Genomic DNA, 57,671 nt, shown 5'->3' with positions numbered 1-57,671 from the left:
CATCGACTGCCACATCAACGAGATAGCCGCGATTTTGCAGCAGCTTCCGCTCCATTTCTCGAACTGTGATCGAGTCGTCTACTACCAGCACTCGCCTTGGCTCTTTGTGATGGGCAGATCCATTTAAGGTCAGGTCAGAATTCTCTTCGATGTGACTGATTTTGGCGATCGTACTCTCGTTGAGTAGGGTATTAGTGGATCGGACGAGATCAGACACATCGACAATCAGCACCAGCGATCCGTCTCCCATCAGGGCGGCTGCACTGATATCTTGCACTTTACCTAACCGAGCATCGAGCGGACGCACGACCAGTTCTCGTTCTCCAAGGCAGCGATCGACCACTAGCCCATAGGTGTTTGCCTGATCGCTAATTACCACGACCCAAAGCGGATCAGACAATGACGGAGGCGGTGGCAAATCGAGCACTTGATGGACTGGAATCAGACCAATGTTTTTTTGATCAAGTGTGAAATATTGACGCGTTTCGACCACTGAAATCTCGGCAGGCTTAACCGCTACAATTTGATCGATTCGAGCCAGAGGAAACGCATAGGTTTCGCCAGACACTTCGACGAGCAAAGTCCGCACGACGGAGAGCGTTAAGGGAAGCTGAAAGTAAAAACTGATGCCTTTTCCAGGCTGTGAAGTTGCCCGCACCGTGCCGCCTACTTCTTGCGCCATGTTCTTGGCAATGTCTAAACCCACGCCTCGACCAGAGAGTTCGGTGACTTGCTTTGACATTGAGAAGCCGGGTAGAAACAAAAACTCCATCAGTTCAGCGTCGGTAAGCTGGGTGGCAACGTCGGGTGTGACTAATTTTTTATCAACAATTTGTTGACGCAGCAGCATCGGCGCAATGCCTTTGCCATCATCGGCGATCGTAATCGCTAACATTCCGCCTCGGTGCATCGCCTCTAATCGAATTGTTCCTTCGGCGAGTTTGCCTGCTGCGACGCGATCTTCTGGCAGTTCTATGCCGTGATCCACTGCGTTTCGCAAAATGTGCGTGAGCGGGGCCTCTAGCTTTTTGAGAATGTCGCGATCGACCGAGGTGGATTTTCCAACAATCTCTAACTTGACTTGCTTGTTAGTGGTGCGGGCAAGATCTCGCACCATGCGCGGAAACCCTGGCATCCCATCCATAAACGGCCGCATATTTGAGGTGATCACTTCTCGATAGAGCCGATCGGAGAGATTTGTCGATCGCCGAATAAATTCTTCGAGTTCGATCAAGCGATCGTTGAGTAGTTTTCGGCATTCTTGATCCTGTTTGCGGGTCGCGTCGAGTAGCGTTTTAGCCGTTTGATCGATAGGATTCGCCAGAGCGTTTTGCTGCAACTGCTCTAGGTATTTAGAAAGCTTTAGCTGCTGAGATTTAAGCGCCCCAAGTGCATCTGCAAACGGCGGCAGCCAATTTGCCTCGATCAGCGATTCGCCCGCGAGTCCCATCATGCGGTTGAGATTGTCGGCGCTGACTCGCACGACGCGATCCTGAATCGTTGATGATTCAGTAGGGCTTGATTCTATCGGAGAGACACTGACTTCGGGAGTTGTCGTTTTCGGTACATCAGTAGCGTCTGAAGTCGGGGCGGCAGGCGTGGGCGCGATCGGTGCTTGTGGAATCACATTCGCCTCTAAAGGTTGAATGACAGCCGATGTCTCTGGGTTGCGAATCGCCTCGATCGTCGATCGCACCGATGCAAAGTCCAAGTCATGTTTTGTGAGCCAAGCGGGTAAATCGGCATCACTCACCTGACCGAGATTTTGCAGCAAATCAACGCCTCGCAGCAGCACATCAACGCGATCGCCATCGAGTCTAATCGTCTGACTTTGAGCCGCAACAAAGCAGTCTTCCATCGCGTGAGCAAGGTGAACTGCGGCATCTAAACCCACAATGCGAGCGGCCCCTTTGATCGAGTGAGCGGCTCGCATCAAGGCTTCTAATTCTTGAGCCGATCGGGGCTGAGTCTCTAACGCTAAAAGACCATTATTTAAGAGGGTCGCCTGTGCCTCAACTTCTAGCCGAAACAAATCCATCATCGAGCTATCTAACAGCAGAGATGGCGGATTGGGTTGGGGGTCATTGGGTGGTTTTAAGTCGGGCGTTTCGGGAGGGTTTGCCCTGATCTCTTTTGGGATAGTGTCGTGTACGCGGGAGTCTTTCGATCCGTCATTGCCGAGATCTTCGCCCCCTAAATCCCCCAAAATTGGGGGACTTTGAACTTTGGTTTCCCTGGGGGGGCTAGGAGGGCGAACCTGATGATCAGAGCTAGATTCGATGACTTCTGTGTGCCCCGTCCTTTGCTGGATGGGAGGAGGCATAGACTCTCCGTTACCTCCCACGATCGCCGTTTGCGTCTGGGCCAAATCTTCGGCGTGATCTGATAGCCAACGATCGATTTCTTCAGTCGCATCACTCATTTCTACTAGCAGATCTCCTGCGTGGAGGAGTTGCTCAATCAGCACATCGGACAAAGCAATCGAGTTAGCTTGCATCGCCATTAATCTGACTCGCATCGTTTCAGATAGCGTGGCGACGGCTGCGATTTCAACCAGTTGGGCCGAGCCAGTAATTGCATGGAGCGATCGAATTGCCGTATCCAATTCGCCACCTAACGAGGGCTGCTGCTTTAAAATCGACAGGCTTTGCTTGAGAGATTTGACCTGAGTCTCTACTTCTTGACGAAATAGATCCAGCATGGAGTAATCGCTCATAGGGTCTCCACGGCTCATCACAATAGGCTGCGCTCAAGTGTGTAAAACAACAGGTCAGCATCCAGATAATTCACCTTTTTGGTCTGCCAGTCAATAATCCCTTGGGTGTATGCCTGACTTGCTTGAGACACAACAACAGGCACTTCTTTTAACTCACTTGCCTGGACGCGATGAATGCGATGCACTTCATCGACTGGAAACACCCACTTGCGATCGTCGTGCCCCACTACTAACAGTCGATTGAGAGACGAAGAATCTGTCACCGATTTTAAGCCGAGAAACTGACTCAACGATATTGTCATCAAAATCTCGCCCCGAATGTTAATCAGCCCCAAAAACACGTCGTTGCTGCGATGAGGCAATCGGTGAATTGCACCAGGATGGGTGACTTCGTGGAGTACGCTCACGGGTAGGGCAAACTGTTCGTCTCCGAGACGAAACAGAATCACAGACAGCGGATCTGCTGACCCTTTTAAGACAGGGCGATCGTCCGAAGGATTGATCACTTCGTTTGCGGGTGTGGCGATCGCGGCCATCCACTCGTTGAGATAATCAAGCGGAATATCTCGCTCTAACAAACTGCGCCCTGCCGTCGAATAAACGGGACAGTTGCGGCAGTGAGTCACCGTTTCTAGCTGACTGCATGAGCGATCGCCCCAAACGCCGATTTGATTCCAGCAGTCGTTCATGAGCATGATCTGTCACACCTTGAATTGAGAGATTTCTCGCTGCAAGCCCTGGGCAGCGTCATCTAATTGAGTCAGGGCGTTGTTGGTTTCCTGGATTGATTGCACCGTTTGATAAGAGGCATCGCTGAGTTGTCCGATCGCCAAACTAATCTGCTCTGCCCCTCGATATTGTTCATCCATGCGTTGGCTGACAGCTCCAAACTGAGGCGTTAATCCTTGCACGTTTTGAATAAATCCAGCAATTTGCTGACTAATATCGCCGACATCATTCACATATTGTCCGACTTCTTTGCTAAATTTATCGACCTCCATCACGCCCGTAGACACCGATGATTGCATTTCTTTGACCATTTGTTCAATTTCGAGGGTGGCAACGGCTGACTGATCGGCAAGGCGACGAATTTCTCGGGCCACGACTGCAAACCCGGCTCCATATTCTCCGGCTTTTTCGGCTTCGATCGCCGCATTCAAAGACAACAAATTCGCTTGATCGGCAACTTTTGTAATCGTGGTCACGACTGTATTAATATTATTCGCTTTCTCATCCACCACAGTTAGCTTTGCTGAAATCGCGTTTGTCGCCAGCACTAAGTTTTGCATTGCTGATTGCATTTTATTCAGATTGGTTTGGCTATTAGAGGCCGCTTCGGTCGTGGTGTGAGCCGTTGCCGCTACGCCATCCATTGATTTTGCCAACTCGCCTGCCGTTGATGCAATTTGTCGAGACGTAGCATTCACTTCGTGCATTGAGGCAACTTGCTCATTGACTGTGGCTTCAAGCTGTCTCCCTGCCGCCGCGATCTGAGTGGTAGACGTGCTGATCTGAATGCCAGATTTTTGGGCTTGGGTGATTAAAGCACTCAAACTTTTGGTCATATTTTGAAACGCCGTCATCAGTTTTTCGATTTCGGTGTTATTTCTGGTGCATTCGAGTGATTGGGTCAGATCTCCATCGGCGACCTTTTGCGCCACTGCTGAAACTCGGTTAAGCGGACGGGTAATCTGACGATTTAGAATCACGCCAATTAAAGCCAGGAGCAAAATCCCTAATGGCATTCCATAGAGAACGCTATTGAGGGTGCGGCGGGCAGAGTTTTCGGCGATCTGCGATCGGGTCCGCAATAAATCGCGCTCTCCAGCTTTCATCCGCGATACAGTGTCGCGAATCTGATCCATCAACCGCTTGCCCTCACCATCTTGAACCACTTTTAGTGCGGCATCAGATTTGTTGGCTTGTTTAAGACGAATGGTGTTGTCAAGCTCGGCTAGCTTTTGGCCGACGAGAGAATCTAGGGTCTGAACATAACTCTGTTGACCTGGATTATCTTGGACTAAACGCTTGAATTCATCAAGTCTTGCTCTAAGCGCAGTTCGCGCTTGATTGTAGGGCCTGAGATAGCGATTGTCGCTAGTCAGCAAATAGCCTCGTTGCCCCGTTTCTGCATCTTTAACCAACGAAAGAATGTCTTCTACCTGACTTAACACCTGATAGGTTTGCTTTTCTTGACGAGCGGTTGAAATGACTTGCTCTGTCCCTCGATAAGAAATGATGCCGATCGTGGTAAAGATCGCTAACCCCAGTGCAAAGCCCGTAGCAATTTTAGTACTAATTTTCCAGCGATTTAACATATTCAAACAGCCCACCAAGACCCATTTCTAGAGTAGCGTAGCGACGTTCCTATCAGCCGTCTGATAATTCCATTCCTCGTCAAATCAGTAGTCTGGATAGTTTTTGAACGGTTTCACGAGCTTTCAGGGCTTGCAGCTTCAGGAGTGCAACGTTTGGCTAATTGATTGCATTAGGGCTTATTCAACTGATGATTCCTTCGACTATCCCGATCGCATAAAGCCAACATCCTGATTTTGCACGGTTGCTTTGAGAATTAACGCTTTGACACCGGGGACGATCGACAGCAATAGCAATAGGGATTATGCCAGAGCTTAGTTGAAAATTAGCTGCTCGACTGAAGCCTTTGGAATTTGTCTTTGATTTTTTGAAAATCTCTCAGTTTTCTCTCTAATCTCCTAGTTTGATCCTGGCAGTCTCTTAGATAGCTTTTAGTATCTACCTGACTGTCTTTTGTTTCGGAAGAGTTTTTGTTCGTGATATCCAAGGAAGATTTAAGGCTCTGATCAAACACGTCAATTTCTTCTTTTAACTGGGATTCTAATCTTTGAGTTATCCTCTCAACAAAGCGATTTTTGACTACCTTGTAATAGTAATTCTTTAAGTCTTGTCTAATTTTCTCTGCTGACTTATGGATGTCAAAGTCTCTATTTTTTTGATAATCTTTGTATAATTTATATGTCAACCAAGCAATAAAACCAAAGACAAAAATAGACAAAAAGAAAGAGCTAGAGATCTGTTTGTTGATGATTCTGATAATAATGGTTCTGCTGAAACCGAGAAAGCTGAAGAGAAATAGAATACCCATGACTTGAAAAACAGAACCTCTAATTTTCTTGATAAAATAAATCCAAGCTGGCTCTGCCTGATATTCAATTCTGACAGGTATTCTTCTTAGAGAAGCTTGAAAAACTCCTTCAACCTCAAGTCTGGGCCTAATTTTCGCAGTGCAGTTTTTGTTGCTGTTTGCACAGGCTGTTTTCAGCAGTCTATTTGAGCTTCTGACTAAGCTTTCCAAACCGCCGTTACCATATTCCTTACGAATCTTTCTCCATTCTTCATCAGCCCATTTGAACAGTTCATTTTCACAAAATTGGACAATGAAGTCATTCACGTTTGACTCAAACCCTTTAGCTTTTAGTTCTAAATATTTCTTACCTTCTTGCTTAAATACTTGCGCTTCTAGGTCATCCACAAGTTCCTGAATTTTCTGTAGAATACTGTCTGATAATGAATCATCTAGTAAATCTTGTTTTGCTTGGCTGACTGAAGAATTGATCGCTTTTAACAAGTCCATCTTTTGCTCATTAATTGCTTTTAACAGTAAGGATACGGCTTCAATACTTTTTCTATTTCCGGGTGATTGTTGAGCTTCAATTTCCTCAATCTCTTGTTTGAGTTTTTCTTTTTTTTTGAGAAGAATCTGATTAACTTCAGTAATGATTAAGTTGATTTGAAATAAGATGCGTTGAAGCTTAAAACTGCCTTGCTTTTCACTGATGAAAGTCAACTGCTGATTTAGATCCGCCAAACTTATAGGAGAATCCTCTTGTTGAGTAATCTGAAAAACCTCGATCGAGCCATGCACCAAAGTGATCGAAAACACCTCAAGTCTAGTATTAGCACTGGCTAAATCTAACAATTTTTCTGCTTCTAAACTTTCACGTTTAGAATCTGCAACGAGAAATAGAACATCGCAGTTTACTAATCTTCTATAGGGGTTATGGTCAGCCTCTGTCGAAACTTTATTTGAGATAGACGGACACGCAAATATAAGTTGGGGACTCTTGGAGCTTAGAAGTTTGTCCCCTAAGACTAGACGATCGCCAGATTTTAGAATGCGACTACCAACAAGCGGTTCACCATTAATATAGGTGCCGTTCTTACACTCAGCACAATTTTGGACTTGCCACTGATCGGGAGAAACTTGATCGTTTGTTGAGTAACCATGCACCTCCAGATGCCGCCCACTCACACAAGTGTAGTGATCGGGAATGTAGATATCACACTCAGGTTTACGTCCAATCACCGCTTCTTTTAATGAAAGCGTGTAACGAGTCTGTCTAACCTCGTCTTCTAGTGGTTGCAGCACCAAAAAGGCTGGATGCACAGACTTCTGTTCTTGTAACGATCGATTTGGCAATTCCTGAAACCGAAACTGATACTTCTGCTCTAGATCTTGGTTAGGGTTTAGGAGATGATAAAACGAGTTTGCTAAGTCTCGATCGCCACTCAAAAGATGGACAACTAGCTTTTCTGAACCTAAATCATGGACAATTTGATCTAAATCTTGACTAATCTGTTGAAAGAACTGATCTTTATCAAGATCGTCGGCAATTAGCTGTTTTAGTTCGTGGATATGAGTTAATAGCTGGCTGTTCTTGGTTACCATACGTCAAATCCTTAATTCAAAAAATCAGCATTTACTTTAAGGTATAAATCACAATGTTGCCTTCTCTGTCACCAACGGCCAGCACTTGACCCTCTGGACTAAACGCCAGTGCAGTAACTTCTGTTAAATGATTTGAGGATCTGGCGATCGCTTTACCTGTCTGCCAGTTCCAAATTTTAACTGTGCCGTAAGCGCCGCCTCCAGCCACTATTTTTGCAGCGGGACTACTTGCGATCGCCTTCACCCCACCCAAATCTGCCTGTATGGTAGGCAATATATGTTCACTCAGCGCATATAGATTCCAGATGCGAATTGTATCGTCTTCGCTACCCGTGAATAGAAGTGCACCGTTGACATCAATTGCAACAGCATTGACGGCGTTTGAGTGTTTATGGAAGCTTTGTGATTTGTTAGATGCGAGATGAGAAATTTTGACAGTGCCATCAGCGCTTCCTCTAGCAAGAACGTCAGCAGCAGGATTAAATGTGATTGACTGAGAACGCTCATCTGGAAGTTGCTTCGTTTCCGATAGCTTTGGCTGAATCTTCCACAGCTTAATCTTGCCCACTACCCCAGCCGCTAAATCACTATATTGGCTCAGTGCAAGTGACCAAACAAGCTGTTGAGTTGGAATTTGGTTCATCTTTTTATGATGTTTCAAGTCCCAAAGTTCAATCAACTTACCTTCGGTGGCAATCGCTAAAGTGTTTCCATTAGCACTACTAGACATTGCCAAAATCTGACTTTGAGTTTGAGTGAGAGTCGTGGTTGACGAATTCTGTATGTCTCGCAGTTTGACTAAACCTGCTTCACTGCCAGAAATTAGGGTCTTGCGATCGGGTGCGAATGCTAAGAATTTTATTGCTGATGAGTGTTCTTTAAAGTTACTCTTTTCCTCGAAAATAGCTGACGTTTCTTGACTATTGACAGTTTCACTGCTGGTTGTGTTGGAGAGATGGGCAGATTTATGAATGTGATTAAGAATCAGAACAAGCGGCAGCCCGACAACCGTAAAAATTAAAGAGCCAGATATAATCAGAAATTTCTTTCTTAGCCACTGGCGAGTCGTATCCACTACTTTTTTAGGCTGTGGCGCTCTCTGTTTATCTTTAAGGCACTCAATCAATTCTAGTGATAACTCTCTGGAGTTCAGTTTCTTCTTCAGTGGAGGCGCTGAAGTTTTGAGAATGGGACTCGCTTCCGACGGTTGTTCAAAATCTCCTGAACCTAAAGAGGAATCTGTAAAACTGTCCGCTCTCAACTCTGTAGGCGTGTAAGTGTGTAAATTGTGAGACGTAGTAATCTCTGTTGGCGTGTAGTTGTTGGGGGAGCTAGTGGCAATGTGTTCTAGATCTCGCAACACACAATTAGCAGTCGGATACCGATCTTGAGAGTTAATACAGACCATCTTATCCAGAATAGATTTGAACTCAGGACAAATTCTTAAGCTTTCAGACCAGTTAATTTTTTGAGTTTTAGTCTTTCTAAGCTGTATGAAAGATTTGGACGTGGCTTTAGTTAATGCCTCAATGCAAGTCATTCCTAATGCATAGATGTCGCTGCTTGGCTCTGGAATTCCAGCGAGTTGTTCTGGGGGACTGTATCCACGGCTGTGAATGATTGTGGATGATGGCTGTTGACGATCACAGCAAGATTGTTTAACGGCTCCAAAATCAATTAAAAACAGCGTTTGATCTGAAGCTCTACGGACAATATTTTCGGGTTTAATATCGCGATGAATGATTTTTTGAGAATGAATAAACGCTATAATCCGCAGAATTTCTTGCAGAAATAGAATTGCTTGGCTTTCATCCCAAGACTGCTGACTGTCTAACTCTTCTCTTAACGTTTTTCCTTCAATATACTCTTGAACCAAGTAGAATTCTTGATCTTCCTTAAAGTAGTCCAAGATTTGAGGAATTCGCTCATGACTTCCAATTTTATGTAGGGTTTTCGCCTCGCGATCGAACAGCATCTTTGCTGCCTTAACCGATTCGGGATCAGTGCTTTGCGGCTTTAGTTGTTTAACCACACACACAGGCTCACCTGGCAGTTTCAAGTTTTGAGCCAGGTAGGTTTGTCCAAAGGCTCCGGCTCCCAGCGGTTTGATAATTCTGTAGTGATGAATGATTTTGTTCTGCATTTCCACAGTCACCTCAGAATCAAGTTTTTCGCAATCTACAGCGATAGCAAGTGGGCATGTTTATTTGAGTTTGCGACATTGTTCATGACCACGCCAAGCAGTTTGATGTCGCTAAATTCTGTTAATTTTTCAATCACAACCTTGAAGCTACGGCGATCGGTGTAACTGGGTCGAGTCATCAAAACTAGCCCATCGGTGAGGGGTTCAATCAACAGCGCATCACTAAAACGGAGAGCGGTTGCGTCGATCACTACAAACTCAAATTCATCTCGCGCCAGCTTTAACAACTCCTGCATCTGGCTAGAGTCTAAGACCTCTGTCACCTGTTCTACACAGCCTGAACTGGGTAAAACAAATAAGTTCTTAATGTGGGGCACTGGCTGAACGCTTTCAATCTGCATACCTTCGGGTAGAGAACCTAATTCCTCACTCTGATAGGTAGGAACTCCTAACATCTGCACCTGCGAAGATGTTCGCAAATCTGCTTCAATCAACAGAGTTTTCTTTCCCGCTCTGGCTGACGCGATCGCCAGGTTGTAGGCAGCGATCGTTTTGCCTTCACCTTTGCGAGTGCTAGACAGCACAACCATTTTGAGTGGCTGATTTTGGCTATGACGATGTAGACTACTCCGAAGCAACTCGTAAGCGTCTAGATCAGGCGAGTCTGTCTTGATTAAAACTGGAAATTTTTGCTCGGCTTGCTTGGAAAGATGCGGTAAAACTCCTAAAAATGGCACCCGTTGTTGCAGAATTGCTTGAACTTCTTCAGGAATCAAAAGTCTGCCTCCCAGTATATCTAGTAGTAGTACTGTAGTGCCAGCAATCAGGACTCCTAACACGCCTCCTGCCAGCAGAATGACAGGACGATTCAACAACCCATTGGATATCTCTTTAACCTGCGGTGTGCCCTCACTCGCCCAATCGCTTCTGGTTTCTGCCTTCTTTAGTTCAGCCGCCGCCAATTGCTTTTCTGTCTGATCAAAGGTTTCTCGATAGCGAGCGACTTCTTTTGTCAGTTTTTCCTGCTCTAGTTTCAGTTCTGTCCCGTCCTGATAATTTTGCCGTAGCTCAGGTTCAGATCGACTGAGAATGCCTAACTCTTGAGCTAAACGATCGCGCTGAGTTTGCAAATTCACCAGCTTATTGGCCAAATCTTGTCGTGCCTTGTCCAGGTTACTAACTCTGCGAAGAGCAACCATTTGAACTGGAGAACTCCCCCTGTTGGCACCTGCAATCTCTGCAACTCTCCGCTGAAGTTGAGTTTCATTGACTTGCTGTTGATACTGTAAGGCGATGATGTCTGGGTGTTTGGGCTGTAGTTCGCGACGCTGTACTTCAACTTGTGATTTGATGTCAGCAATTTTTGTGGTGAGGTTGGCGATCGTCGGATCAGCACTCAGCGCCGATGCAACATAGGCTTGCTGTGGAGTCATTCCGAGTTGATTTTGGAGACTGGCAATTTCGGCATTTGTTCCTTCAAGCTGTTGACGAAATTGGCGCTGTTGCTGTTGAATCGTCGTGATTGCAGAGACCAAACTACCGTCTACGGCTGCTTGAATCGCGGGCTTCTCCCGTCTGCCAAACTCTCTCAACTTCTCTTCAGCAACTCGAAGATTATTTCTCAACAATGCCTTGCGTTTTTCTAGTAGTTTAAGAGAGGCTTCAACCTCCTTGCGTTTGTGTGCAAGGCTTTGATTGCTCACTGTGTTGACAAACGATTCAACAACGAGTTTTGCCTGCTCTGCGTTGCTATCTTGAGACTGAATCAAAATCCGATTTTCTTGCTTGGGATCTTTCTCTAACTTGATGCGATTCCGAAGCTCGTTGGGCACGATCGACTGATGTTTTGCCTCCAACGTGTCAGAAGTTTGTTGCAGTAGCTGATCGGAGATTAATGACTCAATACCAGGCACAGAATTCTGCGCGACTGCTTGAGTTCCGGTTGCTGGAGCTGCTTCAACAATAGGCTTATAGAGTAATTTTCCCTGAGCGAGATGAGTGGTTTCAGGCAGCCGCGTCGTCGCAACTCCAGCAATCGCTGAAATGCAAGCAAAGGAAGTAAGTCCTGCCCACTTATACTGATTCAATGCGGCGAGGTAGCGCTTCAGAAACAGATGAACTTTCATAGATTTATCCCTGATTTCAACGGTCTTCTTTTTCAGAGCCAAACACTTTGTTAACACCATTGCTTGCGGTGTCAAAGAACAGCAGAAATCCTAAAGTATCTTTGAAGGGTTGCGTTACTTGATTGAGAAAATAATTGATTTTGGAAATCAGGTTGCGATTGATCACAATCACGTCATTATTTTCCAATATTGGATTCTGGGAGGAATCGCCCTTCAAAGCATCTCTAGCGTTGATTTTGATTTCGATCGCTCTCCCTTGCGCTTGATCAAATCGAACCAAACTTACCTTTTTCAAGTTGGTATCTTTGAGGTTTGGCTTAATCGAGGTTAGTGCATCCACAAAATCGCTGCCGTTGGGCAAACGGACTCGATTCACACCGCTGGAATAATCTAAAACCCGAATGGTAATTTCTTTTTGTGCCACATTGACACCCGCAATTAAGTTGCGATCGTACTCGTTTGCTTTCTCAGGAGCTAAGGCGGAGATTGCAACTACATCGCCATCGACTAACCGCAAATCGGGTAATTCGCTGCCTTTGAGCAGTGGCGTGTAGAGGTCAATTTGCTGCTCTTGTGATGACTTGTTCCCCGATCGTCGTCGCACCTGCACTGTCCTCAAATCAGCAAGGCGAGTCGTGCCACCTGCTTCAATTAAGGCAGCCGGAAGTCGAGGATCTTGTAAAGGATAAAATCCAGGCTTCACAACTTCACCCGTGACCATGACTTTGACGGGTCTAGTACTTGCTAAAACTAATCCAACTTGAGGATTCACCAAATACTCAGCTAAACTAGTCCGAATCTTTTCCTGAGCTTGTTCCAGGGTCAGATCTTTTAGAGACAGGACTCCGATTAAGGGCACTGAAATATTACCAGCCCAATCTAATGTTGCATTAAAGTTGTAGTCTTTCCCACGGGGTGAAACGTTAGCAGAAATAGCGTCTCCGGGGCCTAAACGATAAGTACTAAATTCTGCCTGCTCTGAAGGGTTTGAGTCGGTGCGATCGCCAAACTCCTGCCTTAGTTTCCTGAGTAGGTCTGAAGTCCGAAGGTAGTCAGGAGCCGTGATCTCAATGGGTTTGTTTTCTGACTGTTCTTGACTAACTGCGGATAGAGTGAAACTTGTTGCACTCAGTCCCCACAGAAGGCAGGAGAAGGGCAAAATCCGAAGTAGCGCTTGAGCGTCTACAATAGGCGAGTGAAGGTGGCGAAAAATTGTGTTGTTCATGATGGCAACCCTTTAGCGATCGAGGTGAAGTCATTTTTGCGATCGACAAACGCTAAAGTTTTTCCAGCGATTCCTTAGCGTCTGATAGCAACTGAATCGCTGTTTTACAACCGTCATTGGTTAATTCTGTACCGTCTACTACTGTGCGACCTGCATCAACCACGCTGGAACTGGCAGTCTCAACGGCAGTGTTTAGCTTACCCATGAGTTCTTCTAGCTGTTGGGCATTGTCTTCAAGCTGATCGAACAGAGTTTCCTGTCCCTGTCCTACCTGCTCCATCAATCCTTGAATTGACTGTTCAACGCCATCTCCTACTGCTTGAATTTGATCGTTAAACTGATCAACGATGCTATCTAAATGATCGGTTAAACCAGTAGCACTGCTGGTAATTGCCGGAACAGCTTGATCTGAAATGAACCCTTCAAAAGATTCGGTCTGTTGATTGAGTTCAGCTTGAAATCCTTGCAGGTCGCCATTAACTGTTTGAAGCTCTTGCAGGGTTTGTGTCACTGCCTGTTCTAGCTCGGTGCCAATGTCTTTCTCGTCTAAATGGTTGAGTGCGCTCTCAGCTTCTTGCAAGTCTCCTTCTAACTCAGGAGTTAGTTCATTTAATTTGTCATCAACGGCAGCGATCGCTCCTTTCGTATCTTCCAACTCCTGCACTAACTCCTGCTGCACGGTATCAATCTTTTGCTTGAGTTGGGCGATCGTTTGTTCGACAGAATCTGCCTCAGCCGTTAGTTCACTCTTGCTGGTGGTGACTTGTTCTAGAAGTGACTGTGCCTGATCGCTAAATTTAGTCCAAGCTTCTTCAAGCTGCTGTTTGAAGTTTGTTAGTTCTGTTTTTGTGGTTTGCAACTGAGTGTGAGTTTGATCTACTTCATCGAGTAAAACAGACAACTTCCCGGTTGTTTCCGCTGCCGCACTTTGAAAATCTGCCATCGACTTATCTCCTAATCACTAATAGGGTTTTCGCCTCTAACTCAAACTCTATGCCCACGGAAGCGCAAGTTTGTCTGCCAATTCACGAGCATCATCGACACCCTTTTTCAGCGGTTCAATGAGTTCTTTGAGTTCGTCAAACTGAGCATCTAACTCCTCGCGCTTTGAGGAGATTTCTCCCTCAACATCCGATAGATCATCACTTAAGCCGCGAATGGCTTCTACAACGGGGTCGATCGCGCTTTCAACAGTTGATTGCAAGGTTTCAACGTCCTGTTTAGCGGTGTCTAACAATCCGTCGAGTTGTGTCCTCACCGCTTTGTCCTGAATATCAGTCAGTTGAGTATTCAGTTCTTCAATGTCGGTGAAAGCATCTACTACTTCCTGAACTTTACTGTCTACTTCTTTCTGTGCCTGATCGAGTTCATCGGTAAGCTGATTAACTTGACTGGTGAGCGTAGTCTTTGCGGTTTCGATACCCTGTTGAACTTCCTGGATTTCTTGGGCGATCGCATCCACTACACCATCTAACTGTTCTTGGCTAGATTGCACTTTGCCGTGTGCCTGACTCAGCATCGTTACAGCATTTTGCCCCGCTGTTCCAATCGAATTTTGCCCCTCTTCTAGATTACCTTTGAGTTCTGTCAGCTTTCCTTGCGCTTCTTGAAGCTCTGTCGCTAACTCATCCTGTGCGGTTGAAACTTCACTCTTCAAAGATTCAAATTCACCGTCTAACGATGACACTTCTTCGGTGAGTTGCGATCGCTGATTCGACAGTTCTGTATGCAAACCATCTAACGCCGTTTCAACCTGACTCAGCAAATCTGCTACTTTGTCGTTCATATCATCCAGATGGGTTTCTAGTCCATCTACTTCTTCCTGAACTGCCGATAGTTCCTGAACCAAGAGATTCATTTTCTCTGGCACATCTGTGGCTAGTTGTTCTAACGAACTGGTTGTATCACTCATATTTGACTACCTTACTTTGACTTCTGGACGGAAAGATTCTTGTTCTGAAATGAAACCGTCGTGTTCTAAACTTGATAGCTCGCCTTCTGACACGGAAGATTTTCAATAAAGTGGGCACTGCCACCCTACTAGCTCAAGTGAAGCTCGCGTTCTGCCTGGATTCGACGTTCCTGATGCTGAGGATTATCCTCATCAAATGGATCTTCCTGAAGAATCACCATAGTTCCTCCGTGCAAATCATATTTTTCTACGCAGGTGTGTAAGTTTGTAAATCGTTCGTGCCCTAGAAGCTCAATCATTTGTGGTCCAAAGTAAGTGAGCCACTCCATCTCAATTGGGTAAGATCTAAAGTTAGCTGTCCTGAGATACTTAGGATGTTTTGATCGATGAATGGATTTACGATCGTAGATAGAGGCATGATCAGCTTGAAAAACTGAGATAAGCTCAGAAAACAATTTCTTGAGATTTGAAAGCGTAAGAGCCTCAGACTGTAAATGTTCGCTTGAAAACCTTAAGTTAATAACATTGGGTGTAGGGGATTGTACTAAGTTAATAGTGCTAGAAAACTCAATATTATTTTCTCCACGCAATTCAGCAATAACAAGGGTTTGATCATCATCAAGCTGCTCTACTTTTTGTGCATCCGGCATCCTGACAAGTTCTTTAGATACAGATGCAATATTAAATTGATCGGCAGAGTTTATCGGGATAGTACTATCATTTCCGGTGTAAAGTACTGCTGGAAAAATCAATCTGTCTACCTCAGGGCAAGCTAGTACTGAATGGACTATATCCACCTTCTGAGGGCAAAAGGAAAGGATTCTGACAACGTAATCAACCATTTTTTCCACCTACTCTTCCTCAGGGTAATACTCAACGGTAATGAGCTTATCATCTATACTTTTTTCCTTAAACTTAGCCTGTAGTGCCTGCTGTGCTTCTTTAGTAGACACACGCCACTCTATTCGTATCTTTTCATGGTCAATACCACTGTTCGCCATTGCTAAAATTTGCTTTTGTGCTTGCGCTACACTTCCTTGCGGGTAGTTTGCGTAGTAGCCACTGTCACCTGCATACTTAGCGTCTAGAAGCGTTATTTTACCATTTGGTCCATACTCTACCCAATCAAACTCTGTATCCCCCATTCCAAAGTTAGGATTGTCTTTGTCAGATCTTCCGGAGTTAGGATTGTCTAGGTAAACAACCAAACCTGTGTCATTGCCATTAACTTTTGCATCGTATTCTCTAGCTTTGGTGTTGCTGGGGTTCGTAGGCGTTTGATCGCGAGATTCTCCATAATGTGATGTCGGTAGCCCCGGCACTCGATCACCTATTACTGGTACTGGTACTGGATCTCCAGTTCGTGGTGCTGGTATTGCGCCCTCAGAATTTTCATCTCCAGTCCCAAACCCTCTGCCTTCAAGTAAATCTTCAATCTCTTCTCCAAGCTCACCTCCAAGTGCTCTTCCACCTTCACTTCCAACTATGTGTCCAACACCTCCTAAAATAATTCCTCCAGCAACCGCTGCAACTGGTCCAATGAGTCCGCCGAGAGCGACACCTCCTCTAGTACCCAGTGATCCACCTAATGCACCACCGAGAACTTCCCCAAAAAGTCCTCCGACATCGCGACCATCACCCCAATCAAAGTCACCTTGAACAATATCAATGAGTGTGTCAGGCAATCCTTCTTGTGGAGGTTCTGGTTGGGGTTCAGACATCCCACGGGCTTCTGCCAACAGGTCACTTGCCCTCTGTCGATCGCCCCTCGCTGCATCAATACGAGCTATTAAATCTGCTGCACTCATGATGGTTTACTGAAATAGACAACATTGAACTGGCACGATCGCTACTCAATCCACAACGATCGCTTAACCAACCATCTCTTTAACCATTTCATCAGCAGCCACCAAAACATTTCCAGCCGTAACGATGTCATGAACGATCGGTTTGATCTCATTTGCGACAGACAAGCCATCCTCAAATGAAGTATTAGCTTCGTTCACTTCGCTGATCAGTTCATCAGTTGCACTGTCTACAACATCATTCACAGCTTCTTCAATCCTGGTTTTATACTCGTTCTCGCACTCATCCGCCAAGTCAGAAATCACCTCTGAAACATCCTGTTCGTACTGATCGGCTAAATCTTCGGCTTCCTTACTAAACGTTTCAAACTGTTCTCTCAGGCTGGTTTCGCAACTATCAGCCGTCGTTTGAATTTCGCTGGTTTGCTCTTGACGCAGATCTTCACTGAGTTCACTGAAACCTGTTTCAATTTCCTCCCGATGAGTCTCAGTAATGTCAGTGATCAATTCGTCCAAATCGCTGTCCAGTTCGGATAGTGGCTCAACTTGCTGCTGAAACTCTGAAAGCCCTTGATCTAGGGTTTGAAACGCCTGCCGTGTCTCCTCGATCGATTGGGTCAGCGACTCCTCTAGTTGACTAATCGCATCTGCTGTCTGAGCCAGTGCTTGCTCAACTTCGGCGGCTTCTGCCTCAAATTCTGGGATGGCATTTGCCACTTCTTGAAACCCGTCCTGAAGTTCGGCGATCGCCCCCCCACCTTCCTCCAATCCATTTGTAGCTTCCGTCACCGCCTGTTGCCACTCACCCAACTCCTGAATGACTTCCGACTCCGCCCCTTCTAGCGTGTCTTCTGCCTGCTGCAAACTCTGCTCTAGCGCATCTAGATGAGCTTCGATTTCATTCCCCTGACTCAGAGCATCGCTTTCCGATTCCACCTCCGAACATGCATCCTTTAACTGTGTGCTGACTTGCTCAAGCACACCCGACAATCGCTCCAAACTCTCAGTAGTCTCCTCAACATTTTGATTAAGCTCTACAACTTCTGACATAGTTCATCTCCGTTTAAGCTGAATAGTTAACCGAGTTCTTCTTCAACGTCTTCCAGCACTGGCACGATTTCCTGAATCACAGAAACTGCATCACCAGAGCGATCGATCGCCTCACCAAACTTGTCATTCATGCGCTCACAGTCATCAGTTCCCGCCTCACCCGTGTTGGCAAGAGCCGTCGCTAACTTCTGGGCAGAAGTCGTAATTTCACCGCCAATCTCGTTAAACTTCTCTTGAATTGCAGTCATCGCTTCATTGGCAGACGTGGTTAGCGCTGTATCTATCTGACTTAGTTGAGTGCTACTCTCCTGCACTAAATGGTCAAAATCCTGCTGTAAGGTTTGCAGCTTTTCGCCCACTTCTTGCGAGAGCGAGTTGAATCCTTCCATTAAGTTAGTTCTGCGACTCTCAAATTCGCCTTTAGCGGTTTCAACGGTGTTCCCCAATTCCTCAACACCTTGAACTGCCTCATCTTCCAAGCCATCCACATCCGCTTCAAATCCCTGCGCCTGCTGAGTTAACTGATCCAAATCTTGTTGAATTTCCCCCGCTTTCGACTCGACCTCTGTCAGCATTTCTTCAGCACGGGTTTTCAAGTCGCCCAACTGAGTTTGAATCTGATTGGCAAATTGTTCAAGTTGATCCTCAATTCCTTCTGCCTTTTGTCGTAGCTCACCAAGATCTTCTTTCGTAGTTTGTAGTTCCGTTTCCAACTTCTGATCCAACTCTGCTAGTTGACTGCCGATCGTTTCAAACCCTGAGAACACCGCTTGTTCTTTCTCAGCGAGGTTTGCAACTAAGTCAGTTGCAAGCTGTTCTAGTTGATTCACTTCGGTTAAAGCGGTATCTGCTTCTTGAGAAAGCACTTGCATCCGCTCTAAATTTTCGTCAATTAAGGCATTGATGTCTGACATAGTGTGAACCCGACTCCTAACAGAATGAAAAGACGAGGAATGGTCGTTCGTAACCTATGAAAACTGGACGATTGCCTGGAGAAGCTGTTCTTTTATCAGCCCCAACTTACTACACGTCGATCGCGATTCAGTTATGCAGCGCCTCCAAACCGTTTCTTATTTTTCTAGAAAGTAATTTGATTAACCTCTGTTATCTCCTCAGATCTCAAAGTGCAGATTACTGCAAAAGTTTACAATTTATCTAAACAGTGAAAGGTTGGGAATACGATCGTAGGCTGGCTCACCTGTAGAGCCGTCAGCAAGGGTGATGTGTTCTAAACCTAGTGCCATCTTGCGCTCTATTGAAAGAATATATAGGTATTGAGGCTTTGAACAGGAGCAGTACAGAGCAGTTGAGGTTGAGGTATCTGCCCTTAACTGCTCTGATTAACACTAAACCTCTTGCACGAATCTTCCCTCACCTTAAATCCCTCTCCTAAACTTGGGCGAGGGCTTCGCCCCACTTCGTGAGGAGGACAAATTTTGATTCACGCCGGAGGTCTACTATTTTTTAGCGTCAAGCCAAGTCTGAATTTCGTTCACTAGCCAAATACACTCTTCTTCAGTTAGTCCCCAATTCACTGTGTAGTTTCGGTTGGCTCGAATCGTGACTGCCCAAACTGTGTATGAGGCATATTGGTTGATACACACTTGAGACGAAGTAATCGAAAGATAACGAATCGCTGAGATTATCCCTGATTCTCGCCTTGCAGAGAAACGCGATCGCGTTGTCACCTCAAAACGATCGCTTGCCGCATCAAACCGAATCGAACTTGCATTTTCGGGATCTATTTTTCTGGCTTCCGATAGAATCATGCGGATCGAGACAAGATAAGCCAGGATGAACGCAAAGATGAATGCGAAGGCTCCTCCAATAAATGGCAGCAACAGACAAGTCGTGAAACCCCAAACGGAATAGAACACAAACAAAGGATCACGATTATTGATGCTAGGCGAAGGTTCACGAACTTTTATTTTCAGCATTTGTGGAGAAGTCTGCTTCACCACAATGTGCGGTCTGATGCATTGAATCTTTTTCGATTGGGTAGAACAAACTGTCTGAACTCTATCGCTGACAGGTGTGATTTCAGAATCTATCCCGTGTTCCAGTGCTTCGCGGGCTTCATTGACACTGCTAAATCGCTTTTCTAAGGCAGGTTCAGTTAGTTTCTCAATCCAACTGACAAAGCTAGAATTTGTACTGGTGCGATCGCTAAAATGAATTCTTAAATCACGGTATGGCAAATCAGCAGGAGCGACTCCAGTCAGTAAGTGAATTAACGTTGCTCCCAACGCATAAAGATCGGAAGAAGCAACAGGTCTTCCCCAAAACTGTTCTAGCGGCGCGTAGCCAACTGTTCCGACAACAGTGAACGATACACCTGTAACGGCAACTTGATCTTGTACAGCCCCAAAATCAACCAGCCAGACCTGTTGAGCATCATCCAAAATCAAATTACTCGGTTTAATGTCCCGGTGGAGAACCGGAGGACTTAAGCTATGTAAATAGTTGAGAATTTGCAACCCGTCTTCAGCAATCCGGCGAACCTCTTGTTCACTCCATCGGGTTCCTTGTTCTAGCAAGTCCTGTAGCGATCGACCTGGAATATAGTCTTGGACTAATCCCCACCAACACAGTTGTGAATGGGGCTGTTGCTCCACTAAAAAGTAGCCTCGATATCGCGGAATTCGAGGATGATCTAGATTCTTTAGAACTTGAGCCTCTCGTTCAAACAACCTCAAATCATGCCATTGCATTTCAGTGAATACCAAAAGCTTGAGGATGACAGCTTCTGGGGGGTTTGTGGCTGAATCTGTGGCTAACCAAGTTTGTCGCCCTTGGGGAGATCGTCCTAGCCGATGCTGGAGTTGATACCGCGTTTGCAGAACCTGTCCCGATTCAAACATGTCATCACTCCCGTTGATAGCTCCTTGATAGACGATCGACATCATAGGTGAGAGCGAGAAGTTTAGGCAGAGGCAGATTTGGGCAAGTAGAGGCAGATCCGTGCAGTCAAGGTGCAGTTAAGTTTCGTCATCTGCTCTTGTCGAAATGCTCCTGACTCTTAAACTATGAGAGTAGCTACAAGCGGTGACTAGGTGATGTGTAAGCAACGCGAAACCGATAGTGTTAAGGTGACTACACAGGGCAAGCGGCTTGTCAGAGATCGCGTGGACAACAGAATTTTACGGGAGCGGCAGCAACGGAGAGATAGACATGATGAAACGCCCTACACGCGGGAGGATTTGGCAGTTCAGGCAGGTGTAGGCATTGACACCTTGAAGCGATTACTAAGGGGTGTCAAGGTGAGAAAGTATTCTGCCGATGCGATCGCTCAATTTCTGGGGTTGGAACTCGCTGATATTATTGAACCTAGCTGCGATCCGCGACCTTCAGACTTTTATGTAGAACGCCCGCCCCTTGAATCTCAATGTTATGACACAATTTTTTCGCAATCAGGCGCTCTGATTCGGGTCAAAGCACCCCACCGGATGGGCAAAACTTGGTTTGTCGAACACCTGTTGAATCAGGTACAAGAGAATCAATATCGATCGGCAACGTTGAGCTTTCGGGATGCCGATCGGGCTGTTTTCACGGACTTACAAACATTCTTAAAGTGGTTCTGTATTAGTGTGGGCAATAGTTTAGAGTTGCCCAACCAAGTGGAGGAGAAATGGCAACACGGGCTAGGGAACAATAGCAACTGCACAAATTATTTTGAAACCTGTCTGTGGGCAAGTATCAACACCCCTTTAGTGCTTGTTTTGGATGATGTTGATCTGGTTTTTGAACAGCACGATATTGCCGATGACTTTTGTACCTTGCTCAGAAGTTGGTATGACAGAGCTAGGAGAGTTCGCGGCAGCGCTTGGCGCAATCTGCGACTCGTGATTATCCACTCCACAGATATTTACGGCGCGCTTAATATTAATTACTCTCCGCTGGCGAATGTTGGCAATGTCTTTTCCTTGCGGAAGTTTTATCTAAATGAGGTGACAGAATTAGTTCAGCAGTATAAGCTGCATTGGCAAGCGGATCAGGTTGAGCAAATGATGGCTTTGATTGGCGGAAATCCTTATCTGATCCATGAGGCGCTTGATCACCTGACGATGCATCCAGAGATGACACTAGAGCAATTTTTGCACAATGCAGCCACAGCAATTGATCCTTACCATAACTATTTAGGTGAGCTTTTGAACACACTTCACCAGAATTCAAATTTAGCGGCTGCATTCGAGAGTATTGTGAATTCGACGACTCCAATCAGTATTGAACCTGCTTATGTGTTTCAGCTATACAGTATGGGATTAGTCGAAGTGGAGGAAAGGGGTGTGATACCATCCTGTGAGTTATACCGCCGCTATTTTCGCGATCGTCTACAAAATTGACCCAATACAACCACTCGCTTTAACAAAGGGATGACCTATCACTCTACCTATCACTATATTGTTGGTGGAACACTATTTTCCGACGCAAACAGCTATGTCACGCGCCAAGCAGACCACGATCTCTATGAGGCACTCACGGCTAGAGAGTTTTGCTATGTGTTGAACTCTCGACAAACCGGAAAATCTAGCTTACGGGTGCAGATGGAACGCCGATTAGAAGCGATCGGAACGTCTTGTGGTGTACTCGATTTTTCAGTTCGCGATACCCGAAGTCAACCAGAGCAGTGGTATGCCGATACCTTCGATGAACTCGTAACCCAGTTTGATTTGGGAGTCAGTTTAACCTGGTGGACTGAACGAAAGGCGCTTTCTCCGGTCAAACGATTGAGCAATTTTATTGAAGAAGTATTGTTGGCAACTGTTCCGGGAAATATTGTCTTATTTATTGATGAAATTGATAGTGTCCTGAGTTTGCAGTTTCGAGTGGATGATTTTTTCGCCTTGATTCGAGCTTGCTACAACCGCCGTGCCGATCACCCAGACTACAATCGCCTCACCTTCGCTTTGTTCGGGGTCGCGACTCCCTCAGATTTGATTCAAGATAAAGAATTCACTCCCTTTAATATTGGTCAAGCCATTCAACTGGCAGGGTTTCAGTTTGAAGAAGCCAAACCATTAGCGAAGGGGTTAATTGGCATTGGCGATTCTGAAGCTGTCTTGAAACAGGTCTTAGCGTGGACTAATGGGCAACCCTTTCTGACTCAACGGCTCTGTGCGCTGATCCAGACCAGTAAAGCCTTGATTCCAGTTGGCGATGAAGCGGAGTGGGTTGAGAAACTCGTGCGATCGCGCATCATTCAAAACTGGGAATTCCAGGATGAAAAAGGTCATCTTAGTCATATCCGCGATCGTATTCTAGTCAATGATCAGCAAGCCTGTTTTCTGCTAGGACTGTATCAGCAAATCTTACGTCAGCAAGACGTTACTGCCGATCACAGCCCCGAACAAATGAAACTGTGCCTGTCTGGATTAGTGGTGGAACGACATCATCAATTAAGAATTCATAACCGGATTTATCGTGAGGTTTTTAACCAAACTTGGGTGGCTGAGGAGCTAGTCAAGAAGCGTCGTCTCTATGGCGATGCGTTAGCCAATTGGTTCGCTTCTGGTTGTCAGGATGGGGGTTGGCTTTTAGATGAGCCAGCATTTCAAGAAGCCATGGAATGGGCAAAAGACAAACATCTCAGCAATGAGGATCAACGATTTTTGACCGCCAGCGCTAACAAACTAAATCGACGAAAGCTCAAGCGGTTAACTCGGCAATTAACTCGACGGTTTATTTACTTCGCTCTGCTGATTATTCTGGTACTCAGTCTGGTGTTTGTCGGGAGTAGATTACAGGAGATAAAACGACAAACGCTTGTGACGCAGGCTCAAGTATCTAGCAATCCGCGAATCAGTGTACTGCTGGCGCTAGAGGCAATGCAACAATTCAAGGATCAGGGACGCTTCTCTCCAGACGCAGCGCAAGTTTTGTATCGTCGATTAGATGCTCTACCCCGTTTGCTTAAAACTGTGGAACATCTTGATGACGTGGAAACAGTTGCCTTTAGCCGCACAGGAAAACACTTAATATCTACTAGCTTAAACGGGATGATCAATGTATGGAATGTATTCAGCGGCAAGGTTGAGCGTCTAAATAATACTGGTAAAGTGAATGCTATTGCCTTTACTTCTGATGACGAAGCGAAATTTATTGCAATAGCAAGTGATAATACTGTTCAAATCCGGGAGACTAAAAGCTGGAAATTGATTAGACGCTTAAAACTTTCGGCTTATGTCAATGCGATCGCATTCAGTTCTGATAGCAAGTTTATTGCGACTGCGACTGTTGATACTGTTAATCTGAACCAGCTTGGTGAGACGCGGATTACATCTCAGGTTTGGGAAGTAACGAGCGGCAAGCTAATCTCGTCTCATAAGGGCAATAGCGTCAATGCTCTAACCTTCAGCCCCGATGGGAAGTTAATCGTTACAGCAAGTGCTGACGGGACTGCTCAGGTTTGGAAGACCGCTAGTGGAGAACGGGTTGGGCAGTTGCTGAAGCATAAAGGCGCAATTCTCGATGTTGCATTCAGCCCGGATGGAAAGTATGTGGCAACTGCTAGCTTAGACAAGACAGCCGCGATATGGGAGGTGGGAAGCGATCGTCCACCGATAACATTACAGCATGAGCAAGCGGTCACGGCTGTATCAATGAGCTATGACAGCAAATTGATGGTTACTGCAAGTATGGACAAGATGGTGAGAGTTTGGGACATTGCGAGTGGTAAGCCGATTGCTTACATTCCTCATCAGGACTTTGTGAGTGCTGTCGCATTTAATCCGAGTCTAGAAAACGAGAAGTTGATTGCAACTGCAAGTTTGGACAATAAAGCCCACTTGTGGAAAATCAGGGATAATGCAACGGTGAGCCTAGCACACAATGATTCTGCGAAAGCAGCGGTTTTCAGCCCAGATAGACAACTCAGCGCGATATCGAGTTCTGATCCTCGCCAAGAGAAAACAACGATACAGTTGTGGAAAACAAACAGGGGTGACTCTGCTGTCGTAGAGATCAGCCAGGACAAGAGTGTGAATCAGTTCATTACTTTTAGCCAGAATAATAAGTTCTTCGCCACTGCTAGCGATGATAATACAGTACGGGTTTGGAGAGTTCCTGATGATGATCAGTTTACCTCTAATCCCAAAACCTTGATCAAGAGAACTCGTGATCCCGTTCAGAAGTTTTCATCAGAGAGTTCTGTGGAGGCGATCGCGTTGAGCCATGATGGTTTGCGGCTGGTGATAGCGGGGGCTGATAACACAGCGACGTTGTGGGATGTGGCAACCCAGCAACGTTTAGCTAACTGGACTCATGAAAGTAAAATCAATGCAGTCACCTTTAGTTTGCAGGGTAACTTGATTGCAACGGCAAGTGATGACAATAAAGCAAAAGTGTTTCAGAAAGACGGGCAACAGTGTGCGACGCTGCAACATGAAGGGGGTGTGATTGCGATCGCATTCAGCCACAATGAACAATATCTAGCAACGGGCAGCTTAGATAGTCGAGGACGGGTTTGGGATCTCAAGCATTGTCAGAATGCGGTGCCTGTTGCATTGAGCCACGATGGTAGAGTCAATGCGATCGCTTTTAGTTCTAATGATCAGTTTGTTGCAACGGCGAGTGATGATAAAACAGCAAGAGTATGGGAGAGATCTAGTGGTCAAGAAGTTGTACGCTTGGATCATGCAAAGCCAGTCAATGCTGTCACCTTTAAGCTCCCAGACGATCAGAAGATTGCAACGGTCAGCTCAGACGCAACAGCAGTATGGTTCTGGCGATTAGAAGATTTACATCGTAAAGCTTGTGAACACATTACAGACAACCTCACACAGAAGGAGTGGAAGCGCTACATGGGTCATGAGAACGATCGAGAGATTTGCCCTTGATTAACGTCAGTTCGACGAGGTTTTTCGCTTCGTTCTTCAAGGCCTCAGCCCCCTAAATCCCCCAATTCTGGGGAACTTTGAACTCTGATTACCCACGATCGTCAAAGATACAACCCTTTTCATTCGGTGTACCCTCGATCGTTTTGAGCAAAATCCTAGTATCTCTAGCAGCATCTTGCATTTTTCTTTCAATCTCTGGATTCTCTTGAGTCAGAGCGGTATGGAGATATTTTTGTAAGATGCAGGTTGCTTGGGCGTATTGGGAGATAGCAGGACGTAAAACGATCGGGTGCGGCTTTTGATTTTCAAAGAAGTCTAGGATTGCTGGATAGTGACTGTACCGTTTGACGAGTTGTGAGTCCTTGAATAGTTCTCGCCTGGTGGGTAATCCATCGCTGGCAGCAAGAAAGAGTTTGCGCTGCGCTGCTGCACTGGTAAAGAATTGAACCGCTTGCCAAGCTTCTTCTGGATGCTGCGTTCTTTGAGCAATTCCTAATCCCCATCCTCCCTGACAGCCGCCACTCGTATAACCTGACGTATGAACCATCGGTTTCACACCAATTTTGTTGCGGATATTAGAATCTGTTAGATTAGCTCGCGGCAGAACATTTGACCAGTTTCGCAAGAAAGCGGCTTTACCTTCTAGGAATAGCTTGAGCGTTTCATCTTCCCGATAGGTTGTCAGTGTTTTAGGAGAAATGGGGTTTTGATCGAACATAGTGTCATGCAAAAATTGAACGGCTGCGATCGCTTCAGTTCGATCTAGCCCCACGTCCAGCTTTTCATTAATCCAGAACCCGCCATACCCGTGGAGAACTTCAACAAACATTGCTGAGAGGGCTTCCGATTGTCGTCCTTGCCAAAGATATCCCCAACGCAGTTCTTTGGCTTGAAGTTTCTGAGAACTGTCGATCAACTCCTCAAACGTCTCTGGTGGCTTCAATCCTGCATCTTTGAGTAGATCAGTACGGTAATAGAGCCAGCCAATATCAGAGCGGACGGGCATTCGATACAGTTTGTTTTGATATATTCCACCCTTGACATCATCGCTGAGAAATTTCTTCAACTCTGGATCGGTGGGTTGCATTGGTAAATCTCGAATCCATTGTTTCTTCGCAAATTCGGGAACCCAAATAATATCCATGAAAACCAAGTCGTAGAGAGGGTTTTCCTGATTGAATGAATCAATATACTGCTTTTTGACGGCTCTAGGATCTTGCGGCTTGATTGCATCTTGGTCACGAAGGTTTACCAAATCGATCGCAATTTTGGGATGGGCTGTTTCAAATTCGTCAATCAAAGACTGCCACGGTTGTGCCTCATTGTTTGGCACGACAAAACTGAGCGTGACTTTATGAGGATGCGATCGCGTCAAGTTCGACAGCATCCAGTTTGAAGTAACAAATATTAGACAAACCGCCAGCAACCCTAAGCCGATCGCAGCAAATCTAGGTCTTGGCCAAATTCTCTGTAGTTTGTCATACCACTGACTAGTCATGGTACTAGCCCCAGCAATAAAGTGAAGTGAATCTAGCCTAGCATTCGTTTGGGCGGCTTCATCCTAAAGTTCTTTAACTGCTCTTATCTGCCCCTGTTTGCTCTGGTTCTATTTCTGCTGCTCAGATATTCTAATGGAATGATATTTGCATCACAAATGCTAGACTTCCTGCATGAATACTCTGCCCTCGCCAACCCTTCTCCCCAAGGAACTGCTGTGTATACACAAATTGCTTTCAGTTCGGATGGCTGGGGGTCGCCCCCTAAATTCCCCATTCTGGGGGACTTTGACCCCAGACTTCCAGTCTCAAAGTCTCCCATTTTTGAGGGATTTAGGGGGCAGAAGCCGCTCAAAACGAAGCGAAATGACTTATGTATACAACGGTAGCCCGAAGGAGAGGGAACAAGAGAGTTCTGGCTCCCTTATTCTCAAGAAGGGTTGGCGATCGCTGTCCAAATTCATGCAGGAAGTCTACTAACGTTTGCGATTGTCGATGGCCTTACTTCTCCCCAGCCCACTAATGCTCTTGTTCATCCCCGGTAACAGCATTCACCCAGGATAAGGACACAGAATCATGATTCAAATCCTGCGCCGACTGAGTATACTCACACCGTTACTCCTGTGCCTTAGTGGGTGCAGGAGTAACGCGACTCAAGAGGGCACTATTCAAGTTTGGGTTCACACGGGTCAAGCCGCAGAGCGACAGACGATCGAACAACAGGTCGATCGCTTCAATGCATCGCAAACCGAAGCCAAAGTAGCGCTCACTTTTATTCCTGAAGGTTCATACAATGCTCAACTTCAGTCTGCATCGGTCTCAAAAGATTTACCGGATGTAGTTGAACTTGATGGGCCTTCAGTCTATAACTACATTTGGCAAGGAAATCTCATTGCGATCGATCCCTTACTCTCGCCGCAAATCCAGCAAGATTTGTTACCCTCAATCCTTAATCAAGGAACATATAAGGGGCGTTTATACTCCGTTGGCACCTTCGATTCTGGGTTAGGACTTTATGCTCGTCGGAGCCGCCTTGAAGCCGCTGGTGTTCGGATTCCCAAGGGCAATCAGGATGCTTGGACGGCTCAGGAATTTAACCAAGTTCTGGTTGCTCTTGCTAAACAAGATCCCGATCGGCAAGTTCTCGACTTGAAACTAAATTCTCGTGGTGAGTGGTACAGTTACGCATTCTTACCTCTAATCTACTCTGCGGGGGGACGGGTTGATCAGCCATCTGTCGATCGCTTCTTAAACAGTTCATCGGCTGTGTTTGCGATGCAGCAGATCCAGGGCTGGATTCAGAAAGGCTATGTCGATCCCAACGTGGATGATGCGTCTTTTGCGAGTGGTCGAGTTGCGCTGGCCTGGGGCGGACACTGGGACTATCAGACTTACGCCAAAGCCGCCGGAAATGACTTAGTGTTGTTGCCGCTGCCTAACTTTGGAAACGGCTCAAAAACGGCTCAAGGTTCTTGGAGTTGGGGCATTACCACTAATAGTAAGCAACCCAAAGTGGCGGCACGATTCCTAGAATTTTTATTACAGCCTGACGAAGTGTTAGCGATCGCAACCGCAAACAGTGCAGTCCCAGGAACGAAACGTGCAACTGCACAATCCAAACTCTATGCTAAAGGCGGGCCTCTTTCCTTATTCTCGTCTCAATTGCTAGCAGGACAAACGGTTTCTCGTCCTCAAACGCCTGCTTATCCGGTGATTACATCGACCTTCGAGCAAGCCTTTGCAGATATTCGTAATGGGTTAGATGTGAAGACCACTTTAGATAAAGCGGCAACTGCGATCGCGATCGACCTTCAAGACAATCAGGGCTACCCAGACGTTCATTCAGTGTCTTATCTTCCCATTTTTGGATTAACTTCCTCTAAATCTGAGAACCATGATCGAGCAGAAAACACGAAAACTCAACGATGATACTCGCGTTGCAATTAGTATGGCGGCTCCTGCACTAACCGGATTATTTCTATTTGTCGTCTTGCCATTTGCGTTAGCGTTGGTGCTTTCGTTTACAAATCTAAGACTGGGTTCGCCTTTACCCATTCAATTCTGGGGATTTGAGCAATATCGACGGATTTGGCTCGATCCTAGCTTCCGTCAGGCTCTACTCAACAATGCTCTCTTTGCGTTAGTGGTTGTGCCGATACAAACCACATTAGCCTTGGGGTTAGCTTTGCTGCTCAACCGTCCACTTAAAGGCATGGCAGTCTTTCGCACCCTATTTTTCATGCCCGTTGTCTTTCCGATGGCACTCGTATCCGTGATCTGGACGATTATTTATGCCCCTGGTGCTGATGGCATGATGAATGCGTTCCTCAAGTTTATGACGCTTGGTTTTTGGCAACCTAGAGACTTCCTGCATGATCCTGCCCTGGCTCTACCCGCTCTGATGCTGTTATCAATCTGGCAAGGCGTTGGCTTTCAAATGGTGATTGTGCTGGCGGGATTGCAGTCAATTCCAATCTCACTCTATGAAGCGGCTCGTGTGGATGGGAGCGATCGCTGGAATCAATTCCGCTACATTACGCTCCCTCAACTTCGGAACACACTCATCTTTGTGGTGTTGGTCACGACAATTCTATCGTTTCGCCTATTTGACTCAGTGCGAATTATGACGAACGGCGGGCCGGGTGATGCAACAACAACTGTAATGAATGAAGCGATTAAGGCGGCGTTTGATCAGCAAAAAATGGCAAAGGGATCAGCCATCACAGTGACGTTCTTTCTGATCGTGTTAGTGATTACTTTGTTGCAACGGCTGTTAGTTCAAGAAGAAAGAACGATCGAGTGAATATTAATTAGACTTCCTGCATAAATACTTCGCCCCACTTCGTGAGGAGGGCAGCAAGCCAGGCATCACAATTTAAGGAATTAATTTTATGAATGATTTGAATTCAACTCAGTGGATGTCAAAGCAATCGAATCAGCAATGGTTTAGAAAGATAGCAAGCTACCTTTTACTGACGTTCATCGCATTTCTCTTCATTGCGCCCATCCTGTTTATGATTGTTGGAAGTCTCAAACCTGATGAGCTAGTTTTATCCCAAGCAAGCACACTCAAGGCATTCATTCCGCAGCAGACTTCGCTTCAGAACTATCGGGATGTGTTTGAACGAGTCAAGTTTGAGCGGTTTTTCTTTAACTCGCTGTTCATTAACAGCACGATCGTATTATTAGGTTTGATCGTCAACTCGCTAGCAGGATATGCGTTTGCGCGATTGCGTTGGCGAGGACGATCGCTATTATTGCTGATCGTCATTGCATTAATGATTCTTCCGTTTGAAGCGATCGCAGTTCCCCTATTTTTCCAATTTACTTTTCTTGGCTTGCGAAATACCTACACGGCTCAAATTGTGCCATTTATTGCGAATGCGTTCTCGATTTACCTGTTTTATACCTTTTTTGCTGATTTGCCCAAAGAGTTAGAAGAAGCCGCTCGTGTGGATGGTGCGAGTCCGTTCCAAACTTTCGTCGAGATCATCGTGCCAGTATCAAAACCTGTGTTTGCGACGGTTGCAATTCTCACCTTCTTATCAGAGTGGAGGTCTTTTTTATGGGCACTGATGATTACGATCGATGAGAAAGTTCGTCCGTTGCCACTCGCGATCGCAACCTTTCAAACGTTGCCCCCGATTCAGTGGGGCGACATCATGAGCTTTGGTGTGATGATGGTCGCTCCCATTCTCGTGGTGTTCTTGCTGTTCCAAAAATGGTTTGTTAAAGGCGTTGCCTCAACCGGAACAAAAGGCTAAAAATCTAATCAAAATTTTGGTGAACTGCTATGAAACTCCTTGCAAAAACTGTTACTGTTTTGAATTCTGTTGCGATCGCGCTAGGGGTCACTCATCTCGCTTTCGCACTTGATCCAGTCACAATCTATCAACGATCTAGCCCTGCGGTTGCTGTAATAGCAGCACCAAACGGCAAGTCATTCAATCTCGGAAGCGGGGTTGTTCTGAACCCCAAAGGTTTGATTCTGACTAGTCAACACGTTGTTGGAAATAACCGACAGGTTTGGATTAAGTTAGCAGACGGCTCAGTTTATCAGGGCACTGTCGTGTCTCGCAATCCTAATGTTGATTTAGCAATGATTCAAATCCAGCCGAAGAAGCCGCTTCCAAGCTTGAAAATTCAAGCTGTGCCACCTCAAATTGGGCAGAAGGTGTACGCGATCGGAAATCCAAGCCCTAAGACAACTGGAACACTAGAGAGAAGCTTTAGTGATGGAATCGTGAGCCGAATCGATGGAAATGGTCTGATTCAATTTACGGCATCCGTTACCTTTGGCAGTTCTGGCGGGCCCTTGCTCAATGAGGATGGCTATGTGGTCGGTATTGTTAAGTCAGGTACTCCGGGAACAAATTTCAGTTTTGCGGTTCCAGTCGGTGCAATGAATGCCCTTCCAGGACGGCGCAGCACAGCCGGAGTACAAGCCCAACACATTAGTTACTATGTGACAGTAGGGCTTCTTCAACTCAGACAAAACAATTTTCAGAAAGCATCACAGGTATTTAGCGCCGGAATTCAACGGTATCCCAACAATCCTACGTTGTATACAAACCGAGGAATCACAAGACGCTTTCTGCGAGACTATCAAGGTGCCCTAGAAGACTTCGCCCGCTCCATTCAGCTTAGACCCACTTCTACGGCTTATTTCAACCGAGCCGCACTCTATGAATCGGAACTGAAACAGCCTCAACAGGCAATCAAAGACTACAGTGAAGCCATTAGAATCAATCAGGGCTGGGGCAGCACTATCACCTTCGGAGATGCGTTTTATCGCCGAGGTCGGCTTCAGGATCAGCAAGGCAACAAAAAAGCTGCGATCGCTGACTTCAAACAGGCAGCAAAGCTTTATTCACAACTCGGAAATCAAGAGCGATATCGGTCGGCGCTAGATCAAATTACGTTACTCACTGCTCAGTAAACATTATGGCAACTATCAAATTTCAGCATGTGTTCAAGGTTTATCCCAACGGCTACACTGCTCTCAAAGATTTGAGCCTAGAGATCGAGGATGGTGAGTTTCTCGTGTTTGTAGGCCCTTCTGGCTGTGGTAAGTCCACAGCACTCCGGTTACTCGCTGGGTTAGAAGAAATCTCAGCAGGCAAATTAATGATTGGCGATCGCATCGTCAATGACAACACCCCACAACAGCGTAACGTGGCGATGGTCTTTCAGAATTACGCCCTCTACCCCCACATGAGCGTTCGGCAAAATCTAGAATTTCCTCTCCGCATGATGCAACTCCCCAAACACCAGAGGCAAGCTCGAATTCAGGAGGCGGCGGAACGATTGGGACTGGTGGATCTGCTCGATCGCAAACCCAAGCAGCTTTCAGGGGGACAGCGGCAGCGAGTCGCGATGGGACGGGCGATCGTTCGAGATCCCGCTGTATTTTTGATGGATGAACCCCTGTCTAATCTGGATGCCAAGATGCGATCGCAAATCCGCACAGATATTACAATGTTACAAAGACGAATGGGCACCACAACTGTATATGTGACCCATGATCAAGTAGAAGCCATGACAATGGGCGATCGTGTGGCGGTGATGCGGGCAGGTGAATTGCAACAAGTTGCGCCCCCGCAAGACCTTTATGACCATCCCGCCAATATCTTTGTGGCTAGTTTTATGGGCAGTCCAGCCATGAACCTCTTTCGCACTCGGTTGCAAAAGCTGGAAAGTGGCACCTTTATGATTAATATGGGCGATCGCCCCTTGATCGTCAATTCTTCGACTGTCAACCGATATCAGAACTTAGAACACTATTATGATCAACCGCTGTTGGCAGGCTTGCGTCCAGAAGCATTTTTCCTGCCAGATGCCAATACTCCGGTTGATCAGTGCGTTCAAGTTGAAGTCATATCACTAGAAGCACTTGGACATGAACTGCTCATCTATGCTAAGGCACCTGCTACCCTTACGATCGAGGATAACCAGGCGGTTTCGATTACTAATAATAGGGACGACCCTGACGAACAAATGAGTTCTGTTTTAATTGCCCGTGTGCCTTCGTCTCGCAACATTCATCCTGACACTAGACTAAGCCTGGGAGTGGATACGAGTAAGCTATACTTCTTTGCTGTTGATGGAAAAGCAATTGAGTAGCGTCAGAATTATCGTTGACCCGGCAAAGTTGGGGTTTCAGTATTTTCATTGAGCGTACCTGATCAATGAAAATACTGTTCTTTTCTAGTAAGGGCTGAAACTCTCGATTTACATTGCCGTTTTCAGACCATCCCGCAACTACAGTCTTTTGCTGGAAAAGCTGCTCTTCCAGCGCCTCTCAAAATTCATGCAAATAAAGTTCTTGACTTTGACATTAAGTATAATTGCTTATTTAACGTCAGTTCGACAGAAGTAGTTCGCTCCGCTTGTGAATTCGGGCAGCCCCCTAAATCCCCCAATTTTGGGGGACTTCAAGCCAAAATTTCCGGTTCAAAGTCCCCCAGAATGGGGGATTTAGGGGGCAGAAGCCGCTGACAACGAAGCGAAAAAACTCGTCGAACTGACGTTTATTTATTACAAGAGTTGTGAACGAGGCGCTTGCAGATAAAGGCTCAGAATTTTTAGTCCGCATCCTCAAGTCTGCAATGTGACCTGAATTTTGAGAATTCCCGAACTGCCATCTTTACCATTAGCATCTTCTAGCGGCTGTTGTTGCCGATCGGACTTTGCCCGCGCCAATAACGTATATTTTCCAGGCTGTTGAGGTTTCCAAAGATAGCGCCATAATGTCCATTCATGGGGCGAGTTGGGGCGGTTTTGGTTGGCTTGACTCCAAGAAGCGCCATTGTCAGTACTGACCTCGATCGCTTGGATAGAACTAGAACGATCGAGCGCAACGCCTGCAAGCAAGACTCCTTTTTGCCAACCTGCATCTCCGTCTCGACTGACATTGACTTGATTCTGACGATTCCACACGCGAGTCTCTTGCACCTGCCGCATCAGCGCATGAGTCGGAATTTCCGCCGTGTTTGACCAGCCCTGATTCTCCCAAAATCCCGTTTTTGGTTTCGTGATTGCCTCAATTTCAACAATCCATTTAGGCTGTTTTTGTCCATAGTGCCCAGGCACAATCAGTCTCATCGGATAGCCGTGAGCAGCCGTCAGAGGCTCTTTGTTCATGCGATGGACTAAGCGAACATCAGCGCGCATTACATCGTCTACAGGCAGAGTCGTCTCATACCAATCAGCCCCTTTTAGAGCAAATTCTTGAACATCGGAGCGAACGCCCGCTTGCCTCAAAAAGGGAAGAAGCGGCGTTCCCGTCCAAAGTGCATTGCCGATCAGATTACCTCCGGCTGGATTGCCGATGCACTCCATTGTCAGGTGAAAGTCTTCTTGAGGCGCTTGCAAAACGTCTTGAAGCATAAGAGTTAAGGGCGTTTCGACGGCTCCTTTAATTTTGAGCTGCCACTGATCCGCTTTAACCGTGGAAGGCAACGCATAAGACTGAACATAAAACTCCTCTAGTGGCGTGATCAGGTGATCAGGCAGAGGGGTTTCTGGGTTGATCAGACTCAGGAGAAAGAGCGGGTCGATCGACTTTGACTGACAGCCGCCTAACACGCTAGCTGCAATTAGCCCGCCAGAAGCTTGAAGTAGGTGTTTGAGAAGTTCTCGACGATTCACGGGTTAAAAAGGTGACGTTGTGCTTAATCTATCTTTACTGATTGTCTAACATTCGGCGCGCAACTGGTTTGAAAGGCGGAAAGAGCCGATCGCCAAACTGCCCATAATCGGCTGACTTTCGCGAGAGGAGGATGCTAAATTTGTAGGGCGCAATTCCGGTCGATCGCTTAAAATACTGGACTATCTGTTCGCCCCACTGCTATGCACTCACCGCTTCCTGATGGCACCGTGATTCAAAACCGATACCGCATCGAGCGCGTGTTGGGACAAGGAGGATTTGGCAGAACCTATCTGGCGATCGACACCAATCGCTTTAATGAGTTCTGTGTGCTCAAAGAATTCGCCCCGCAGGATCAAAGCGCCGCCAATCTGCGAAAGGCAGAAGATTTGTTTACGCGAGAAGCAGGCGTGCTTTATCAGCTTCGCCATCCTCAAATTCCGCGCTTTCGAGAAATGTTTCGCGTGCATTATCTCGATCGAGAACTCCTATTTCTCGCCCAAGACTACATTGAAGGCACCACCTGTGAAGCTTTGATGGATGCCCGCTCAGGGCAGGGCTTTAGCGAGGCAGAAATCCTGCAATTGTTGCATCAAATTTTGCCAGTGCTGACCTACATTCACAGTGCCGGAATCGTGCATCGAGACATTGCGCCAGACAATATTATTTTACGATCGACCGATCAACAACCCGTCTTGATTGATTTTGGGGTGGTCAAAGCGCTGGCAAACAAGCTCGCGCAACCCGCCGCTAGTAGCCAAACGCTCGTGGGCAAACCGGGCTATGCGTCTCCTGAACAACTCCAGGCAGGAACGGCAAATCCGAGCAGCGATTTGTATGCGCTGGCAGTCACTTGCATTGTGCTGCTGACCGGACGAGACCCCAAATCACTTTATGATCCGATCACGTTAACGTGGATCTGGCAGCGCTATGTGACAGTCAGTCCAGCAGTCGCCGCTATTCTCAATCGGTTGTTGAGCTATAAACCTAGCGATCGCTATTCCTCTGCAAGCGATGTTCTGGCAGTTCTTGCGCCGATCAAAATTCAACCCGTTCCGGTTGCTCAACCTGCTGTCACACCGACTTCTCTCACTCACCAGAACACGTTAGCGTTAGTTGGGCGAAGACGAGTCACTACTGTAGTGAGAAGCAATCCTGCTGGACAAGCCATCTCAGGAAATTTACAGCAAAATCGACGATCGCCGCTAGATGCAATCCTCTATATCCCCGTCTGGATCGTCAAAGGAACGGCTTACCTGATCGGAGCCACCGTTCGAGGAGTCTTCGGAATCGTCAAGTTCACCGTTTGGGGAATTTTTCAACTGATTTATCGACTGATTATTTTTGGTCTGGTGATGGCGCTGTTGGCGTGGGCAGTGCCGCAAATTTTAGCGTTAGTTCCAGGCATTGCGCCCGCGTTAAAGCTGGCTCAAGGTTCAAAGCCCACCGCAAAGCAGTCTCAAGGCGGTGACTTAGAAACTCGCTGCCAAGAATTAGGACTGGATTATGCGGCTTTTGTGCGATCTGTCAATGACCAGTTTTACACCAAATATCCCGATCAAAAAGGCAAGCTCTTAAGCAATGACGAAAAAGATCAAGCGATGCGAGACGAGTGGTATGCGATCGCAGATGAAGTGTTAAAGAAATCGGGGAAGGGCGACAAAGGAAATTTGCTTCGCGATCGTCAGTTCGTTAAAAAAGTTGCCGAATCTGAATGACAACTCAGCCTCACGATCAGTTTACAAAAGAGCTTTTAGGCGAGTTGCTGGCTCCATTCGGCGAAGTTGAGCCTGACCTCGCGATCAAAGGGCTTGAATTTGCGCGATTTCTCGATTCGGACTACTTCCACTGTTGGTAGACTTCGCACAGGGAACCGACCTTAACTCTGACGGTGGCTTCTCCGCCAAGATGGCAATCTCTGGATGCAGCGTGACTAAGCGCTACAGCCCTAACGCTCTTGACAGAAAATATTAAAAAAGTGCCTAGAAAGTCTTTGGAACTAAGACTGACAAGCACTTTTTTTAGAAAGCGGGTGACGCGATTCGAACGCGCGACATTCACCTTGGCAAGGTGACGCTCTACCACTGAGCCACACCCGCATTTAATCCACTTCTTAATTTCGCAGATTGCCCCAGGTTTGTCAACCCCTTTTGACCAGCAGAGGTTTCACCCAGCAAATTTAGCCGATCCTCACTGAGAGAATCTCTCCTTAAAAGATCGTGGATCAATAATATCGATTACTTGCAGCGTCAATGGGCACGGCAGTGCCATGTCCTTACACCGATTCCTACTTTATTTAATTCACGATCCTAAGTGACTGAGGTCGATACAATAGTGACAACCCTTTGGACAGAAGCCTGACCCATGACTGCTCCTTCGGAACTTGAAACGACGGCCCAGATCGATATCACCCAGGATGCTGCCCTCACCGATGAGGTGAGCCAAACCTCGTCAGAGCCGGAGATGATCGCTGAAGACGACATCATTGACGATATAGAGATGTCGCTCTTTGATCACCTCGAAGAATTGCGGCGACGAATTTTTTATTCTCTGATCGCGATCGCAGCATCGGTGGCGGGATGCTTTGCCTTTGTGAAGCCGATCGTGCAGTTGCTAGAAGTGCCCGCGCAGGGGGTAAAGTTTCTTCAGCTTGCACCGGGGGAATATTTCTTTGTCTCGATCAAAGTGGCGGGCTATATGGGCTTGCTGCTGTCGGCTCCATTTTTGCTCTATCAAATCATTGCCTTTGTGATTCCAGGGTTAACCCGGCGAGAGAAGCGTTTTTTGGCTCCGATCGTACTCGGTTCTAGCGTTTTATTTGTCGGTGGCTTGTGGTTTTCTTATATCGCCCTGATCCCGGCGGCGCTGAATTTTTTCATCACCTACGGGGCAGACGTGGTGGAACAAGCATGGTCGATCGATCGCTATTTTGAGTTTGTCTTGCTGCTAATGTTTAGCACCGGGTTGGCATTTCAGATTCCGGTGGTGCAAGCACTATTAGGATTTTTGGGGATCGTCTCGTCTCAGACTATGCTGGCAGCGTGGAAATATGTGCTGCTAGGAGCGGCGGTTTTGGGGGCTGTGATTACACCTTCTACCGATCCGTTCACCCAAAGTCTATTAGGAGGAGCCGTTCTCGCCCTTTATTTTGGGGGCATCGGCATTGTGAAGATGTTGGGTAAATAGAATTGGCAACAGCGTTAACAGAATCCGACGCGTAGGGGCATACCGTGCCCCGTCAGATTGAACGATCAGTCGCAATTGCCTCCGAAATGGGTATCAGTAGTGGGTCGAATTAGATCCATGATCGCTTGCACCAATATCTCTGGATCGATCGGTTTCGAAATGTGCTGCTGAAACCCAGCCGTGAGCGCCCGTTTTTGGTCATAGTCTCCAGCGTAAGCAGTGAGTGCGATCGCCGGAATCTGTCCCCCTTGGGCAGGCGGCTTTGCTCGAATCTGCTGCATCAGTTGATAACCGTCTATGTCTGGCATTCCCACATCGCTCAACAGTAGATCTGCTGGGGTGTGTTCGAGGGTTTTGAGTGCGTCGATCGCAGACGATAGCGCGATCACGTCTGCCTGCTCTTGCTCTAAAACGAAGGCGACAAACTCTCGTGAATCGGCATCGTCATCAACGACTAAAATTCTTAACCCAGCCAGCGATGCGGTGAGACTCGACTCACGATCGCGCTCATTTAGCTGAGTCGAGTCAATCATTAGCCGTGGCAATCGGACGGTAAAGGTTGCGCCTTGCCCTTCTCCAGCGCTGTCTGCTCGAATCGTGCCGCCGTGGAGTTCGACGAGTTGACGGACGATCGCCAGCCCTAAGCCTAATCCGCCAAATCTGCGGGTGGTCGTCGAGTCGGCTTGACGAAAGCGCTCAAACACGTTGGGCAGAAACTCAGCGCTGATGCCTGATCCCGTGTCGATCGTTTGAATTTCGACCTGAGAGTCTCGCTGACTTAAATGCACCTCAACTCGCCCCCCTTCAGGTGTAAATTTGACTGCATTTGATAGCAAGTTCCACACAATCTGCTGAAGTCGTCCGACATCACCTCTGACGTAGAGATCTGCGACCTTGAAGTGAGGCTGAATCTGGATATTTTTAGCGATCGCGGCTAGATGCACGGTCTCGATCGCCGCCTCAATGACTCGCTTTAAGTTAACCGGAACCTTTTCTAACACCAGCTTGCCGCGCAAAATTCGCGAGACATCGAGCAAGTCTTCGATCAATTGGGTTTGAAGTTGAGCATTTCGCTCAATGATTTGCAACCCGCGATGGAGCGTGTCGGCATCGGGTGACTTGTTGAGCAAAATCTTTGACCACCCCAAAATCGGGTTAAGTGGCGTTCGCAACTCGTGAGACAAAACCGCGAGAAACTCGTCTTTGATGCAGTTTGCGCGTTCGGCTGCTTCGCGGGCAACTTGCGCGTGTTGCAACAACTGCATTCGCTCCGATTCAATCTGTTTTTGCGAATCAATATCTGTACAGGTGCCAAACCATTTAATCACTTGCCCCTGTTCATTCTTAAGCGGAATGCCCTGACCCAAAAACCAACGAAATTCGCCATCAGCCCGTCGAAAACGGTATTCGATTTCATAGAAATCACCGCTTTTAACAGACGATAGCCAGCGATCGCGGGTGCGATCGCGATCATCGGGGTGAATGATCGTCAGCCAATCTAGATTCAGCAGTTGCTCAAGGCTCAACCCGGTATAGTCGCAAAACTGCCGATTTACATACTCGTTCCGCCCCTCAGAGGTCGTAATCCATACAAATTGCGGAATCGCTTCTGCCAAAACTCGATAACGGGCTTCGCTCTCGCTCAGGGCGGCTTCAGTTTGTTTGCGGCTGCTAATGTCAGTGGTGAAACCCACAATCCGCACTACAGTTCCCTGCTGATCTCTAAATATCTGTCCCCGTTCCCAAACATCGACCCAGCGCCCATCGGCATGACGGACTCGATATTCACCTTCGTAGCGATCGGCGGTTGCTAGCGTTGATTCAAGGCTGGCTGACAGACGGACAACATCATCGGGATGAAGGCGCTTTACCCACCACTGTTGAGTGGACTCTGCATCTTCAACCGATACGCCAATCAGTTGAAATAGTCCCTCCGATCGATAGACTTGCCCCGTTTGCAGATTCCACTCAAAGACAATGCCATCAACTGCGTTAGTTGCTAACCGAAATCGCTCTTCGCTGCTTTGCAGTGCTTCTTCTGCCCGCTTGCGTTCGGTGATATCGATGATCACTCCGCGCAAGCATTGCCCTTGGCTGGCATCAAAACTCGGCTGTCCGCGATCTTGCATCCAGCGAGTCTGTCCGTCTGGGCAGACTAATCGAAACTCCGATCGATATTCTGTTCCGGCAATTAACGCGATCTGAATTTGATTAAAAACGCGATCGCGATCATCGGGATGAATCAAATCAAAAAACTCAGATCCCGTTTGTGCGGTCGTTCCAGGTGCGAATCCGATCACGCGGTCTGCATTCGCCGATCGTCTCACTTCATCGGTGACTACATTCCATTCGTAGGCGACCATAGCGGCAGCTTCTAACGCATAAAGCAGAGCACTGCTTTCAGTCGAAGTGATCGGGTTGGCAGGAATGGACGATCGCGGTGAGGGATCAAACGACATGGTTAACTATTGAGTGAAACTGATTCGAGTCTAGAAATGCTCATTAACGTGAATTCGATGAAGCTTTTCGCTGCGGTTGCCAATCCGGGCTGCCCCCTAAATCCGCCAATTCTGGGGGACTCCAAGCCCAGAATTGAGGTTCAAAGTCCCCCAATTTTGGGGGGTTTAGGGGGCTGAAGCGCTGAATAACGAAGCGAGAAAACTCATCGAACTGACGTTAACTAAATTTTCTGGTAGATGAGTCCCTTACGATTCTATAGCAATCCCATCTTGGTCAGATACTCCAGCCGCATTTGCCTTCCCAGTCCTCATCCCAAGGGTTGCCGCCTGTTTCTAAACCGCAAAGAGAACTCGTTGCCTTGAGAATCAATTCATTGTTTTGGCGTGACTTCAACTCTAGAGTTGCAGCGCCTAACATTGTATCTCGACAGACAAACATTAAGCCCTTTGCCGTCGGTGCGCGGAGTGGCGTTCCCGGCAAATCGGTTTTACCTGTCAGGGTAATAGTGTATTCAGAGTTTTTCGCCTCCATCTGCCAATCGCCCCAAGGTTTGATCGACCAACTGACTTCAGAATTCCAGGGCACAAATTCATAAAATTTTCTGCGATAGTGGATGCCAATCATCGCGACTGATTCCATCCACCACAACACGCCGCGTTTGCCGCCCCCTGCTGTTAGTGCGAGATCTGGCTCGTTGTCGAAACTGTTGCAGTTTAACCAAAACCACTTTTGCGGAAAGGCTCCACCCCAATTCTTTTCACTGTAGGCAGGGAAGTTATTAAATTCATAGCGATTCCCGTTCCAATCAATCCAGCCAGTGGCTAACCCATGTGCCATTAAAATTTGCCAACCGGGTTCAAAGATTTGTAGCGAAGACATCCATCCTGCGGTTGACTGTTGTGTATTATCAGCACTCGCCCAGCCATACACAGGTGTGATCTCATATTGCCACTCAGCAGAGTTGCCGTTTGGCTCATAGAGTTTGCCTTGATGCCAGGTTGCCGTCGCCTGATAGCCTTCTTGAATTTGCCGATCGAACTCCCCCGGCTCCAGACATTCAGGAGTTTGGTTCAAGTCTGTTTTGCCCCAGTGTCCTAAACCGAGCGCATCTTGCCATGCCCAAAACTGCTGCACATTGGGGAAGGTGCGACAGAGATACTCATCATTAGCACCCAGAATTTGAGCGGCACCCCCACTATAGGATTGACTGCCTGTGGGGTCTTCGATCGAGTACATAAACGCAAAGGTCTGACCACAATCGGGCAGTGTGACGCGGTAATACCAACCTTCAAAAAATAGACGACTGCTCCCATTCCAGTGATAGCCACTATGAGGGGTTTGTAGGGGATGAAGACTCATAATAAGGGCACTCCTCACAGGGTCCAGACGGATTAACTGCACAGCGAATTTGAGCAGAACGGGCATTATATCGACAGGTAGAATCCCCAATTAGGGCACCTACGCCTTCGATGTAGTGATAATCAGCAGGCAATGACAACAAACGCTGAATTTGTCTGCGCTCTGCGGCTTGCATGGCATTGCGTAAACGAGCTTGTGCCCTCATCTGCATCTTTCTAAAAAACACGAAAGACAGAAGTGGCGGAATTAGCCCGATCGCGCAAATCAAAATGATCTCAAGCATAAGACTATTGTGCTAAATCTTGCTGGAGATGTCAGGGTGAAATCTAGAGAAACCTACTTGGCGTTGCTGAATGTATAAATACGCCCCCTGACCCCCAATTCTGGGGGAACTAGATCTGTTCAAAGTCCCCAAAATGGGGGATTTAGGGGGCTGAAAGGACTGGAACACAGCGCGTCTCTATTGAATCCGCGCTCCTAAGACGCTCCAGGTTTGGGTTTATGAGTTGAAGTGACATATAACTCTTTGAGTTGCTTGTCATCGACGCTAGAAGGCGCATTGGTGAGCAGACATCGAGCTTGCTGAGTCTTGGGAAACGCGATCGCATCGCGAATCGATTCTTCACCTGCTAGCAACATCACCCAGCGATCGAGTCCATAAGCGATGCCACCATGCGGAGGTGTGCCATACTCAAACGCTTCTAACAAAAAGCCGAATTTGTTGTGAGCTTCTTCGATTGATAGCCCGATCGTTTCAAACACTTTTGCTTGCAAATCGGACTGGTAAATCCGCACACTGCCGCCGCCAACTTCAAAGCCGTTAAACACTAAGTCATACGCTTGAGCATGAGCCGTTTTAAGGTCGTGTGCCTCTTCGGGCTTGGGCGCGGTGAAGGGATGGTGTAATGCTTCGAGTCGCTTCTCGTCAGCGTTCCACTCAAACATCGGGAAGTCTGTCACCCAGAGCAAGTTAGTTTTGTCAGGGTCGATCAGTCCGAGTTCGCGTGCTAGGGCTTGACGGAGACGATCGAGCGTTTTATTCACCGTGATCGTGTCTCCTGCTCCAAACAAGAGCAGGTGTCCGGGTTTGGCTCCGGTGCGACTGAGAAGCTCTTGTTTTTGCTCGTCGGTCAGGTTGTCTTTGATGGCTCCGATCGTGTCGATCTCGCCATCTTCACGGACTCGAATATAAGCTAATCCTCGCGCTCCGGCTTCTGCGGCTTCTTTAAACAAGTCTCCACCCGGCTTAATTCGCACATTAGAAACGGCATCATTTCCACCCGGAATCGGCAGAATTTTGACAATGCCACCCTTCGCGACCGAATCAGCAAAGACTTTAAAGCCAGAATTTTTGAGAATATCCGATACATCTACCAACTCTAAGCCGTAGCGTGTGTCGGGTTTGTCAGAGCCATAACGATCCATCGCCTCTGCATAAGTCAACTGCGGAAACGGGGTCGGAATCTCAACACCTTTAATAGTTTTGAAGATGTGGCTGACTAAACCCTCGTTCAGTTGAATGATTTCTTCTTGTGACATGAAACTCATTTCCATGTCTAATTGAGTAAATTCGGGTTGACGATCGGCTCTCAAATCTTCATCGCGAAAACAGCGAGCGATTTGATAATAGCGATCAAAGCCCGACACCATGAGAATCTGCTTAAACAACTGCGGCGACTGGGGCAGCGCAAACCATTCACCCGGATTCACCCGCGACGGAACAAGATAATCTCTGGCACCTTCGGGAGTCGATCGCGTCAAAATTGGCGTTTCGACTTCGATAAACCCTTCAGCATCTTCGAGATAGCGACGAATCGATTTAGTCACTTGATGACGCAATTGTAAGTTGCGACTCATCCGCTCTCGGCGCAAATCCAAATAGCGATATTTTAGGCGTAAATCTTCTCGCACCGTTTCGTTATCAGACATCGAGACTTGAAACGGCAATTGTTTACGAACAGCGTTGAGAATTTCAATCTCGTCTGCATAAATTTCGATTTCGCCTGTCGCAATTTTAGAGTTTAACGACTCATCAGGACGCTTGGTGACGCGACCCACAATTTTGATGACGTATTCGTTTCGCAGATCGCCTGCATGTTGATAAGAACCCGGAGTTCGTTCGGGGTCGCTAACGATCTGAACAGTGCCACTGCGATCGCGCAAATCGACGAAAATCACATACCCATGATCCCGACGACGATCGACCCATCCATAAAGGGTCACTGTTTCTCCAATGTGGCTGGCTCGGAGTTGACCGCAATAGTAGCTACGCATGGCAAAGGATGAAGGATGAGGGATCTTTATGAGTTTAAGTTTAACGATCGTCAGCAACTCAGTGCTTTAGAATCACAGGTTTTTCTGACAAATCGTGAAAACTTTCCCATTATGCCAGGAATTGAGCGGTTTTCGATTCAGATGGGTTCGGTGGACGCTAATGGACTCGGCAGTGCCATGCCCTTACACAGATTTCTGCTTTATTTAACGTGAATTCGATGAAGCTTTTCGCTACGGTTGCCAATCTGGGCTGCCCCCTAAATCCCCAAAACTGGGGGACTTCAAGCCAAGATTCCGGTTCAAAGTCCCCCCGAATGGGGAATTTAGGGAGCAGAAGCCGCGCTTGACGAAGCGAAAAAACTCGTCGAACTGACGTTTATTTAATTCACGATCGCCAAGGTTAGACTGGCAGTTGTTGCTACAAAAACGATGGATGCTGGTAGAAGCGCTCGTGACGGTCGGGTTAGGCATCTTATGCTTTCGAGGAGGAAATAGGGTTGGGCGATTATTGCTGCGGCGCGGGGCAACGGCAAACGATTTATTTAAAGGTCAAAATGCGATCGCGCTGCTGTTTATCGGCATCTATGTCACCTTTCTGATTCTGGCGCTCAACATTCCTCAGATGCAGATCTTTCCGCTGACCTGGCGCGTTTATGGGATGCAAACCACCTGGACAATTATGCGGGTGATGCTGATCGGGTTTTGCGGGGTGGCGTTGACGATCGTGGCGAAAACCGCTCGTAAACAAATTCTGACGGTGCTGCTGCTTGGCGCGATCGGAGTCGGCGGATTCACCACAACCGAAGCTTATTTCTTGACTCCGATTTACCGTGATCTGTTCAACAACTTGCAGCCCAACGGAGTCTTTAAGCAAACCTCGATGAGTAGCTGTGCGCCGTCGGCTTTAGCAACGGTTTTGCAGCGATGGGAACTCAAAGAAGCCACCGAAACCAGTGTCGCAAAGCTGGCAGGCACGAGTCGCATGGGCACAACGATGCCGCAACTGATTGTGGCAGCCCGTAAATTGGGTCTAAACGGTGTTGAACTCTCGCCCACCTGGGAGCAAATGCGCCAAATTAACCGTCCGGGTGTGTTGGGGGTTTGGCTGATCGACGGCCATCGCAAACTCTCTCATGCGGTGGCGCTGTTAGCGATGAATGAAAATAAAGCGGCGATCGGCGATCCCTCAAGTGGCAGAATTTACCTGCTCGATCGGACTGAATTTGCTCAAATTTGGCGAGAGCAATACGTGCCGATTTTTCGACCTAATGAAATTCTTCTGTTGACGAACATTCAAGCCCTTGATTATCTCAAGCGCTTGGGCTATTTGAATTCCAACTCTCAAGATTTCAAATCAGCCTTGCGGGAGTTTCAGCGATCGTCAGGTGTCAAAAGCACAGGAAACCTCGACACCCAAACGAGCTTGTTATTGATGGGATCTTTTTTAGAGGGAGTGCCCACGCTAAAGGATTTCTCGCTTGATTAAAGATCGGGTTCGATGCCGAGCGATCGTAACTGGGCGATTAATCGTTCCGATCGTTGTCGTTCTTCTTCTGTCCGTTGTCGTTCTTGCTCAACGAGATCGACTTGCCGTTCCAAAGGAGTCGGAATCCAATTACCCAATGCATCGAACCAGCGCAACCAGTGCCGCTCAATGCCTTGATAAGTGCCTTCCCACAGTCCCAGCCCTAATCGCAGTTCTTCAAACCAAAATCGGGGTGGCGTTGCTTCAAAAATGTGATAGCTTCCTCCTTCGAGACGAAATACCTGTAGCTCATCGTTGTAGCGGTTGAACACAATGTAGTAGGGAATGCGGAGAATTCGTTCGTAAACTTCCCATTTAGTGGGCGGTTGGTCAACATCTCGCAGGGTTTGCCCTAAATCTTCTCGTTCAGTGCCCGGTGAAAGTAGCTCGACCACCACCATCGGATCGACCCCTTCTTGCCAAGTGACATAGCTCAGACGCAAATCGCGCTGTTCATAGAGTCGAGAAATGCCCACGACCCCAAACCAATCGGGGCGCTCATACCAACCTGTGTGGCGCACATCATAGTAAAGATTGAGATCACTACCCGTAAATGTATCTTCACTGAGATAGTCGGGCGGCAGAAAGGTTTCTGCAAGCAGGCGAGGCTGGAGCAAATGAAACTCGTCGGGCAAGCCAGGTTCCTCCGGGTTCTCGCTGGGTAGGTCATACATCGTCGGCAAATAGTCTTTGGGCGATCGGGGCGGATCGGTTTGAAGCATGACAGCCTTCTCCAACAAACTACCCTTATTGTAGAGGTCGAACTCTCTCGGCAAAAGGACGATAGTAAATGCTGCAAGATCCGACGATTCGAGTGCCGATCGCCATTAGCCTCGGCGCGATCGCGGGTGCTCTGTGCCGCTACTACCTAACCGTTTGGTCAGTTCAGCGCTTCGGAATCTCATTTCCCTATGGGGTTTTCTTGATCAACTTAAGCGGCTGTTTTTTAATGGGATTTTTGGCAACTTTGTTTGTTGATCAGCCCACATCTCCCGAAATTAGACTGATGTTAACCACCGGATTTTTGGGTGCCTACACCACGTTTTCGACTTACGGATTGGACACCCTTAATCTGCTCAGAACTCAAAACTTTTCAGCCGCAAGTTTCTATTGGTTGGGCAGCGCTGTTTTAGGAGTCGGTTTTGTCCAACTCGGTGCAATGCTGGCGAGAATTGGAAAATAAAAGAACGTGAATTCGACGAGATCCTGTGCTGCGGTTGTACCTCTGGAAAGCCCCCTAAATCCCCCACAAGTGAGGGACTTTGAAATGAAAATTGGGACTGAAGTCCTCCAGAATGGGGGATTTAGGAGACACAAGCCCTCTACAATGAAGCGAAAGACCTGATCGAACTGACGTTAAAAGAATTTGATTACCGTTTTTTTGCTTCGTATATATAGAATTTTCCAAACAAGCCGACTGTCTCAAAGTGGTAGGTCGGCATTCCGGGAAGAAAGGCTAAATCGGGCACGATCGCCCGGACTGATAAGTCGGTTTGATAAAAGCTAAATAGCAGAAAATCTTGGCGATCGGTGTTGCGAGTAATCACCTTTTTGATCTCGGCTTGATTGTCATCCACAAATTTTGGACATTGGCTTGCCAGCCCTAAAGGTGCCTTCTTGCAGGCATCTTCCCGAATGCGCTGGACTGCAAAATTTTCAAACGCTTCTTGTTTCGGGTTAGTGATTGCCAGCGTCACAGCCCCGACTAAGAGCAACACTCCGACAATCCCTGCTGTCAGGTTGACTATCTTCATAAGCGGTCAATTCCCACTCCACAGGCGTTAGACAATCTGCTGACTAACGCGAAACCACAATTTTAGACGCGATCGGACAAGTTTTGTTCTCATCTCCAAAGATCTAGCTGACTTGTCACCTAAACTGCTATATTAATAAACGTGATGGCGAGCGTAGCCAAGTGGTTAAGGCAGTGGTTTGTGGTACCACCATCCGGGGGTTCGAGTCCCCTCGTTCGCCCTTCTAAGTTTTTATCTGCAACCTTGCAACTCTTCGCATTTTCTAGGGTTGAATTGCGCCGTCAGGCATGATTGCTCTGCTGAGAATTGTTTTGTGGCGCTTGATCTCTCGAAGGTCAGCATTGGTGAGATTGGCATCGGTGAGATTGGCTCTGCTTAAGTTTGCGCCTCTTAAACAAGCAGCCGTCAATATCGCTCCAGTCAAATCTGCCCCAGTCAGGTTTGCACCTCTGAGATTGGCTCCGGTTAAGTCTGCGCCTGTGAGGGTTGCTTTACTCAAGTTTGCCCAAGCGAGATCTGTACTCGATAAATTTGCGGCGCTGAGATTTGCGGCGAATAGATAGGCTTTTCTGAGATGCGATCGCATCAAGTTTGCCTTTTGCAAGTCGGCATGGTAAAAATGCGCCTCCATCAGTTCTGCCTCATAGAGATTGGCGTTGCTGAGATTTGCATGAGCAAAATTAGCGTTGAGCAGCATTGCCTCGCTGAGATCGGTTCGCCTCAGATCTGCTTCGCTGAAGTCTGCTTCTCGAAATTTTGCGCCTCGAAGCTCGGTGCCGATCAGATTGGCTCTGGTTAAGTCGGCTCGATCGAAGTTGGCTCCTTTTAAATCTGCCCCAATCAGATTGGCATCGCGGAGATCTGCACCTCGCAAATCGGCGGCGATCAAACTAGCGTCTACTAGTTCAGCCTTTTGTAGCATTGCGTCGATTAATTCGGCTTTGAAAAGACATGCCTGATTGAGAATTGCCCCATTGAGATTGGCAGCAATTAGCTTTGTCCAACTGAGTTCTGCTTTTTTTAAGTTGACGTAACTGAGATCTGCACCTCGGAGATTTGCGCCCTTTAAGTCAACTTCGCTGAGGTCGGGGTGAATCTGCGGGTGCTGCGATCGCCATTCAATCCACGGCACTGCACCTTGCTGCAACTGCCTGAGATGATTTGAGTCTGCCATGCTCTATTCCTTTCGCATCTCGGTCGGATGCTCTCGCCCAGCGACATTCTCGATCGCTGCCACGACTGCCTGAGATGCCGCCATGATGTCTCGCTCTGCGCCACCTAAATATAATCGCCCAAAGCTGCCCACCGCCGAGATTTGCAGAATGTTGATGAAGGCGGCTTTTTCGGCTTCGTTGGCGGCGAGGGCGGCAAATGCGGCGGGTTCGACTTCAAAAACATAGAGGGTTTGCCCTGCCAAAATCATGTTGCCGCGACGGGTGCGGTTGATCAGTTGCGTATGGTGGGCATCAATATTGCGAATAATCTGACTAGAAATCACCCGCGGCTTTAGACCTTCGTTTTGCCGAACGCCCATGCTATCGAGAATTGCCCGACCTGCGGCTTTGACTTCGCCTTGATTGCTAGCGTGAATTTCGAGCAGTCCATACAGCCGCTCGACCATTTGCACACCGGGACGCACGACGGCTGATTTCATTGCCACATCCATAATGCGATTAATTTCGATGCCGGGAGAAATCTCGATCCAAAGTGAAGCGTCTCCGGGCAGGGGTAAGAAGCCCAGCGCCTCGGTGCCTAAGTAAGCGGCGTGTTGAGGCTGCAAATTGTCGAGATAGACGTAGCTGCGAAGATCAATACCCAAAAGTTATATCCATAGCAGAGAGGCTAGATCAGTATACGGGTTTGCGTTGGCTCGTGACTACTGACTAAGGAGGGACGATCGCTCATTCTGGCTTTGTCGCGATCATATTGACGCTGATCAAGTTGTCGAGAATTTTCATGCTACTGCAATCGTTAAACAGACCAAACTCGCTGACCGGGGTGCAGTCTACAAACCCCACTTCTTGAAGGTACAGAGCGAGTGTATCGGGGTCAAACCCAACCCGGTGAACGTCATATTGATTCATGTGTCCACCAAAGATAATTCGCATCAGTTGGTGCCGATCCATTGGTCTCAAATTGGGGTTGAGATATAACCAGCAAAGCGTCTGCAAGTTGGGGACGCTCACCATCAGTTGTCCGCCCGGTTGCAAAACGCGATACCACTCTGCCAGAGTTGTGATCAGTTCATTGTTGAGTGAGTAATGAAAATGCTCTAAGATGTGGCTGGCATAAATTGTGTCAATAGAACCGTCAGCAAACTGGCTTAAGTCGGCAGCATCTCCAATGAAATCTACTTCTGGGCGAGGTTCGATGTCTAAAATCTTCCAGTCAGAATGGGGTTCTTTACCACCCAGATGTAGTTTGATGGCAGATTTTGGCTGCGTGTCTTTGAGAGCTATCAACTCTAGAAAAATAGCCTCTAATTTCTTAACTGCTTTAGTTTGATTGAATTTAGACATGGCTCGCTGTTGACCTGTGCGGGCGATCGCGTCCCAACGCGCTAGATCTGTTGGCAGAGAAGACAAAATATCGGCTAGATCAAAAGGATTTTCAGACTCAAAGATTAATCCATCTTTTCCGTGTTCTTCAACAATTTCTCTGGCTCCGCCTGTGCCACTCGTGACGAGAGTTAGTCCGGCTGCCATTGCCTCAATTTGGCTGATTCCAAACGGTTCCTCAAATCGCGACGGAAAGACAAGAACATTGTGAGTTTTATAGAGTTGAATCAGTTCTTGACGAGACAATGCACCCGGAAAGTGAACGGCTTCTTGCAGTCCTTCCGATTCTATGAACTGTTTTAAAGCGTCAACAAATTCTGGTTGAAAAGTGCCCCCGGCGATCGTGGCTGTAAATTCAATTCCTGCCGCATGAAGCAACGAGAGCGCTTCGACTAAAACATCGGCTCCTTGATCTTCGGTGACTAAATTGGTGTAGGCAATGCGAAGCCGATCGCGAGGTGGAAGCTCAACTTGATAAAAAGCATCGACATCTGCACCGGGATGAAGGGTTTGCGCGGTCGCCGCTGCTGGGTAGCCTGATGCCTCAAGACTTGCTGTGACCAAATTGCTACAGGTGATGAAATGGTAAAGGGACGATCGGGGCGTATGCTCAGGATCATAACCGGATCGCGCATTCATCACATAGTGAGCGACGGGCACCTGATGAGAGAGCAATAGCGCTAGACTCTCTGCTTGTGTCTGAACAAAATCAAGATTACCTGCTAAACAAACATCGGGCTGAAAGTGTTCTAAGTGGTGTTTGAGAATCGCCTGATTTTGCTGCCTTACGTCAACTACACGCTGATGGTCAAACCAACGAAATCCTTGAGATGACCACTCACCCATGAGCAACAAACAACGTTCTATAGGCGGATCAGGATAAAGACTGGGGTGAGATACGGAAAACTGGGGCGTGTCACTCGTCAACACTAAAACGGTGTGACCGCGATGTTGCAGGAGTCGAGCAAAGTCTGCGATCGAGCGTTCATATCCTCCAAGAACCTGGGGCGGATAGAGATTGGTGATCACTAAGATCTTCAGAGAGGTGATCATTTTTGGTAGGCTCCAGTTTTTGAATAGGAACCCTCATCCCCAACCCTTCTCCCCAAGGAGAAGGGAGCAAGAGTCAAAGTCCCTCTCCTTGGGGAGCTACGGTGTACACCCAAGTCTTCTGATCTCGTCATCGCCGAGATCCTCGCCCCCTAAATCCCCCACGAGTGGGGGACTTTGAGCCGAGACTCCAGTTTCAAAGTCCCCCAGAATGGGGGATTTAGGGGGCTGAAGCCGACTGAAACGGAGCGACGAACACCTTGTGTGTACACAGTAGCCTTGGGGAGAGGAATTTGGGGTGAGGGCGGTTTGCGGCATCTTACATCTAACTTAGATCCGTCTACTTACGATCGTTCGCTCAATTCATCTGATAATTCTGACGCTGATAGGTAGGTTGCCCACATTTGCTCGTAAGCTTTTTCCATTTCGCGGGTAAATTGTTTGCCGTTCCAAAGGGGAGCGGTTTTTTTAGATTGCTTTAACTTCCAGGCGATCTGCTGCCGAAGCGCTGCATCTTTTCCGAGTCGAATACCCCATTCTACATAGTCGTCGTCTGTCCAGGCGATGCCTTCTGTGATTCCAGCGTTGACTAGCATCGTGTAGCTGTTGCGGGCGGCAAATTGTTCTCCGACTTTGGTGACGATCGGAATCTCCATCCAAAGGGTTTCGAGGGTGGTGGTTGCGCCGTTGTAGGGAAAGGTGTCTAGCACAACATCGGCGATCGCTAAATTAGCGCGATGAATTTCAACCGAAGGGTCATCAGGCAAAAATCGGAGACGATCGCTCGATACGCCTTCTTCTGCGGCGATTTCTGCAAAGAATTTGCTGATCGATTCCTGGTCTGAGAGTCCTTTAATCAAGAAGTAGCTGTTGGGAACTTGCTTGAGAATTCGCATTTGCAGCTTTACGGTGTCGCGATGTCGTTTGTAGCCTCGCTGGGCACTGAGGAAGACGATCGCGTTATCGGGAATGCCTAAATGTTCTGGTCGTAGGGTGGGAATGCCGACTTCAAAGCCATCAACGGCAATGTAGGTTTGAGGCAACCGAACAATTTTTTCACTGTAGTAATCTTGGGCGGAGTCTGGCAAAACGTAGGGGTCAGCGATGAAATAATCGATCGCAGGCAAACCTGATGCATCCCAACCGAGCCAAGTGGCTTGAATAGGGGCAGGTTTGAGTGCCAAAATCTGGCAGCTTAAATCGAGGGTAATGCTGTCAAGGTCGATGAGAATATCAATTTCGTCTTGCTGAATCTGGGTCGCGATCGCAAAGTTAGTTCCTAGACCGATCGTTTCGATTTTGTGGACGTGATCAAATTGACTGACATACCACTCTTGTAGCGGGTCGTGGAACTTTCGGTAGCTGAGAAAATAGCCGTAGAGTTCAAAGCGATCGCGATCGTGGTGCTGCAATAGGCACCGAGCCAACCAGCCGACCGAATGCGTTGCCATGCAGTGAGACAGGTAGCCAATCTTGAGGCGCTTAGGGGTGCGATCGCGGGTTGAGTGGTGATAGTCTCTTCCCTGTTTGGCGGCGTGGAGTTGAATATTTTTTTGACAGAATTCGAGGATTTGATTTTCGAGCCTGCGCCAGCGCTGCGGTTGATCGTAGAAATAAACCAGATAATAAGCAGAGTTGAGCAGCCGAGAGATGAGAACAGAATGCACATCGGTAGGCTGTTGCTCGACCAAAGTATGCAACAAAGACTCATGCCGTTGAGCAATTTCGAGCGCTTCTTGCCAATAGCCACCTGCACCGAGCAAGCCCCGCAAGATTAAATGGTTAGAAAAAATCTTTTCGGGTAAGTCGTCTGTGAGTTCATATCGACGTTCAGCAACTTTAATGCCGCGATCGTACTGTTTTGCGTTTTGATAAAAAGACGCTAAGTGACCCAAAAACTCGATGTTGTCAGGGTCAAGGCGAAGATAAGCTTCGACGAGATCGGCGGCAAAGGCAGCGCTCATTTTGCTGTGAGCAAACCGAATCGCGGCGGGTAACACAGCCTCCGTTAAAGCTTTAGTGTCAGAAACCGCAGCAATGCAGCCTTCAGCGAAGTTGAGAAGCGATGGCGTAGGATCTGCATGATATAGAACACTTTTTAAAACGTGCAGCAAAAGCTCAGTGTTGACCTCCGCTCCTGGCAGAGATTGCGGCAATCCCAACTCTTCAAAGGTGTCGTCGGTGAAGAGATCAAGCCCGATCGAGTGCTGCAAGATTTTTAGTAGATTATCAACTATGTCAGGACAAATTTCTCGTAAGTGTTGGCGGATTGCCCACGCAGTTGAGTAGTCGGTCAATGTTTCGCGGCGCTCTGCCTCGGTTTGCAACACTTGCGCTAATTCAGCCACCCATTGTTCAACCTGATCGGGTTCGCCTTCTGACATCGCAAACAACCAAGTGGTCTGAGCTTCAGCTTCTTCACCCTGCAAGAGCAGCAATAAGCCTAAGTGCCAATAATTAGATCGTTCTTCGGGGTTGGACTCGATCGCTTGTTCGTAGAGTTGTGCGGCTTCGGCATACTGCTCGTTTAAAAGAGCGTGGGTAGCTTGCTTTTGCCAATCTGCCAAAGCTTCTAAAGGTAACGGAGCCATTGCCATAGGGTTTAACACAGAGATCTGCTTTAGTATCGACCGCTTCATTAAAGACAGCACAAAAAAAGTGGGTAGACAACTTCTACCCACTCGCGGTCTTAAAAAACTTTGTTTAAGGCAAAGTTACTTCGCCAGTGGGTCATAACCGGTAGGCTCTTTCATTGTGGTACCAGTGATTGTCGCAACGGGAGGAACATCCTTGGAAGGTGCTTTGCTTTCATAAGCAATAGCGAGGGTGCTGGTTTCCTTTGTCTTGTCATCTGTTGCTACAAACACGGTTCCACCATAGGAGCGAAGAGCAGCCACCCTAGCGGTACCGGTGCTGAGTGCCGATATGTCAGGAGTAGCTTCAGCTGACTTATATTCGTAGTTGACAGTTTCCGATGGAACGGGGTCAGCCATATTTGACAACTCAGTTGCAAACTTGCTCTTTTCCAGGAAATAAGCCTGTTGAGTGCGGTTTAGGGTGCCCACATAGGTCTTGGCTTCAGACTGCTTGGCTTTGTTTGCCTGGTTCAAGAAGGAAGGCAACGCAATTGCAGACAGAATGCCGATGATGATGATCACGACCAACAACTCAATCAGGGTGAAACCTTGATCTTTCTTTTTGCTAGCGAGGTGTTGCAGAAACTTTGCTTTGAGTTCAGATTTCATGGAAAGAGTGTCTCCTAAAGATGCGGGTTGATGTGCTTCTAACGCTGAACCTAACTTGCCCAGTTCAGTTCGCTTTCATATCACTCGCGCTTAAAATCTTTCCTGATTTCTGAAAGGCGCTCTCTAGTAAGGGTTAGGGGCGACGATCTGCCCTCCTCACGAAGTGGGGCAAAGCCCTCGCCAGCCGTTCTTCTCCCAAAAGAGAAGCTACTGTGTACAAGTCGTTCGTCGCTCCGTTTCAGTCGGCTTCAGCCCCCTAAATCCCCCATTCTGGGGGACTTTGACCCCAGACTTGCCGTTTCAAAGTCCCCCAATTTTGGGGGATTTAGGGGGCTGAAGCCGCTCTTAACGAAGCGAAAGGACTGATGGATACACGGTAGCCCTTTGGACTTATGTGTACACACAAATTGTTTTGCGTTCCGATCGCTGGGGGTTCGCCCCCTAAATCCCCCATTCTGGGGGACTTTGACCCTAGACTTTCAGTTTCAAAGTCCCCCAATTTGGGGGGATTTAGGGGGCTGAAGCCGCTCTTAACGAAGCGAAAGGACTGATGGATACACGGTAGCCCTTTGGACTTATGTGTACACAAATTGTTTTGCGTTCCGATCGCTGGGGGTTCGCCCCCTAAATCCCCCATTCTGGGGGACTTTGACCCTAGACTTTCAGTTTCAAAGTCCCCCAATTTGGGGGGATTTAGGGGGCTGAAGCCGCTCTTAACCAAGCGAAAGGACTGATGGATACACGGTAGCCCTTTGGACTTATGTGTACACACAAATTGTTTTGCGTTCCGATCGCTGGGGGTAGCCCCCTAAATCCCCCATTCTGGGGGACTTTGAGACAGAAGAAAGCTTTGAGACAGAAGAAACCTTTAGAGAAGATGGGCACTCTTGTAGAAGCTCATCACTCATCAGGTTTATGGATTCTCGGCGCATTCGAGGAACCACTCCCAACATTATTTCTGCGGCTCGACAACTTCGACAGAATCTCACCCCGGCTGAAGAGAGGCTGTGGCAAGCTCTAAAAAACCGCCAACTAAACGGCTGGAAGTTTCGCGTTCAGCATCCGATCGAGTCTTTTATCGTCGATTTCTATTGTCCTCAACATCGATTGGTCATTGAACTTGATGGCACAATTCACGATCAGCAGGTGGAGTATGATGCCGCTCGAACTGAGAAACTGAATCATTTGGGATATCGAGTCATCCGGTTTCGTAACCGAGAAGTGATATCAGATTTAAGGCGTGTTCTACAGCAGATCACCAACGCGATCGAGAGATAGCTTCATCCGTTCAAAGTCCCCCCGAATGGGGGATTTAGGGGGCTAAAGCCGACTCCAACGAAGCGACAAACACTTTGTGCGTATACAGTAGCGCCCCCTGGGAGAGGATGAGGGCAAATTCAGCAACGTCAGCAGATTAACTCGAAACTTAAAATAGTTAACATCAGATTGCCCGATCGCGAGTGTGCGCCGAATTCTGCAATATTAAGTCTTGAAGTGCTGAGAGTCTCGATCGTCGTTCAGATTATTACCCTATGCGAGCCTGACGAAACCCAATGGACTAACTACTCACAGAGGAAGTGACCATGTTTCACTGTCATGTTTGCAGCTCAAACCAAGCCCATCCAGAACACGTCGATGAAGTCTTTTTGATCGACGGCAAACCCATCTTAGTAGAAGGAATCCCTGCTCAGGTTTGTTCGCGATGCCAAGAGTTAACCTTTAGCCGTGAAACTACTGAAAAAATTCGTCGTATGCTGCACGGAGAAGCAGAGCCGATTAAGTCGATGAGCATCGAAGTGCTTGCCTTTCGCTAAAACAAGCGAAAATCATCACATCCCATGACTTGCTTGACTAGAATCCACCCTTTTGTATTATACTAGTCGTAGTCGTTATGAGTTTGTATTAATCCTATGGCAAACCCAACCGTAGAGAATTTAGTCATTATTGGCTCTGGCCCGGCTGGCTACACGGCAGCGATTTACGCAGGTCGAGCAAACCTTAAGCCTTTGATGTTTGAGGGCTTTCAAACGGGAGGGCTGCCAGGTGGACAACTGATGACCACCACCGAAGTTGAAAACTTCCCAGGCTTTCCTGAAGGCATCACCGGCCCACAACTGATGGATCAGATGAAAGCGCAAGCGGTGCGCTGGGGGACAGAACTCTACATGGAAGATGTCACCTCCGTTGATTTGAGTCAGCGTCCGTTTGTGATTAAGTCCGACGATCGCGAAGTCCTCGCCCACAGCATCGTCATCGCCACAGGTGCCACCGCAAAACGATTAGGTCTACCCTGTGAAGGTCAATTTTGGAGCCGAGGCATCTCAGCCTGTGCCATCTGTGATGGAGCAACACCTCTATTTCGAGGTGCCACCTTGGTAGTCATCGGCGGCGGCGACACGGCAGCCGAAGAATCGATTTACCTCACTAAATATGGTGATCACGTCCACATGCTAGTAAGAACCGACAAGATGCGCGCCAGCAAAGCCATGCAAGATCGAGTCTTAGCTAATCCCAGAATTACGGTGCATTGGAACACAGAACCGATCGACGTAATTGGCAACGACGAACACATGACTGGCGTAAAGGTCAAAGACACTAAAACCGGAGAAGAAAGCACGATCGATGCCAAAGGGCTGTTTTATGCGATCGGGCACACCCCCAACACCGCTCTCTTTAAAGGTCAGCTAGATCTAGATGACGTGGGCTACATCGTCACCCAACACGGCTCAGTCGAAACCAGCGTCGAAGGCGTGTTTGCGGCTGGAGACGTGCAAGACCACGAATTTCGCCAGGCAATCACCGCCGCCGGGACGGGATGTATGGCGGCAATGCTGTCAGAACGTTGGTTATCGTTTAACGGCTTGGTGCAAGAGTTTGGCAAAACCGAGGCGCAAAAATTGGCTGAAGAAGATACGGCACACGCGGTTGAAGTCTTCCAGGTTTCTGGCGAGTTTGATGTGACTGAGACTCGTCATGAAGGCGGTCTAGCGTTGAGAAAGCTCTATCACGAGAGCGATCGCTTAATCGTCGTCAAATATGTCTCTCCTAACTGTGGCCCTTGCCACACGCTCAAGCCGATTCTTAACAAAGTCATCGACGAGTTTAACGATCGCATTCACTTCGTCGAAATCGACATCGACAAAGACCCCGATATCGCTGAATCGGCGGGTGTAATGGGCACTCCAACCATTCAGTTTTTTAAGGACAAAGGCATGGTTGCTGAAGTCAAAGGCGTGAAGCAAAAGAGCCAATATCGAGAATTGATTGAAAGCAATCTTTAGGATCGCGAATTAAGGGATATCGGTTAACGTCAGTTCGGTGAGTTCTCCTACTTCGTTGTTAGCGGCTTCTGCCCCCTAAATCCCCCAAAATTGGGGGACTTTGAACTGAAAATCTGGGCTTGAAGTCCCCCAAATTGGGGGATTTAGGGGGCAGCCCGAATTTGCAACCGCAGCGAAAAGCTTCATCGAATTCACGTTCGGTTAGATGCCAGGGTCAGGGGCACGGCAATGCCATGACCGTACAAAAAGGGTAGGGGCATGACACGTCGTGCCCTCTTGCGATCGCTGAACGATCGCAATTATTTTTGAAATCGA

Annotated in this window: 42 protein-coding genes, 2 tRNA genes and 1 pseudogene (1 of these 45 only partly in view); 17 read left to right on the top strand and 28 right to left on the bottom strand. The window is 47.5% G+C overall.

Features of this window, described 5'->3' with window-relative positions; genetic code table 11:
- The 14 genes from C7B65_RS08130 to C7B65_RS08060 form a co-directional block, all read right to left on the bottom strand.
- Window positions 1-2,716 carry the 5' portion of a hybrid sensor histidine kinase/response regulator gene (locus C7B65_RS08130; RefSeq protein WP_073070314.1) on the bottom strand. 269 nt of this gene lie to the left of the window's left edge, so 2,716 of the gene's 2,985 nt are visible here — the first part of the coding sequence; the start codon lies at window positions 2,714-2,716; its stop codon lies beyond the left edge, outside the window.
- A gap of 17 nt (window positions 2,717-2,733) precedes the next feature.
- Window positions 2,734-3,405 carry a chemotaxis protein CheW gene (locus C7B65_RS08125; RefSeq protein WP_219898436.1) on the bottom strand — a complete coding sequence of 224 codons (672 nt, stop codon included), beginning with the start codon at window positions 3,403-3,405 and terminating at the stop codon, window positions 2,734-2,736.
- A 12-nt stretch (window positions 3,406-3,417) separates the two neighbouring features.
- Window positions 3,418-5,034: a methyl-accepting chemotaxis protein gene (locus C7B65_RS08120; RefSeq protein WP_073070312.1), complete on the bottom strand. Its 1,617-nt coding sequence runs from the start codon at window positions 5,032-5,034 to the stop codon at window positions 3,418-3,420.
- 323 nt (window positions 5,035-5,357) lie between these two features.
- Entirely contained in the window at window positions 5,358-7,424 is a 2,067-nt protein-coding gene (locus C7B65_RS08115) for an FHA domain-containing protein (RefSeq protein WP_073070311.1), read from the bottom strand.
- 31 nt (window positions 7,425-7,455) lie between these two features.
- Entirely contained in the window at window positions 7,456-9,567 is a 2,112-nt protein-coding gene (locus C7B65_RS08110; RefSeq protein ID WP_073070310.1) for a serine/threonine-protein kinase, read from the bottom strand.
- A 35-nt stretch (window positions 9,568-9,602) separates the two neighbouring features.
- The gene (locus C7B65_RS08105) at window positions 9,603-11,693 is read right to left on the bottom strand and encodes a GumC family protein (protein ID WP_073070309.1); all 2,091 of its coding nucleotides are present in this window, start codon (window positions 11,691-11,693) and stop codon (window positions 9,603-9,605) included.
- Window positions 11,694-11,709: 16 nt separating this feature from the next.
- Window positions 11,710-12,918: a polysaccharide biosynthesis/export family protein gene (locus C7B65_RS08100; protein ID WP_073070308.1), complete on the bottom strand. Its 1,209-nt coding sequence runs from the start codon at window positions 12,916-12,918 to the stop codon at window positions 11,710-11,712.
- 52 nt (window positions 12,919-12,970) lie between these two features.
- On the bottom strand, window positions 12,971-13,861 hold the full coding sequence (locus C7B65_RS08095) for a hypothetical protein (protein ID WP_073070307.1): 891 nt from the start codon (window positions 13,859-13,861) through the stop codon (window positions 12,971-12,973).
- A 48-nt stretch (window positions 13,862-13,909) separates the two neighbouring features.
- A complete protein-coding gene (locus tag C7B65_RS08090) occupies window positions 13,910-14,830 on the bottom strand; it encodes a coiled-coil domain-containing protein (protein ID WP_073070306.1) in 921 nt (306 codons plus the stop codon).
- A 128-nt stretch (window positions 14,831-14,958) separates the two neighbouring features.
- Window positions 14,959-15,672: a hypothetical protein gene (locus C7B65_RS08085; protein ID WP_143162024.1), complete on the bottom strand. Its 714-nt coding sequence runs from the start codon at window positions 15,670-15,672 to the stop codon at window positions 14,959-14,961.
- A 9-nt stretch (window positions 15,673-15,681) separates the two neighbouring features.
- A complete protein-coding gene (locus C7B65_RS08080; protein WP_073070304.1) occupies window positions 15,682-16,638 on the bottom strand; it encodes a hypothetical protein in 957 nt (318 codons plus the stop codon).
- A gap of 63 nt (window positions 16,639-16,701) precedes the next feature.
- A complete protein-coding gene (locus C7B65_RS08075) occupies window positions 16,702-17,685 on the bottom strand; it encodes a hypothetical protein (protein WP_073070303.1) in 984 nt (327 codons plus the stop codon).
- 26 nt (window positions 17,686-17,711) lie between these two features.
- Window positions 17,712-18,599, bottom strand: a complete 888-nt coding sequence (locus C7B65_RS08070) for a hypothetical protein (RefSeq protein ID WP_073070302.1) — start codon at window positions 18,597-18,599, stop codon at window positions 17,712-17,714.
- Between the two features lie 543 nt (window positions 18,600-19,142).
- Entirely contained in the window at window positions 19,143-20,591 is a 1,449-nt protein-coding gene (locus C7B65_RS08060) for a serine/threonine protein kinase (RefSeq protein ID WP_223257320.1), read from the bottom strand.
- 150 nt (window positions 20,592-20,741) lie between these two features.
- Between C7B65_RS08060 and C7B65_RS08055 the strand changes: the two genes are divergently transcribed.
- Together C7B65_RS08055 and C7B65_RS08050 are read left to right on the top strand one after the other, a co-directional pair.
- Window positions 20,742-22,028, top strand: a complete 1,287-nt coding sequence (locus tag C7B65_RS08055) for an AAA-like domain-containing protein (RefSeq protein ID WP_073070300.1) — start codon at window positions 20,742-20,744, stop codon at window positions 22,026-22,028.
- A 30-nt stretch (window positions 22,029-22,058) separates the two neighbouring features.
- Complete coding sequence (locus C7B65_RS08050) at window positions 22,059-25,520, top strand: WD40 domain-containing protein (RefSeq protein ID WP_073070299.1); 3,462 nt, start codon at window positions 22,059-22,061, stop codon at window positions 25,518-25,520.
- 88 nt (window positions 25,521-25,608) lie between these two features.
- Here C7B65_RS08050 and C7B65_RS08045 read toward each other — a convergent pair whose 3' ends face one another.
- Complete coding sequence (locus tag C7B65_RS08045) at window positions 25,609-27,018, bottom strand: extracellular solute-binding protein (protein ID WP_073070298.1); 1,410 nt, start codon at window positions 27,016-27,018, stop codon at window positions 25,609-25,611.
- 574 nt (window positions 27,019-27,592) lie between these two features.
- Between C7B65_RS08045 and C7B65_RS08035 the strand changes: the two genes are divergently transcribed.
- The 5 genes from C7B65_RS08035 (at window position 27,593) to C7B65_RS29210 (ending at window position 33,139) form a co-directional block, all read left to right on the top strand.
- Window positions 27,593-28,945 carry an ABC transporter substrate-binding protein gene (locus C7B65_RS08035; RefSeq protein WP_073070296.1) on the top strand — a complete coding sequence of 451 codons (1,353 nt, stop codon included), beginning with the start codon at window positions 27,593-27,595 and terminating at the stop codon, window positions 28,943-28,945.
- Window positions 28,911-29,819, top strand: coding sequence for a carbohydrate ABC transporter permease (locus tag C7B65_RS08030; RefSeq protein WP_073070295.1), 909 nt, complete (start codon window positions 28,911-28,913; stop codon window positions 29,817-29,819). Before C7B65_RS08035 ends, C7B65_RS08030 begins: the two co-directional genes overlap by 35 nt.
- Before the next feature lie 88 nt (window positions 29,820-29,907).
- The gene (locus C7B65_RS08025; protein ID WP_083582760.1) at window positions 29,908-30,780 is read left to right on the top strand and encodes a carbohydrate ABC transporter permease; all 873 of its coding nucleotides are present in this window, start codon (window positions 29,908-29,910) and stop codon (window positions 30,778-30,780) included.
- Window positions 30,781-30,809: 29 nt separating this feature from the next.
- A complete protein-coding gene (locus C7B65_RS08020; RefSeq protein ID WP_073070294.1) occupies window positions 30,810-31,955 on the top strand; it encodes a trypsin-like peptidase domain-containing protein in 1,146 nt (381 codons plus the stop codon).
- 5 nt (window positions 31,956-31,960) lie between these two features.
- Window positions 31,961-33,139, top strand: a complete 1,179-nt coding sequence (locus C7B65_RS29210) for an ABC transporter ATP-binding protein (RefSeq protein WP_073070293.1) — start codon at window positions 31,961-31,963, stop codon at window positions 33,137-33,139.
- Between the two features lie 474 nt (window positions 33,140-33,613).
- Here the strand turns inward: C7B65_RS29210 and C7B65_RS08010 are convergent, their stop codons facing one another.
- Complete coding sequence (locus C7B65_RS08010; protein WP_083582759.1) at window positions 33,614-34,666, bottom strand: molybdopterin-dependent oxidoreductase; 1,053 nt, start codon at window positions 34,664-34,666, stop codon at window positions 33,614-33,616.
- Window positions 34,667-34,867: 201 nt separating this feature from the next.
- Here C7B65_RS08010 and C7B65_RS08005 point away from each other — a divergent pair, with 201 nt between their 5' ends.
- Complete coding sequence (locus tag C7B65_RS08005; protein WP_073070292.1) at window positions 34,868-36,382, top strand: serine/threonine-protein kinase; 1,515 nt, start codon at window positions 34,868-34,870, stop codon at window positions 36,380-36,382.
- Entirely contained in the window at window positions 36,379-36,522 is a 144-nt protein-coding gene (locus tag C7B65_RS27745) for a hypothetical protein (RefSeq protein WP_181314364.1), read from the top strand. The genes C7B65_RS08005 and C7B65_RS27745 overlap by 4 nt, the downstream gene beginning before the upstream one ends.
- A gap of 169 nt (window positions 36,523-36,691) precedes the next feature.
- Here C7B65_RS27745 and C7B65_RS08000 read toward each other — a convergent pair.
- A tRNA-Gly gene (locus C7B65_RS08000) sits at window positions 36,692-36,763 on the bottom strand.
- 265 nt (window positions 36,764-37,028) lie between these two features.
- Here C7B65_RS08000 and tatC point away from each other — a divergent pair.
- Window positions 37,029-37,850, top strand: coding sequence for a twin-arginine translocase subunit TatC (tatC, locus tag C7B65_RS07995; protein ID WP_073070291.1), 822 nt, complete (start codon window positions 37,029-37,031; stop codon window positions 37,848-37,850).
- 65 nt (window positions 37,851-37,915) lie between these two features.
- Here tatC and C7B65_RS07990 read toward each other — a convergent pair whose 3' ends face one another.
- The 4 genes and pseudogenes from C7B65_RS07990 to aspS form a co-directional block, all read right to left on the bottom strand.
- Window positions 37,916-40,309: a hybrid sensor histidine kinase/response regulator gene (locus tag C7B65_RS07990; RefSeq protein WP_073070290.1), complete on the bottom strand. Its 2,394-nt coding sequence runs from the start codon at window positions 40,307-40,309 to the stop codon at window positions 37,916-37,918.
- A 334-nt stretch (window positions 40,310-40,643) separates the two neighbouring features.
- Window positions 40,644-41,669, bottom strand: a pseudogene (locus C7B65_RS07985) (tocopherol cyclase family protein); the annotation flags it as partial.
- Complete coding sequence (locus tag C7B65_RS07980) at window positions 41,638-41,952, bottom strand: DUF6464 family protein (RefSeq protein ID WP_073070288.1); 315 nt, start codon at window positions 41,950-41,952, stop codon at window positions 41,638-41,640. The gene C7B65_RS07980 and the pseudogene C7B65_RS07985, both read right to left, overlap by 32 nt.
- A gap of 194 nt (window positions 41,953-42,146) precedes the next feature.
- Window positions 42,147-43,943, bottom strand: a complete 1,797-nt coding sequence (aspS, locus tag C7B65_RS07975; protein ID WP_073070287.1) for an aspartate--tRNA ligase — start codon at window positions 43,941-43,943, stop codon at window positions 42,147-42,149.
- A gap of 15 nt (window positions 43,944-43,958) precedes the next feature.
- Here aspS and C7B65_RS07970 point away from each other — a divergent pair, with 15 nt between their 5' ends.
- Complete coding sequence (locus C7B65_RS07970) at window positions 43,959-44,156, top strand: hypothetical protein (RefSeq protein ID WP_106253970.1); 198 nt, start codon at window positions 43,959-43,961, stop codon at window positions 44,154-44,156.
- A gap of 199 nt (window positions 44,157-44,355) precedes the next feature.
- The gene (locus tag C7B65_RS07965) at window positions 44,356-45,429 is read left to right on the top strand and encodes a cysteine peptidase family C39 domain-containing protein (protein WP_219898434.1); all 1,074 of its coding nucleotides are present in this window, start codon (window positions 44,356-44,358) and stop codon (window positions 45,427-45,429) included.
- Here C7B65_RS07965 and C7B65_RS07960 read toward each other — a convergent pair.
- Window positions 45,426-46,190 carry a Uma2 family endonuclease gene (locus C7B65_RS07960; protein ID WP_073070284.1) on the bottom strand — a complete coding sequence of 255 codons (765 nt, stop codon included), beginning with the start codon at window positions 46,188-46,190 and terminating at the stop codon, window positions 45,426-45,428. The two genes, C7B65_RS07965 and C7B65_RS07960, sit on opposite strands and share 4 nt — an antisense overlap.
- 68 nt (window positions 46,191-46,258) lie before the next feature.
- Here C7B65_RS07960 and crcB point away from each other — a divergent pair, with 68 nt between their 5' ends.
- Window positions 46,259-46,651, top strand: a complete 393-nt coding sequence (gene crcB, locus C7B65_RS07955; RefSeq protein ID WP_073070283.1) for a fluoride efflux transporter CrcB — start codon at window positions 46,259-46,261, stop codon at window positions 46,649-46,651.
- 187 nt (window positions 46,652-46,838) lie between these two features.
- On the opposite strand, the gene C7B65_RS07950 is transcribed toward crcB, so the two are convergent.
- Window positions 46,839-47,222, bottom strand: a complete 384-nt coding sequence (locus tag C7B65_RS07950; protein WP_073070282.1) for a DUF4359 domain-containing protein — start codon at window positions 47,220-47,222, stop codon at window positions 46,839-46,841.
- A gap of 147 nt (window positions 47,223-47,369) precedes the next feature.
- Between C7B65_RS07950 and C7B65_RS07945 the strand changes: the two genes are divergently transcribed.
- A tRNA-His gene (locus C7B65_RS07945) sits at window positions 47,370-47,442 on the top strand.
- A gap of 42 nt (window positions 47,443-47,484) precedes the next feature.
- Here the strand turns inward: C7B65_RS07945 and C7B65_RS07940 are convergent.
- The 5 genes from C7B65_RS07940 to C7B65_RS07920 form a co-directional block, all read right to left on the bottom strand.
- Window positions 47,485-48,396 carry a pentapeptide repeat-containing protein gene (locus C7B65_RS07940; protein ID WP_073070281.1) on the bottom strand — a complete coding sequence of 304 codons (912 nt, stop codon included), beginning with the start codon at window positions 48,394-48,396 and terminating at the stop codon, window positions 47,485-47,487.
- 3 nt (window positions 48,397-48,399) lie between these two features.
- Window positions 48,400-49,041, bottom strand: a complete 642-nt coding sequence (gene ccmP, locus C7B65_RS07935) for a beta-carboxysome protein CcmP (protein WP_073070280.1) — start codon at window positions 49,039-49,041, stop codon at window positions 48,400-48,402.
- Window positions 49,042-49,123: 82 nt separating this feature from the next.
- On the bottom strand, window positions 49,124-50,833 hold the full coding sequence (locus C7B65_RS07930) for a glycosyltransferase (RefSeq protein ID WP_083582758.1): 1,710 nt from the start codon (window positions 50,831-50,833) through the stop codon (window positions 49,124-49,126).
- Between the two features lie 341 nt (window positions 50,834-51,174).
- Entirely contained in the window at window positions 51,175-53,427 is a 2,253-nt protein-coding gene (locus C7B65_RS07925; RefSeq protein ID WP_106253969.1) for an O-linked N-acetylglucosamine transferase, SPINDLY family protein, read from the bottom strand.
- Window positions 53,428-53,544: 117 nt separating this feature from the next.
- The gene (locus C7B65_RS07920; RefSeq protein ID WP_073070279.1) at window positions 53,545-54,075 is read right to left on the bottom strand and encodes a type IV pilin-like G/H family protein; all 531 of its coding nucleotides are present in this window, start codon (window positions 54,073-54,075) and stop codon (window positions 53,545-53,547) included.
- Between the two features lie 915 nt (window positions 54,076-54,990).
- On the opposite strand from C7B65_RS07920, the gene C7B65_RS07915 reads away from it, so the two are divergent.
- From C7B65_RS07915 to trxB, 3 genes are all read left to right on the top strand, one after another.
- Window positions 54,991-55,353, top strand: a complete 363-nt coding sequence (locus C7B65_RS07915; RefSeq protein ID WP_073070278.1) for an endonuclease domain-containing protein — start codon at window positions 54,991-54,993, stop codon at window positions 55,351-55,353.
- Between the two features lie 305 nt (window positions 55,354-55,658).
- Complete coding sequence (locus C7B65_RS07910; RefSeq protein ID WP_073070277.1) at window positions 55,659-55,889, top strand: YgiT-type zinc finger protein; 231 nt, start codon at window positions 55,659-55,661, stop codon at window positions 55,887-55,889.
- A gap of 96 nt (window positions 55,890-55,985) precedes the next feature.
- A complete protein-coding gene (gene trxB, locus C7B65_RS07905; protein ID WP_073070276.1) occupies window positions 55,986-57,356 on the top strand; it encodes a thioredoxin-disulfide reductase in 1,371 nt (456 codons plus the stop codon).
- Window positions 57,357-57,671 lie beyond the last annotated feature (315 nt).

Origin of the sequence: Phormidesmis priestleyi ULC007 (assembly GCF_003003695.1) — a bacterium.
Taxonomy (GTDB): Bacteria; Cyanobacteriota; Cyanobacteriia; order Leptolyngbyales; family Leptolyngbyaceae; genus Phormidesmis_A; species Phormidesmis_A priestleyi_A.
The sequence above is the reverse complement of the archived record's forward strand: the minus strand, read 5'-3'. Positions and strand labels throughout refer to the sequence as shown.

Excerpts from the sequence above, each read along its gene's own strand:
- C7B65_RS07910 (WP_073070277.1), top strand. The coding sequence starts at position 55,659 with ATGTTTCACTGTCATGTTTGCAGCTCAAACCAAGCCCATCCAGAACAC.
- C7B65_RS07950 (WP_073070282.1), bottom strand. The coding sequence starts at position 47,222 with ATGAAGATAGTCAACCTGACAGCAGGGATTGTCGGAGTGTTGCTCTTA.
- C7B65_RS08125 (WP_219898436.1), bottom strand. The coding sequence starts at position 3,405 with ATGAACGACTGCTGGAATCAAATCGGCGTTTGGGGCGATCGCTCATGC.
- C7B65_RS08115 (WP_073070311.1), bottom strand. The coding sequence starts at position 7,424 with ATGGTAACCAAGAACAGCCAGCTATTAACTCATATCCACGAACTAAAA.
- C7B65_RS08025 (WP_083582760.1), top strand. The coding sequence starts at position 29,908 with ATGAATGATTTGAATTCAACTCAGTGGATGTCAAAGCAATCGAATCAG.
- C7B65_RS08050 (WP_073070299.1), top strand. The coding sequence starts at position 22,059 with ATGACCTATCACTCTACCTATCACTATATTGTTGGTGGAACACTATTT.
- C7B65_RS08035 (WP_073070296.1), top strand. The coding sequence starts at position 27,593 with ATGATTCAAATCCTGCGCCGACTGAGTATACTCACACCGTTACTCCTG.
- C7B65_RS07960 (WP_073070284.1), bottom strand. The coding sequence starts at position 46,190 with ATGCTTCAAACCGATCCGCCCCGATCGCCCAAAGACTATTTGCCGACG.
- C7B65_RS27745 (WP_181314364.1), top strand. The coding sequence starts at position 36,379 with ATGACAACTCAGCCTCACGATCAGTTTACAAAAGAGCTTTTAGGCGAG.
- C7B65_RS08105 (WP_073070309.1), bottom strand. The coding sequence starts at position 11,693 with ATGAAAGTTCATCTGTTTCTGAAGCGCTACCTCGCCGCATTGAATCAG.
- C7B65_RS08030 (WP_073070295.1), top strand. The coding sequence starts at position 28,911 with ATGATCGAGCAGAAAACACGAAAACTCAACGATGATACTCGCGTTGCA.
- C7B65_RS08055 (WP_073070300.1), top strand. The coding sequence starts at position 20,742 with ATGTGTAAGCAACGCGAAACCGATAGTGTTAAGGTGACTACACAGGGC.
- C7B65_RS08085 (WP_143162024.1), bottom strand. The coding sequence starts at position 15,672 with ATGGTTGATTACGTTGTCAGAATCCTTTCCTTTTGCCCTCAGAAGGTG.
- C7B65_RS08090 (WP_073070306.1), bottom strand. The coding sequence starts at position 14,830 with ATGAGTGATACAACCAGTTCGTTAGAACAACTAGCCACAGATGTGCCA.
- C7B65_RS08080 (WP_073070304.1), bottom strand. The coding sequence starts at position 16,638 with ATGAGTGCAGCAGATTTAATAGCTCGTATTGATGCAGCGAGGGGCGAT.
- C7B65_RS08005 (WP_073070292.1), top strand. The coding sequence starts at position 34,868 with ATGCACTCACCGCTTCCTGATGGCACCGTGATTCAAAACCGATACCGC.
- C7B65_RS08075 (WP_073070303.1), bottom strand. The coding sequence starts at position 17,685 with ATGTCAGAAGTTGTAGAGCTTAATCAAAATGTTGAGGAGACTACTGAG.
- C7B65_RS07930 (WP_083582758.1), bottom strand. The coding sequence starts at position 50,833 with ATGATCACCTCTCTGAAGATCTTAGTGATCACCAATCTCTATCCGCCC.
- C7B65_RS29210 (WP_073070293.1), top strand. The coding sequence starts at position 31,961 with ATGGCAACTATCAAATTTCAGCATGTGTTCAAGGTTTATCCCAACGGC.
- C7B65_RS08120 (WP_073070312.1), bottom strand. The coding sequence starts at position 5,034 with ATGTTAAATCGCTGGAAAATTAGTACTAAAATTGCTACGGGCTTTGCA.
- trxB (WP_073070276.1), top strand. The coding sequence starts at position 55,986 with ATGGCAAACCCAACCGTAGAGAATTTAGTCATTATTGGCTCTGGCCCG.
- C7B65_RS08095 (WP_073070307.1), bottom strand. The coding sequence starts at position 13,861 with ATGGCAGATTTTCAAAGTGCGGCAGCGGAAACAACCGGGAAGTTGTCT.
- C7B65_RS07925 (WP_106253969.1), bottom strand. The coding sequence starts at position 53,427 with ATGGCAATGGCTCCGTTACCTTTAGAAGCTTTGGCAGATTGGCAAAAG.
- C7B65_RS07920 (WP_073070279.1), bottom strand. The coding sequence starts at position 54,075 with ATGAAATCTGAACTCAAAGCAAAGTTTCTGCAACACCTCGCTAGCAAA.
- aspS (WP_073070287.1), bottom strand. The coding sequence starts at position 43,943 with ATGCGTAGCTACTATTGCGGTCAACTCCGAGCCAGCCACATTGGAGAA.
- C7B65_RS08070 (WP_073070302.1), bottom strand. The coding sequence starts at position 18,599 with ATGTCAGACATCAATGCCTTAATTGACGAAAATTTAGAGCGGATGCAA.
- C7B65_RS08100 (WP_073070308.1), bottom strand. The coding sequence starts at position 12,918 with ATGAACAACACAATTTTTCGCCACCTTCACTCGCCTATTGTAGACGCT.
- C7B65_RS07980 (WP_073070288.1), bottom strand. The coding sequence starts at position 41,952 with ATGCTTGAGATCATTTTGATTTGCGCGATCGGGCTAATTCCGCCACTT.
- C7B65_RS08060 (WP_223257320.1), bottom strand. The coding sequence starts at position 20,591 with ATGATGTCGATCGTCTATCAAGGAGCTATCAACGGGAGTGATGACATG.
- C7B65_RS08045 (WP_073070298.1), bottom strand. The coding sequence starts at position 27,018 with ATGACTAGTCAGTGGTATGACAAACTACAGAGAATTTGGCCAAGACCT.
- C7B65_RS07970 (WP_106253970.1), top strand. The coding sequence starts at position 43,959 with ATGAGGGATCTTTATGAGTTTAAGTTTAACGATCGTCAGCAACTCAGT.
- C7B65_RS07990 (WP_073070290.1), bottom strand. The coding sequence starts at position 40,309 with ATGTCGTTTGATCCCTCACCGCGATCGTCCATTCCTGCCAACCCGATC.
- C7B65_RS07915 (WP_073070278.1), top strand. The coding sequence starts at position 54,991 with ATGGATTCTCGGCGCATTCGAGGAACCACTCCCAACATTATTTCTGCG.
- crcB (WP_073070283.1), top strand. The coding sequence starts at position 46,259 with ATGCTGCAAGATCCGACGATTCGAGTGCCGATCGCCATTAGCCTCGGC.
- C7B65_RS08020 (WP_073070294.1), top strand. The coding sequence starts at position 30,810 with ATGAAACTCCTTGCAAAAACTGTTACTGTTTTGAATTCTGTTGCGATC.
- C7B65_RS08110 (WP_073070310.1), bottom strand. The coding sequence starts at position 9,567 with ATGCAGAACAAAATCATTCATCACTACAGAATTATCAAACCGCTGGGA.
- tatC (WP_073070291.1), top strand. The coding sequence starts at position 37,029 with ATGACTGCTCCTTCGGAACTTGAAACGACGGCCCAGATCGATATCACC.
- C7B65_RS07940 (WP_073070281.1), bottom strand. The coding sequence starts at position 48,396 with ATGGCAGACTCAAATCATCTCAGGCAGTTGCAGCAAGGTGCAGTGCCG.